The organism is Streptomyces actinomycinicus (assembly GCF_016741775.1).
GTDB classification, from domain to species: Bacteria; Actinomycetota; Actinomycetes; order Streptomycetales; family Streptomycetaceae; genus Streptomyces; species Streptomyces actinomycinicus.
The window spans coordinates 1-57671 of record NZ_JAERRK010000025.1; the positions used below are offsets into that span (position 1 = coordinate 1).

Sequence of the window (57671 nt, forward strand, 5' to 3'; positions counted from 1 at the left end):
CCGGGTGGGCCCGGCCGCCTGATAGGTCAGGCCCGGGTGAGCAGGAGGAGCCGCCTGTGGGCCTTGGTCTTCATGTCGTCGTCGGCTCCTTCGAGGGCGGCCGTGGCGCGGGCGATCTCCTCGGTCATCGTCTGGCCGGGGCGCCGGGGGGCGACGTGGTCGAGGTAGCCGGTGATGGCGCGCTCTGCGGCGTAGGCGGTGGGGCCGACCCTTTCGGTCTCGGTGCGGAACACCTCGTCGATGGCGCTGAGTCGGGTAGCGAAGTTCTTGCGCTTCTGGTCGGTGGCGTCGTCGTCGAGGGGCCACAGGTCGGCGATGACCTTGTGGAAGTCAGCGACCGCGATGTCTGTGCGGGCGAGCGCGGTCTCTTCAGCGGCGAAGTTCTCGAAGTACTTCACGGACAGGCCGAGCGTGCGGCGGGCTTCCTTGATCTGGTTGGTGGCGCCTGCGGTGTGGCGGATGGCCCAGCGGGTCACGGCATCGCGGACGGCGAAGCGCTCGGTGTTGGCGCAGACGGGCCGCCAGGGGGTCACGACGCACTGGAACTGCCCCTGGCCGCTGTGGTCGTTCATCACGGCGACGTACGGGACGATTTGGTCGTTGATGCCGTCGGCGTCAACGGTCACGGTCTCCGGCAGGCGGATGGAGATGAACACCCGGCGCCCGCCCCGGATGACCCCGGCGGACTCCCACACGACATCGAATCGGCCCACCAGCTCTTGCAGGAATTCGAAGCCCTCCCGGTTCTGGATCGGCTGGTATCGGCGGCCGACGACGCCGAGCGGCGCGCCGGTGTCCTCGCGGACAGTGTGGAACTGGTCGGGGTGCTCTCGCAGTTCGCCGTCCCACTTGTAGAGGGCGGGGACGGTGGTGACGGTGAAGTCGAGTCCGCCCTTGCTCAGCACTTCGTCGATGTCCGTGGTGCCGCCGGGGATGATCTGGCCGAGTCCGTGCCAGGCCGGGGACGACGCGTACAGGGCGATCGTGCCGTCTGCGCGGGTGTCGAGGCCGTGGTTCGCGAGGATCGCATCGATCTGGCCCTGGGCGTTGCGGGAGACGGTGAAGGTCTCGCCCCGATCCCAGCCGGTCAGGACCTCGTACTGATCGCCGCCGAGCATTCGGATCTCGCCTCGGTCGATGCGGGTCTGGAAGGCGCGCTCGCGGCTGCGGGCGGCGTCGATCTGGCGGGCCTTCTCGTTAGCGAACGCGGTGTTCACGTCGGTGATGGTCACTGTGCACTCCTGAACTTCGTTGCGGGTGTGCCTTCGGTGGCCGGGGAGGGTCTGCCACGAACCCCTTCCCGACGAGACAAATATACCGCAGTTCCATAACTTTCGGGAGGGTGGTCGCCCACATTTCGTGGTCAATTTCCGCAGCTCAGGCGACCTTTGAGCGCGGGGCGCAGCAGGGCGTGGGGGTGGTCGGCGGCCCCGTGGGCGCGGAGCGCCGAGGGCAAGGTGGCGGGCAGCGCGAAGCGAGGGGCCAGGGCGCGGAGCGCGCTGGGACCGGCTGCCCGGGACCGCAGTGCGCGAGAGCGCGCAGCGCTCGGTTAGGGCCCCGCGGAGCGGGGCCCTAACGCGCAGCAAGGGGCAGAGCCGCGGAGCGGCTCCGCCCCGCCGTCGGCCGCCACCGCGCCCTGCTGCGCCCCGCGCTCAAAATGTGTCGCACTGCTCCCTGCACGCGTGCAGCGTCCTCCCGTCGCCCTGTGCACCCAGCTCCCGGAAGCTCCCGCTGGGGACGCTGCCCCGCCGGCCCTAATGAGTTGGTGCCGGCGGGTTGGGAGCTCTGTGAAGTCCAGCAGCGAATATCCCTGCGCCATGGGTGTTTCGGTAGGCACGGCGCCCTGCACGGCGACTTCGAAAATGAAAGAGCTGAGAGTGACACTGTTCCGACTCGCCTGGACCAAATACACCGACCTGATTGGAGATGGTGCGGGATTGAAAGACACCAAATTCAGTGATATTCAGCGCTTCGGCGATTTTCGCGTGCTGGATGGTCACGTGCGCGGTGGACGTGACGGGCTGCTTTTCTGCCTGCAATTCGGTCTTCGTGGCTAGGTGACCTGCTACATGGGTGCCTGCTGGGTAGGTGCCTTCGGTGCGGCGGAGGTACCACTCTGCCGCCGCGGTGTGAGGGGCCCGCTGTGGGGCCCCACGGAGTCACTAAGAGATGACGACGGCGTGGTGGTGGTCCAACCGGTCGGCAGCCATCAGGAGCCAGGAACGGGCGTCCTGGGGTCTCCGTCCGGGTAGGCGAGGACCGCGATGGCGTCCTGGAGATGCGCCTCACACCATGCGTTCGTGCAGGCCGTGTCCGTCCACAGCCAGAAGGCGCCGGACTGGCAGCGGTCATCGGTCAGTGTGTGGACGGGATCACGGGCGACGGCCGAACCACCGCCGCCATCCTTGGCGGCGCGGTGCAGGTTCCGCCAGCGGAGGCACCGGGGGCGGCGGGAAAGGCGGCTGTGGTGGCACGGGCGGGGGTTGCGTGGGGGCGTCAGGAACCGCTGGTTCGGGATGCGGCGGTGTCACGGCCGGCTCGTCGGCGAGCTCGGATTCGGGCAGCACTGTCTCGGCTGCAGGTTGGGCCTGCGGGGGTGGAGCCGCCAGCGCTGGAGGCGGGGGCGGCGTGATGGATTCGGGCTGGGCCGGTGCATGGCGAGGTTCCCGTGCGGGGCGCGAGCGGCGGGTGCGTGCCCGGGCTTCGGCGTCGGGCCGCTGGCGGGCAGTGACGGGGGCAGGGCATATCGGCTCGGTGGGTAGCCCGGTGGTGGGGTCGGTCTCCCAATATGCGATCTGCCAGTGCTCGTCGGCGAACAGCCGCAGCTGGGGAACGTGGGGCGTGTCAAAGAGGGTCCAGTCGCCGACGGCGAGGACGTGAGTGCCGGCGGTGAGCGGCTTGATGAGGCTGTCGTGGGCGGAGCGCAGCAGCACGTGGAAGCGGGTGTCGCCAGCGGGAACATCGAGCGCGAGGCGGGCGTACGGCTTTCCGTTCCTGTCCTGGGCGATGCTGTGGACCGTGCCGTGCACGGCGATCGGGTGGCTGATCGGCTCTCGGCGGGCGCACCTCTGGTAGAGGTCCGCGTAGGTGCGCGGGCTGTAGCAGAACCGGCCCCAAAGGATGGGGCGTTGCCCGTGGGGTTTGACTCTGAAGCGCTCGACAACCTTGGGGTCGAAGCCGTGCATGTGCAGGAACCGGGCGATCTTCGCGGCACTCGTGATGGCCGGCGGGAGGTAGGGCCGCACGGTGGTCGTGTTGTGGGTGCGGACCACATCGGTGTCGGTGTCGTCGATCGGCATGGTCGGCCAGGGTGGCAGGGCACTGATGTCGGCGGGGAGTTCGAGACGGAGCAGGCCGTCATCGGTGACGTGGGCCAGGCCGTGGGACCCGTGCGCGATGCTCTGGATGACCTCTGTGGGGTTGAGCAGGCAGCCGGCTTCGTGGCTGGTCCCCTTGGCCAGACGAAAGAGGCTCGGGACGCTTTTGTAGCCGCGTACCGGTTCGACGACGCTGTCGCAGTGCAGGCAGATCAGGGGCCGTTCGAACGGCTCCGGGTCGGGGCCGATCTCCTCGGCCGGGACCAGCCTGCCGGTGCGCTGCTCGCGGGCCTTGTCCATCTGCTTCTGCTGTGCCTTCCGGTCAGGGGCCGACGGCCAGCTGGCATCCGGGAGGGATGCCCCAGCGGGCGAGAAGGCCACGGGTTCGGGCGGCGCGTGCGGCAGCGGCAGCGACCTCGAGCGAGACGGGGGCGCTGAGGGTCTGTATGCGGCCGTTGCCGGCGCGGGGCTCGTCCTTCGGCACCGGGCTCCTTCAGCGGGTGTGGATCGGCCGGGGCAGGAGGTTGCGCAGGAGTTCCGCGGTGTCGGGCTCCATTTCGACCCCGCCGCCGATCGAGTCGTTGATCCGGCGCAGGCGTGCGGCGGCTTCGCGGAGTGCGTCGATGTCGCCGGCGGCGTGGTGGGCGAGGAAGAGGGCACGGTAGAGGGTCTCGCTGTCCTCGACGGCGAGCATGCCTTGACGGGCCGCCCACAGGGCTCCGGGGATGTCGCCGGCCTCGCGTCGGCGGGTGGACAGTTCGCTGGCGACGTCCGTAATCGCGGACACCATTTCCTGGATGGCCGGCTCGGCCCAGGCGTAGCGCTGGGGATCCATGCCTGCGAAGGGGCGGCCGCGGACCAGCGCGAGGGCGCGCCGCAGGGCGAGGTCGCCGTCCTCGGTGGCCTCGGCGAGGCCTTGGCGGGCGTACTGCTGGAAGGTCACCCAGTCACAGGTGACGTGCGGGCCGAGGCGGTATCGCTTGTCGGGGGTGTTCTGGACGCGGGGCAGGTGTTGGCTACCGTCGGCGTCGGTGCCGAGCCAGGAGCGGGTACGGCTGATGACCGCGTTGCGCATCTCCTTGTTGACCCGCGAGGCAGGCCATAGGGCGGCGTCGACGGCGTGGTGGTCGCTGCTGGGGTTGAGGGCCAGGAAGGCGAGGAGTTCGCTGGCGACGCTCTTGCGGTTGGAGTCGACCCGGCCGGAGGCGCCCGTGATGGTGATGGGGCCGAGGAGCAGGACGGCCGGACCGGACGGTGTCTGATCCGGCTCGGCGGTGTTCGGGGCGGGTACGGCGGGCTCAGGGATCAGGGCGCCCGGTTGGGCGTCGGGCGACGTGCGTGGACGGTGGACGCGCTCGGCTTGGGCGGGTGCGGGAGCGTCGTCGGTGTCGTCGCCCTCGATGGCCAGGACATCGGCGAGGGATTCGCCGCCGCTGGCTGTGGCGGCCGCGTCGCTGTCGGCTGCCGCTGCGGGTTCGGGGATGGTGACGTGGACGGCGGATGCCGGGGTGGTGCAGGAGCTGGTGACTGCGAGGGAGATGTCGGCCGGGCCGGCCGCGGGTGCGACGTCGTCGGATTCGTCGTCGCCGAGGACGTCGGCGAGGGATTCGCTGGTGGGGGCGGGGTTGGTCGCTGGGGCGTCCTGTGAGGTGGCCGGGTGCTTTTCGAAGCTCAGGGCGGGCGTTTCGGCCTCGAGTGCTTCCTGTTCCAGGGCTGCGTACTCGTCTGGCAGCCCGTCGCTGTCCGCGCCGTCGTCGGCGAGCGGGTCGTCGTTGTCGGGCTGCATCCAGTCGGGGCCGGGCCCCACCCAGTCGGGGGCGGGTTCGTCGCTGTCGCTGTCGGCGGTGGTGAGCAGTTCGATGGCGTCGTGGAAGCGGTCGTCGTCCAGGGTCTGCAGGCGGACCGGCAGGCCCGAGCCGGGCAGGACGACGGTGTCGTCGGGGCTCTGGCAGGTGAGCGTCCATGCATCGTCCGGCAGGCCGGCAGGGGTGTGGGCGGTGATGATGGCGCTCGCTGTGCGGGGGGTTTCGGTGAGAGCGGCCAGCAGGTTGTCGGTGGCGGGTGCGTCGGGCAGTTGCTCGGCGAGGAGGATGTGCGGGGTCCAGTCGCCGCCGGTGTCGTCGCGTAGCCGGGCGGCGCGTGGCGAGTCGGCGCCGAGTTCGCTGAGGGCGCTGCGCTGGTCGTCGGCGTGGGTGAGGAGTTCGGCGCGGGCGGCGTAGGCGTCTTCGGCGCGGGCTACGCGTTCGGGGACGGCCGTCTCCAGACCGGGGACGGTGGTGCCGAGGGCGGTGACTTCGAGGTGGCCCGCCACGGGGGTGTTGGCGAGTTCCACGGCGAGGGCCTGCAGAACGTGGCGGGCGAAGTCCGGGTCTCCGTCCAGGTGGAGGAGGCCGATGTGCTCCAGGTCGATGAGTACGTAGCGGCCCTGGGTGTCCCAGCCGATCGAGACGAGTGCCGGGTAGGGGGCCCCGACGCTGTGTTCGGTGTCCTCGTCGGCGAGGTCGGGGTGATTGGCGGTGCAGGTCCACAAGTCTTGGCGGCCGGCCGAGGCGGTGAACGGCGCGCAGGGCGGGGTGTCTTCGGTGAGGTGGAGTTCGAGGCGGCTTTCGTGGAGGACGGCCGCGTTGAGGACGGGCAGTTCGCGCCCTTGTTCCTTCAGGTTGCCGGCGAGGCAGCGCAGAGCGGCGTTGAGCAGGTCGAAGCCAGTCGGGGCTTGGACGCTGCGCAGGCCTTGCTCGGTGGCGGCGGCGCGGCCGGTGGGCATGGCGATGCGGCGTCCGGGACGGCGGCGATGCTGCTGGCGGCGGCGCCGTACGGCGAGGGTGCTGACGAGCGCGGCGGCGACGACGCCGGTCCCGGTCCAGAGCATGACCGTGCCGAGGGGGTTTTCGCTGTCCCGGTGGGGCTGGGCGGCCGGTGCTGGGGAGGCAGTGTCCGTCGGGGCCGTGGTGTGGGGCGCGGCCGTGGAGGGCTCGGCGGTCCGGCTCGCGGACGGGGCGGGCGTGGTGACTGGTGGCGCCTGGTGTTGCTGACCGTGGCCAGTGTCCTGGTCGCCTGCGGTGGGCGCCGTGCGGTTCCCCAGGCCGGTGTCGGTGGGCTTGTGGTGCGGCGTGGCGGTGTGGGTGTCCTGGTGGCCGGTGTCGGGATCGGCCGGTGCTTCGGCATGGTGGTGGGCCCCTGGCAGGTCGAGTTTCTGCCCGGGGAAGATCAGGTCCGGGTTGTCGAAATGGCCTCCCGCTGGCTGGGCTTCGCCCCTGTTGGCCTCGTAGATCTCCTTCCAGGCCGTGGGGTCGCCGTACTCGTTACCGGCGATCGACCAGAGGCTGTCGCCGGTGTCGACGGTGACCTGGTCGTGCCGCGGCACGGCCAGGTGGCTGGAGTGGCCCGAGCCGGGGGTCTTCTCGCCGGCGCTCTGAGCGTGCTCCGTGTGCGGCTGGCTGGGGGCGTCCGCGGTGCGGTCGGCGGTCGGCGTGGTGCTGGGGGCGGCGGCTGGGGTGGCGGGGCGGGCGTCGAGGGGCAGCTTGATGACTGCGTCTTTGGGCAGGTACTGGTCGCCGGAGGCGAGTTGGGGGATGTCCGGGTTGAGGGCGGCGATGTCCCGCCACCGCTGCCCGTTACCGAGGTATTGCTCGGCGAGGTCCCACGGGGTTTCGGTCGCGGACGTGACCTTGTGGGTGGGGAAGGTGGCGTCGGCCGTCGGCGTGCTGGTCGGGGTGGCGGCCGCGCTGGAGCTGGGGCTGGCCACGGTCTGGGTGACGGCGACAGCGGGCATGGTGGTGGCAGCCGAGGCAGCGGTGGGCGCCAGCAGCACGATGCCGCCGACCAGGAAGCTGGCCAGGGACTGCATGCTGCCAAGGCCGCGGATACGGGGGGCGGATCGGCGGCGGGCGACGGCGACGACTTCGAGGGCGACGCTGAAGGCGAACGCGGCCCAGGCGGCCCAGCCGATGCAGGTGAGCGCGACCAGCCACAGGGTGCCGTCGTCCTGCTCGAGCAGCAGGTTGAGCCCACCGGAGACTTCAGTGGGCTGGTGGCCGAAGGTGAGCAGCGCAAGGGGGACGCCGCCGACCAGGGCGATGAGGAGGGCGAGGCCGACGAGAGCACGCAGCAGCGCGCCGACGGCGCGCAGCGGCTTGACGGTGCGGTGGGCCATGCGGCTCAGCCTCCAGCTTGGGTCTGCAGGTGGGCGGTCGCGGTGCCGTCCACGTGGATCGTGCCTACGCCGAGCAGGGATGCAAAGTGCGTGGCGTAGGTGTCGTGGACGGTCACCGTCAGGGTCTGCCCTCCGTCGGTGATCTGTACGTCGCCTTGGACGCCCGCTGCGGCGAGGTAGTCCAGGGCGGCTCCGCGCGCGGCGTCGGGGTCGATGGTGATGGCGGTGCCCTGGATCGCTTGGGCGGCGTCGACCTGCTCGCCAGCGGCGCGGGCGGCTTCCTGGGCAAGGGAGGTGGCTCGGTTGGAGGCGTTGAGGGCGCCGCCGCCGTCGACGAGCAGCCCCATGACCATGAGGATGGCGAGTGCGGACAACGCCAGGAACAGGGACATGGATCCGCGGTCGCCTCGGCCGGCCACTTGAGCGCGACAGCGGACCAGCAGGTTCCGTACGGCGTGGATCATTGCCGCCCCCGGTAGGTGTCGATCGGGCTGGTGAACGATGCCGTGAGGGTCTTGGATCCGGGCAGGCCGGGCAGCCCGATGTCCGACAGGCGCGCGGTGCACGAGATCGTGGCGGTCACGGTGGCGGCCTGGCCGACGTCCAGGGAGTAGCCGGAGGTGTCGACGGAGACGTCGGTGGTCTGGCAGGTGACGCCGTCGCCGCTGAGGCTGTCCTCGGCGGCCGACCGGGCCTGGGCCTGAGCGCTGGCGGCATCGCGCTCGAGAGAGGCGGCTCGGGCCGCAGCGTGGGCGGCCGCGTCGACAGCTCCGTCGGCGTCGATGACACGGCCGAAGGCGATCATGAGGCCGAGCAGGGCGATGATGGCCGGGGCAATCACCACGACTTCCAGCGAGGCGCTGCCCCGGTCGCGGCGGCCTGCTCGGCGGAGCGGGCGGAGGCGGATCATGGATTCGTCCACCGTTCGATCGGGCCGTGAGCGTCCTGGGTGACGGTGAGTTCCAGTCCGGGTACGAGGGTGGCGACGTGTCCGGTGACCGTGATGTGGATTTCCTCGGCGCTGCTGCCCGCGGAGGAGACGGATGCGCCGCGCACGCTGCCGCCGAACTTGGCGAGGAAGCCCTGCGCCTGGGCGACGCCGTCGCCCGGGCTGGAGCCGAACTGACGGCCGGTGTCGACGCCTTGCCGCGCCGCGGACTGCGCGACTTTGCGGGCGTGGTAGTACAAGCCGACCTGGATGATGGTGAAGACCAGCATCAGCACCACCACAGCCAGGACAGCGACCTCCACGCTGCCGTTCCCGCGATCAGAACGCAGCCGGGCGGCCAGTGCCCGCCGGCGGCCGCTGCGCCTGTGCGCCTTCACCGTCTTTTCCTCCCTGGGTCGTGGATCCGCCTCTCAGCCTCCGTCGATGATGCCGATCTTCTCCAGGACCTTGGTTCTGATTGCGGCGACCACGAGTCCGGCCACCACGATCAGGACGGCCGCCATGACGGCGAGTTCGGTGGTGGACTGGCCGGCGTCGTCGGCGTTCTTCAGCTGCTCCCAGCGGGCCCGCAGCAGGGTCGTGAGGTAGGTGAGGTCCATCGTGCTTTTCCTTCTGTGTCAGCTGCCGAGAATGGTGATCGTCAGGGGAATCATCACGAAAGTGATCATGAGGATGACTCCGAAGGTGACCGGCAGGATCATGGCGGCGGAGGCCTCGTTCGCTTTGGCCTTCTGGTCGGACAGCAGCGCGATGCGCAGCTGCCGGGCCTGTGCCTGCAAGGTGGTGTAGACGGCGGCGCCGTCTCCGGCCAGGGCGAGGGTGTCGGCGGGCCGGGTGAGTTCGGGGATGTCGAGCTCCTCGCCGAGCTGTTTCAAGGCGTCCCACGGGGTCACGCCAGAGAGGTCGGCCTGGTGGAAGACCTGCCGCATCCGCTCGAAGATGAAGTTCTCGCCGACCCGGGCGGTGTCGGTCAGGGCTTGGGCGGCACCGGAGTTGGCGACGCGGGCCAGCGCTACGCGCTCGAGGTAGGAGGCGGCCGCGTGCCGGACGATCAGGCGGGCCTCGGCGGCTTCCTTGGCGACCTCGCGGCCCGGCCACAGCCAGAACAGGGCAGCCAGGCCGAGGGAGAGGCCTGCCGGGACGACGTAGGGAAACGGTGCGCCGGCGAGGGCGAGCATGGCTTGTAGCAGCTGCGGGATGATCAGGCCGTAGAGGGCGAACAGGAATCGCTTGCCGAGGTGTTCGGCCGGGCTGATGCGCAGCAGGTTCAGGTCGCGCATCGGCAGGGCGATGCGGTCACCGAAGTCGGCCAGGAGCCGGTTGCCGACGCGTTCGGGCAGAGATCCGGTGGCGGCGGGAGCGTCGGTGGGCAGGGCGGTGGGCACCTTGCTGGCGTCCAGCCGGTCCAGGACGCTGGTCAGATCGGGCTTGGCGGGCCAGGCGGCGCGCACGCCCAGGCCGAGCAGGACGCCGGCGGCGGCCGCGGGCGCGATGACGTTCAGGGGGATCATCGTGCGTCCTCCGTCCGGGCAGGTGCGGTGGCTGCCGAAGACCAGGTCTGCGGACGGTTGGCTTCGGTACTGAAGGCGTAGCCGAGGACGATCTCCTGTGTGCGGTGTTTGTCGATCTCGATCAGGCGTGGGTCGGGGGTGGTGCGGGCGATGCGGCGCAGCAGCATCAGCGTCCAGGCGAAGCCGCCGCCGAGGAGGGCGAGGACGACTTGTCCGGCCGGGGTCTGGTACCAGCCTGACCAGCCGTCGTTCAGCATGCAGCCGAGGACGACGATGAGGACGACGATGGAGACCATGCGCGCGCTTTTGCGGACCTTGGCCCGGTCGGCCTCGACGTCGCGGGCGTCAGCGGCCTGCTGGTGGATGGTGACGGCCAGGGCTTCGAGCGCGTCGGCGAGGCCCGGGCCTTTGTAGACGGCGTGGGACTGGAAGAGCAGCACCACGTGGTCGAAGACGCCGTCGGCCATCTCGTCGGCGAACAGGTCGAAGGCGTCGTGTGCCTCCATGCCGGCGCGCAGCCGCTCGGACAGGGCGCGGACGTTCGCCGCGATCGGCGCGGGGGCGTTCTTCGCCGAGGCACGGATCGTGGCCGGCAGGCCGATGCCCGCAGTGTGCACACCGGCGAGGTGGTTGAGCCACTGCGCGAGGGCCTCGAGGCGTTCGATGCGCGCCTGCGCGGAGACGCCCGGGTTCAGGACGAAGGGCAGGCCGAGGACGGCGGCGCCGGCGAGCAGGCCGTGGACGGGCCAGCCCGTGTAGGCCCACACCCCGAGGGTGACGACGCCAGCGAGGGTGACCAGGTAGCGCCAGCGGGCCTGCCACTTCTCCGGCAGCTCGGCCCGTGCGCGCCGCAGGCGGGCGGCTACCTGGCGGCGCGGCTTGAGTGGATCGGGCGTACGACCGCGGATCTCGCGCACCAGGGCAAAGACGGCAGACACGGCAAGAACGGCAAACAGGGCTGCCATCAAGGCGAGTTCGGAGATGGTCACGGCGCCTCCCCTATGCGTGCCCGAAGGGTGGGAACGTGTCGGGTCATGAGGAGGGCCCCTTTCGCTGCAGGGGCCCGCCCCACGCACCGAGCGGATTGTCGGTCAGCCAGGCGCGGTGGAAGGAAGGGGCGCCCTCGAGGTCGGGGAAACGGGACTTGTTCTCCAGCTCGCCGATGAAGGAGGGCATGTTCTTGAAGACGGCGCGTGGCTCGTGCGGGCCGGCGGGGCCGAAGATCTCAGTGGTGGTGGGGCGGCCGCCTTCGCCGACGACGTCGTGGACCTCGTAGATGTGGCTGATGTAGCGGTGCTTGCGGCCGCCGTACTTCACGTCGTCCCAGTCGTAGGCGATGTAGACGACGACGTCGATGGAGGCGGCGATGAGGTGGTGGGCTGCCTCGGTGGCCATGCCGGCCTCCGTGCACAGCTGCACCAGGCGGCTGATGATCGCGTGCGGGCGGCGCACGTGCATCGTGCACATCGACCCCGAACCACCGGCCGACATGGCCTGCAGCATCGGCACGATCTCGGTGGAGCGGACCTCGCCGACGACGACCCGGGTGGCGTTGTAGCGCAGGGCGGTGGCGAACATGTCGGAGATCGTGATCTCGCCGGCCATCTTGTCGCCGAGGATCTCGCCGTTGCTCTGCCGGGCCTCGAAGGCGTAGGTGACGGGGCCGGGCTTTCCGGAGGCGGCCGGTTCGTCGAGGTATAGCTCGCGGTCGGACTCCAGGGTGACGAGGCGCTCGTCCGCGGGGATTTCCCGGCCGAGTGCGCGCAGCAGGGAGGTCTTGCCGGCGCCCATGTCACCGACCACGAGCAGGTTCATCCGGGCCTGGACGCAGGCCCGCAGGAAGTACTGCAGGATCGGGTTGAGGGTGCCCCACTGGCGCAGTTCGTCCAGGCCGGTGTCGCGCAGGCGGTGCTTGCGGATGACGACCGAGGGACGGCTGGTGAGCATGGAGGCGGTCACGCGGGACCCGTCGGGCATGCGGAAGCCGACCATCGGGGTGGACTGGGTAAGGCCGCGTTCGCCGTGGCCGGACAGGCGGGCCATCCGGTTGACCCAGGCGATGAGCTCCTCGTGGGAGTCGGCGACCCGGTCGATGGTGCGGCGCGGCCGGTCGAGGTATTCGACGTGCGCGCGCAGGCCGTCGACCATGACGTCCTCCACGCCGTCCTCGTCGAGAAGGCTCTGCAGCCGGCCGCCGCGGTACATGGAGTTGTAGACCGCGGTCCCGATGGCCTGTTCCTGTGCCTCGGTGAGGGGCACGTTGGCCTGCGCGTACTTGGCGGCCCAGTCCGCGACCGCGGTGGTGACCAGGGAGCGGGCGAGCGCCCGCCGGTCGGCTTCCTCCATGAGCCGCTGGGGGTCCCGGGCGGTCAGCTGTTTGGAGACCTCGGCCTGCAGCGTCTCGATGACCTCCCAGTCCACCGGCAGCTCACCGGGCAGGCCGGCCAGGCGGGGCACCGCTGCCGGGTCGGTCCGGGCCGGCGGAACGACAGGCGGCGTCACCGGCGGTGCGGTGGGCACAGGGCGTGTCTCGGGCGCGGCGCGCTGGGTGAGGTGTCCGGCCAGCAGGCCGGCGATGTCGTCGCGGCCCATGGCCGGCTGATGGCCGTTGACGCCCGGACGCTGATGGGTGTCAGCCATGCGTCATTCCCCCTTCGGGGTGCTGCCGGTTCAGCCGCTGCAGGATCCCGGCCAGTTGGGGAGCGGCAGGGGGGTACTGCTGCTGGAGGTGGCGGCGCGACGCCGCGGCCTCGATCTGCTCGGTGGCGGTGCGGGCGTGCCGTAGCAGCGGGCTGCGCCCGTAGCCGCGGGGTGGGTTGCCGCCTGCGGTCAGGTAGTGGGCGACGTCCGGGTCGGAGGGCAGGGCGGCGATCACCGGCGTCTGCAGGGATTCGCCGACCTGGTGGGCCCGGAAGGGACCTTCTTCGATCAGCAGCAGGCCGAGCGCGTCGGCACCGGAGCCTTGTTCGTGCAGTGCGGTGCGCAGTGGGGGGATGACGTGGCGGGCCAGGGCGAGGGACTGTTCGGTGCCCCGTACGACGAGCAGGACCAGGTCGGCGCGGTACAGCAGCGGGGCCGGGGTCAGGGTTGGGTGGAGGTGGCCGGCCTCCAGGGCGAGGCGGCCTGCGTCGATGAAGACGTCGTGGCCTGCTTGCTGGGCCATGACGTGCAGGACGTCGGCGAGAGCGGGCCAGGTGCGGGCGAGGGCGGCGGCCTGGGCAGGGTCGGTCAGGCCGGGCAGCAGTTTGCGGTGTCCGGGCTGGTCGAGGGGCCACAGGTGGGAGGCGAAGGCGTTGGCGAGGGCCTCGGGCCCGGTGCGCTCGGCGCGAGCGAGGTGGTAGAGGCCGAAGCCGGCGCTTACCTGGCCTCCGAGCAGTCCGGCCCGGATGGTGCCGCCGGCCGGGTCGCACTCGGCGAGCAGGGAGGATCGCTTGGAGGCAAGGGTGAGGGCGAGTGCCGTTGCGGTGACGCCAGAGGACTTCGCGGAGACGAGTGCGGTGACGGGCATGGGCTAGTTGCTCCGAGGTTCCCGTACGAGCGCGATGCGGCTCTGGGAGGCGAGGCTGGCCAGCGCGGGGCCGTCGCTCGTGGCGACGGCGAGGTTGACGACGACTGCGCCGGAGGCGTCCGGGCGGGACACCGACACCACGACGGCGTCGATTGAGGAGGCGCTGGGGTCGTCCTTCGCCGTTGTCGTGCTGCCCTGGGCGGGGGTGGTGACGGCGAGGACCTTGTCGCCGGGGAACAGGGTGCCGGCCGGTGCCTGGCCACGCTTGACCAAGACGCCGACCTGCTGCTTGTTGTCTCCCAGGCCGGTGCCGGCGGTCAGCTGCGAGGCGAGGAGCAGCCCGCCCTGGCGCAGGTCGACGGCCGTCCGCTTGCCCACCACCGCCGCCTTGTCGGACGCCGGCATCGGGGTCAGGGCCGCGTCGGCGGAGACCTCGGCGACGGTGACGTCGGCTGCTGTCAGGACCTGCCCGGCCGGGACATCGTGCGCGACGGCGAGCACCTTCGTACGCGAACTGGCGGAGTTGACGGCCCATGCCGCGCCCAGGGCACAGACCACCGCCAGCACGATGCACAAGGCCGCCACCGACCAGCGGCGTTCCCGCTTGACGGGCGCCGTGGTAGTGATCGGCAGGTCGGCGCGGCCCGAGCCATTCGGGCGCGGCACGGTCGGCGCAGCAGAATCCATGACGGACAGTGACCTTTCGGGTTTTCTCTCGTGTGCGGTGCGCTAGTTCAGTTCAGGACCTGCACTTCACGGACATCGACCGTGAAGGCGGACTGGCGGGTCTGGGTGAACTGTCCGTTCTCGCCAGGGCCCGCGGTGACCGTCCAGTCGACGGTCCAGGTAGCCGTCGCCGTGCCGTGGAACTTGCCGCCCGCCTCGCTGGTCGAAGCCTTGTCGTAGACGTGGCCGCAGTCTGGTGAAGGGGCCTTGCCCATGGATGCCTGGTACTTCGTTCCCGGTCCGTTGCACACGACGGCGCTGGTGCCGTCGCCCATGTCCCAGCTGATGGAGGAGACCTTCGCCGTGGCGGTGACGGTCACCCCGGCAAGCGAGGCTGATGCCGAGTTCGGCCCGTAGGTCGTGGGCCCTTGGTTCACCCACATCCACATCGGCATGCCGACGACGTACCGCCCTGCGGCGCGTGGGCTGGCGATGCTCGGACCGGTCAACAGCATTTTGTCGACGGCCTCGCGTGCCAGCTGCTCCGGGTCGACGTTGGCCTTGGGCGCAGCAGCTGCCCAAAAGACTTGAGGCACGATCGGGACGCCGATCTGTGTCGCGCCGGCGGCTCCAGCGATCACGTCGCTGATACACACCCGCGTGTAAATCGCGCCGTCACCGGGCTTGTGGCCTTGCCACACCGGATCGTCGGCGGGCGGCTGCGGGTCCAGGCGCTCAACGTCGCACAGCTGCGGTGCCGGTTTGCTGCTGCCCTTACTCGCCCCTGTGTCCGGGGAACTGCCTTGCTGGGGAGAGCCGCCCGGCGATCCTGGCTCCTGTCGGCACACGGTGACGAACTTGGTCCTGCCCGCGCATTTGCCGCCGATGACCGGGCCGTCATCGGCGAACGCGGGCGATGCGGCCGTGCCGATCGTAGTCAAGGTCAGCAGAACAGGCAGCGCGATGCGTCTCAGCATGTGCGGTCCCCTTCGGGGGTCAGCTTGGTGATCAACCACTGCTTCCCCCACTTCTCCGCCGTTGCCGTCGTGATGTAGCGCAAGGGCTGGTTCGACGGAAAGGGCTCTACCTGGCCTGACTTCTTGTTGATCGTCTTCCAGTTCGAGATATCCAGGCAGTCCTGCACGGTGGCCTTGGGGATGCTGCCGGAGAGAGTGAGGGAGGTTACCTGTGCTCGGTGCTTGGGAGCTCCCGTAGTCGCGGTGCCGGCCTTCTTCATGACCAGCACGTCGCCCATGGCACCGCCGAGCGCGTCCTTCGAGGCGTACTTCTTCAGATCCGTGCCCTGGATGTTCACCTGGGCATAGGCCTTGACCTGCTCAGTCCAGAAGGCGTCGTAGGTCTTGAGGACGGCCTCCTTTGCCGCCGCATCCGGGTCGGCGGAGGCGGTCGACGGTGCTGGCGACGACGCGGGGGCCGACGTCTTAGCGGAGGGCTTGCTGTCGCCATCGGAAGAGCTGCACGCGGATAGGGCGAGCGCGGCGCTCAGCACGAGGGATGCTGCAGCGAGATTTCGGAAGCGAACAGCGGGATGAGCGGTCCGATGTGCGCGGCGGTTCACGTTGCCTCCCCGTTCGGCGCGCCATGGACGGGCAGCCGACGCGGGTGCGCCGCCCAAAAACCCGCCCTTGAAACCTGGTCGAGCTGCGCTGATGCGCTATGTGTAGTCGCCAGGTTACGCATATGCCAGCCAACATCCCAATGCTAAAAGGAAGTTCCCGTTCACAACTCGGGATGTACCTGGTCACAAGCGGATACGAAAATCGATAAGTTGCTCTATGCATAAGCGATGGCTCTGCACATTTCGGCGCTGATCGGGCGCTGGTGCCGGGGCCGTGCCCACCAGTCACCACCTTGTGACGGGCGTGACCGAGCAGCTCAGGCATACCCCGGTGGCGCAGGGGCGGGATGTCCCGTCTCCCGGCCCCGGAGGCGGCGTCAGTCGGAGAGCGCCTTGGCGAAGAGGTCCTGGGAACCGAGTGAGCGGAGCAGGGAGCCGAGAAGTCGGGCGGTGATAGCGCCGGGGGTGGCATTCAGGTCGGCCCAAGTCGCGCCGGTCGCCTGCGTGTAGGTGTCCCGGGTGTAACTCGCGGACAGGCTGGAGAAGCCCCTTGGTCCCCCGCCCGTGTATCGGCGGCGTCCCTGCAGCCGAGTGGCCCCGACTGCGAATGACCAGTTGCCGAAGTAGCCGGCCTGCTCGGCGGTGAGCCGTATGACCTCGAGCGTCCGGCGGGTCAGCCCGACGGCTGCCGTGTCGAAGAGGGCCTGCTCTCCACCATTGGATTCCCCAGGGTTGTCGGACAGGCGACTGGAGTAGAGCCGCAGACCGCCGTCCTCGAGAAACTGGACCTCGATGGTGTCCTCATCCCCCCACTGGCCCGTCGGCGTGTGCAGGCGCCCGTCTGCAAGGTTGTGGGTGGCCAGTGCCGCTCCGCCCGCCCGGCGATGGCCTTCGATGGCGTTGCTGAGGTCGGGCGTGAATTGGGACAGGATGGTGTTGAGCTCGGGTGTGTACGCCCGATTCACCAACTCGGTCAGCCGGTGTTTCCAGTTCGTGCCGCTGGTGAGGTCCAGCAGCATGTCGCCGCGTCCGGCAGTGGGCTGCGCGACGAGGAAGAAGTGGGACTGCTCCCCGTACTGGCCCAGGGGGTCCTGGTCGATCTCCTGCTGGAGAAGCGAGAGCGCGTCCGTCTCGCTCGCCTTGCGCAGGAGGTGGTGGCGTACCACTTCGGTGTCGGCCATGTGGTACTTGGTCTTGTCACCGCGCCCGTAGTACCGGCCGTCGACCATGTGAGGCGCGGCGGCACTGGCCGGAATGTGCACGATCAGGTAGCCGGTGCCGTCATTGGCGGAGGCCTCGATCACGTCGGTGAGGACGTTCAGCGGCGGGTCGGCCAGCGAACGTGCAACCTGTTCGACCTTCTCGGGCAGACCCTTCAGCGGCTGCGGGGCGAGGTGGAAGGTCCGGTTGGCCTTGTCCTCGCGGATGCCGATGATCAGCGTGCCGCCATCGACGGCGAACGACGCGAGATCACGGGCGAGTTCCTTGTTGCCGGCCTTGCCGGGATCCGTCTGCTCCTTCAGGTCCAGGTAGTGCGACTCCTCGAGGAGACCGCCGGATATCGCCGCGGACAGGTCCCCCTCGCTCTTGGGAGTCCAGCGCGAGTTCGCCGAGGAGAGGTAGATCGAAGTCAACGGCTGTCCCTGGAGGAAGGAGGAATCGTTCAGGTCGGACGTAGACGGAAGTATGCCGATCAGCACGCACAGCGTGCAGTCCGTTTTGTGATCGCAGCTCCGCCACGGCCTAGTGCGGCTCCGGGGGCGCCGGCGGCAGGTGCTCCCAGGTGCTCAGGCGGCTCTGCGCTTCGATCCGGTACTCCGCGGCCTCTTCGGCTTGAGCCCACAGTGTTTCGCAGGCCACCACTGGGTGCGAGTGCTCCAGGAGTGCGTCGATCTCCGCCCGGGTCAGCCGTACGTTCTCCGGGTGCGCTCCCGGGACGTGGCACTCCGGCGCGGTGCGGGTTCTGCGCGGTTCGGCATGGCGGGCCAAGACCCGGCGGATCTCTTCGAAAGCGGCCGTCGCCCGCGCTGCAGCTGGCCGGAAGGTGCGAGCCTTCCAGGCCTGCATCGCGGCGTACCGAGAACCGTGAGGGGTCTGTCCGTCGTCCCACGTCGACGTCTCCGGCTGCCGGTAGGGCGCGACCAGGCCGTCTGGCAAGAACAGCGCGCCGGTGTTCACCCGCCGACGAATCTCGGACGCCACGTACGAGGCGACGTGCCGGGGCCGCAGCGGGACCGTCCAGCGGGCCAGCTCCCTGCCGATTTCCTCCCAGGTCCATCCCGCTTCGAAGAACGGCCTGAGCGCATAGGCGAGTTGGCGCACGCACGATCCCTGCGTCCACCACGTGTGCAGCTGAACCCACCGGGCCTCCTGCATCGCAGCTGCCGACCTCGCCGCCGACCAGCCAGTCGCGCCCTTGGCACGGTTCTTGGGCGACTTCTCCTGACAGGCGCGCTCGCGCGTCCTGTCTTTAAGCTCCCCATCTACAGAACCGGAAGTACGTGGCTGAGGTACCACCACAGAAGGGGTGCACAACCCGGAGTTATCCACAAGCTCTGTCGGCTGATGACCCTGCCGTACCCGATGCCTTTCCACCGCGGCCGCGACGGCCAGCTCGCGGCCGGCATCGGTGACACCGACCTGCCGGCCCGCGTACCCCTGCCCCTCAATCCTGTGGCCCATGGCGTCGTCCCACACCCGCGGCGCGACCGCAGCGAACAGGGTGGCCGTGCCGCGATAGCCGTGCTCGCTCGTCCAGGCGGCGCCGTAGCGAGTGCGCAGCACGTTCCGCTTCGACCCGTGCTCCACGTAGGCGATGAGGCCGAGTTCCCGCAGATAGCGGGCGTGATTGAAGACCGCGCGCCGCTTCAGGCCGAGCTGGCGGGCGGTCGCCTCCGCGCTAAACGGGAAGTGCCCATCGCTGCTGCGCGCCATCCGCTCGGCGAAGACCTCGGCCAGCTGCAGCGTCGTACGGCCGGCTTTCGGGTGGAACCCGGCGCCGACCATGAACTGCACGGCAGCAAGGAACTCCGAGGCTCGGCGCAGACGCCGGGACGCGGTCGAACTGATCTCCTGCGCATCAGTGTCACAGACGAGATCGAAAGCGTGACGGGACGTGTCCGCGACCGGTGCGGTCTTGGACATATCCGGGCATGCCGCCGGGTTGATATGGCGGCACACCAAAAGGTCGTGCATCATTACCTCCGTACTTCGGTGCTCCGGCGCTGAAGCGCACGAAGCCCCGTGACGGTGCTTCGGGGTTCTGGGAGAACCGAAAATCTGTCCGACCTGGGGAGGTCGGGCACTTCGCCGGACCAGGGATTAGGCCCCCTGGAGATGGCGGTGGCAGTTCGGCCGAATGGCCCGGTGGGGACCGGGCCTCGTGGCCAGGGACGGCAGCGGGCCTTGGGGAAGGCGCCGCTGGGATCCGCCCCCTCGATGGGTTACGTCATCCAGCCCCCCTCAAAGGGGACCGCGGCAGAGCCGCATGCCAGTAGGCATGCGGAAATCCGCCAGGGGGCCGGAGCTGACACAGCCTCCACCTGGCGGCGCTTGTTGTGTCCCGGGGGACAGTTCCGGGTACGCTGCATCGCAGCGAGACCTCGTTTCCAACAGCCTCGGTCTCGCGATGTGCGAGACGCATTTCGATAGAGCTTGCTCGCACCGACGCGGCCCCCGTGGCGTGTTCCAGGTTGTGGCGACCTGGAGCCATGTGGGGCCTTTGTCGTGTCCGAGTGGCCGCTGCTGCGTCCGGCTGGATGCAGACGGCGGCGCGGGACCACCCTAGTCCCATTGCTGCACCAACTTGCACACGATTCACGTGCTCATCCCCGTGTCGCTCGAATGTTCTTGACGCGTCCTCGCTCCCCTGATGTGGATCAACAAGTCTGTCGTGCAGTCGCGACGTGTGGTCAGTACGCACGGCGGTGCTCCCGCACAACGGGAATGTCAGCAAGGCAGGTTGTCGGATTGTCTGCCGGATGGGAGGCGGGGGGAGCAAGAAGCAGGTCGTCTATCGTTCCGCGGCCGCCGGTCTGGTTCTGCCAGCCCTCCAGGACGTGCTGGACGATCGAGCGCGCGACGAGCTGGTATTCGGCGACGGAGCGCTCCTTTTGGGCGAGACCGGCCAGGCGCTTGGTGTGGCAGTAGGTGGCCATCATCTCGGTGATCAGCGGTGAGAAGAGTTGTGGCAGCGGCTGCATGTCGTCGCATGCCCAACCGTGTTCGGGCCGCGGGTCCGAGGCAGTGGTGCGGAGCGTGCGGCGTTGGCTGAAGAGACGGAGCATTGCAGTTCTCCTTCGTGTAGGGCTGATCAGCGTTGAGCGTCGGTGTGCGCAGGGGTGATCTGGCTGAGGGCGGCCTGGGCGCGGGCCGTGTGCTGGGCCACCCACAGGCGCAGTTGGGCTTCGGTGACGGTGGCTCCGTTGGGAAGCAGGAACCGTGTCGGTGTCCGTCCGAGTTCGAGTGCCTGTTCCAGGTGATCGACGGCCGCTGCCAGTTCGGTGATGAACGACGTCCCTCCCGAGCCTCCTGCGTCACTGCCCGTACCGGCATGCGGGAGGAGGGGAACGACCAGGGCGGAGGCTGCGGCGGGGTCCCGGGTGGGACGGTGGGCGGTCATGCGGCCGGCGCCTCGGCGATCGGCTGGGCGGGACGCATCAAGGCGTCGACCGGCTCGGCGTCACCGAGTACGGGGATGAAGATCCTGCTGAAGGGGCCGTGCTCGCGCAACTGGTCGAGGGTGGTGACGCCGGCCCGCAGGGCGGTGGCGGCCAGGACCGGGTCGGCGGCGGAGAGGCTGCGCAGATCGGCGATGCGGCGCTCGAGCCGTTCCGGCGAGGCGCCGGTGAGCACGAGCAGGATGCGCGGGAATGACTGGGAGGGGTAGCGCGAGCGCCAGGCCGGTGTGGTGGCCGTACGGCGGGGCGGCCGCGGGCCGCGGCCGCCGGTGGGCTGGGGGACATAGCGCTGGTAGGCGGCGTAGGCGTGGAGCTTCTGGGCGAGTCGCGCGATCGTCATCTGCGTCCGGTCGACCTCGATCATGAAGGTGAGGAGCGTGCGCTTCTGCCCTGAGACATGGATGTAGTTGAGGACGGCGTCCGGGATCAGGCGCAGGTCCTCGCCGGGGCGCTGTTCGTCGCGGTAGGTGTGGGCGATCTCCGGGGACCAGTCCAGCGGGCCGCACTCGTGGCCGAGTGTGCGGGCATGTGTGACGAACGCCAGGCCGGTCTCGACGGTGGCCAGGGTGTGCTCCTGCAGCGGGCCGGCGGCCGCCTCCGGGCTCATCCGGTACGGGCGCTGGGGCAGCAGGCCGGTGGCCTCGACCGCGGCGGCGCCGGGCTCGGTGAGCCACCACAGCAGATCGGTCTGGCCGTGGGCGCGCCGGCCGACGCGTTCGACCAGGCCGCGCTCGCGGAGCATGTGCAGCTGACGGCGCAGGTATTCGGCCCGGGTGTGGTGCGGGGTGAGCATCTGGTGCAGCTGCTGAGTGGAGACCAGACGGTGCTGGTACAGGACGTTCAGGGCTTGCTGGCCAACGTCGTTGGCGCCCATCGGGATTGGGGTGGGGTAGGGCATGGGTGCTCGCTTCTCAGTCGACGACGCTGGTAGGTCCGCTGGCGGAGGCCGGTCCGGGGCCACGCCCGGTGTGGTGGGCGAGGACGGCATCGTTGAGGTTCTCGAGGCCCTTGAGGATGTCGCCGAGCCGGCGGCGGCGCATGTTGGTGTCGATCGCCCGGTCCAGGTCGTCGATGCCGCCGGGGTTGTCGTAGTGGGCGAAGACCTCTTCGACGGGCAGGCCCCGCACGCGGAACGGGCTGGTGGGCTGTCCGTCGAGGTTGAGCGACATGATGTAGTGGTACTTCGGCAGTGCGGTGATGGTCTCCGGGGAGACCTGGCCGTTCCAGCGGCGGGCGACGAAGTCGGCCTCGTCGTGGTCAGCGGCGCAGGTCGCCAGCAGCGACCGGTTCTGCAGCAGCGCCTGCCGGGTCACCGCACTCAACCGCAAGGCCATCTGGGTCATGCCGGTCAGCCGGACCTCGTACTTGCGCAGCTGCTCGCAGATCGCGGCCAAAAAGCCCTTGGAGGAGGCGTCCAGCGCGGTCAGTTCGTCGATCCACGCCCAGAACGTGGCGCGCCGGTCGCGCGGGGTGTCCTGGCGGGAGAGGCCGGCGCGGTGCAGATCGTGGATGAGCAGGCAGGCGACCAGAGCGTCGGCCTCCGAACCGCTCGGGCAGACGAACACGACCTGGCTGGTGTCCATGGCCTCGCGGACGTCGTAGCCGGAGATGGGGTTACCGAAGAAGGCCTGCAGGGCGGGGGACGTGTCGAGCCGGTCGATCGCGTAGGTGACAGTCGGCACCGCATCGGCGGCGACCCGGGGGAACGTCTTCTCCCAGTACTCGCGCGCGCTGGTGGGCAGGTGGGGCAGGAGCGCCTCGCGCCATTCCTCGTCGACGAGCCAGGTCCGGATCTGGAAGAGCGTCGTCTGGTTCTCGGGGTGGCCGTCGGCGACGGCCTTGAGGTTGAGCAGGGCCAGGGCCTGGGCGGCGCGGGCCAGGATGGTGCGGGCGCGCGGGGCGTGGTCGCCCCAGTCCTGGGCGGCAGCGATCCCTTCGGTCACCGCCCGTACGACCTTTTGCACGTCCGAGGCGCGGCGGCGCTCCATCGACAGCGGGTTCCAGGAGACGACCAGCTGGTCCTCGTCGGCCTCGGCGAGGTTGATCTCCCACAGCCGGGAGGCGACGTGCGGGTGGGCCAGGTACGGCTTGGCCCTAGCCCACGCCTCGCCGTGCGGATCCAGGAACCACACCCCGTAGCCGTTGTGCGCCAGAGCGATGGCCTGCACGAGGGCTTCCTCGGTCTTGCCGTGCCCCGACTTGCCCAGCACCAGGGCGAACAGCAGGTCCTTCACGCGGGCGGCGCCGATGCGTTCGCGGCCGTCGGGGTAGGTGACCGCGCCGAGCGGCACCAGGTCGCGCTGCCCGGTGTAGACGGGCAGGTTCGCCGGCGCGGGCGGAACGACACCGCCGGAGCGCACCACGCTGGAGGCGGTGCAGCTGCGCGTGGGCGGCTTCAGGAAGCCACACAGCTCGGGGACGGTCATCCACTGACGGCGGCGCGGGCGGAACTCGCCGCTGCGGAAGCGGCGGTCGAAGGAGGTGATCGCGCGGCGGGAGCGGGGCCGGCGGGGCTTGAGATAGTTCTCACCGGACGTGGCTGCGAACACCGCCAGGAGCTGGTTCATGCGCGCACGCGCGGCCTGCGGGTGCGCGGCCCGGGTGCGCAGCAAAAGCTGGACGGCGAACACCGGGCCGGCAGAGGGCTCGAACTTGCCGATCCCGTCACGCACATCGGTCATCCGCGGCAGCCGATCTCCCCGCCCACTGCCGGAGGTGCGGCCGCCGGTCCAGGCCGCGCTCATCGACGCCATCAGCCCCGTTCCGCCGAGCGGACCGGTCAGCCGCTCGCCGTACGCGGACGGTCCGCGACGCCGGGCGGCCGCCAGTAGCCGGCGGCGTCGGCGGGCCAGCCGACGTTCGGGAACGGGCAGCAGATCCAGCACGACGTCGGCACGTTCACCGTCCTCGGTACGCACACCGGACAGGGCGGTCGCGAGCTGCTGCAGCGGGTCCGGGTGCAGGCCGAGCGACGCCAGCGGCTTGTGGTCGGGCAGGGCGAGAACCAGCTCGGCCCGCTCGACGTAGCCGGACGCAACGCTCTTGCGCGGTGAAACGGGGCCCGGCTTGGCCAGGTCAATGACCGCCGTCACGACCGGCCCCGGCGAGAGGTGGGCACGGAGAAGCGAACCGGGCGGACCTCGCTGCGGGAGCCGCCGGAGCGGATCTCGACCTCGGCGAAGCCCGGCATCGTCAGGACGGCCTGCGCATAGGCGGGGCCCTCGAGGTAGCAGCGCATCCGGCCGTGCTCGGCGCTGTAGCGCAGGCGGGCTGCCCGCCCACGGGCCGGGACGTCACCGGCGGCGTAGCTGACCCTGCCCAGGTGCTGCGACCAGCGCCGCACCTCGCCCTCGCCGGGATCGAAGGTACTGGTCGGCACCGTCTCGACACGGACCCGACCGGCCAGAGCGTCCCGGACACGCAGCGCGCGCCGCCAGGCGATGCCGCATGCGGCAAGGAACCCGACACCGATCACGACGGCCATGTACGGGGCGGCGACGGCGATCCCGTGCGCGACATCGAGCAGCGTCTGTACCCCGTCGGGGAGGTGCCCGCCGCTCATATGGGTGCTGGGGGCTGTCTTCACAGTTGCCTCCGGGGTGCGCGATTGAGTCCTTCACCCCGACCAAGTCCGCCCGTGGGATCTGATGTGACACCAACCCAGAGGCTTTGCAATTGCTTTACATTTGGTCGACACCGGGACCTCGGCCACGGACACCTCGTTCGTCCACCCCAGGCGTGGGCACGGCAATCCAGGGTGATCACGAACGGCCGTCCCAGCGCAGGCGGGTGACCTGTGGGTGTGTCGACGAACCGACGATCCTCGGGTACGCGACGCTCCGGTCATGACGAAGGTGGAGATCCTGCTGTTTGATGACCGACTCGACATCACCGCCCTGAACATCGCGTTCGCCGGTCTGCCAGTCTCCAGTGCGTCAGCCGCTCTGGTTAAAGGGTTCGGCGGCGACTTGGATGACCTGGGGGAATCACTGCGGGAGTACTTTGCCGATGACGCCTCGTGGTGCCGGATCGGCAACACCGTCCACACGGTGACCGACGGGGATGCCGAAGTGCGGCTGGTGCCACGGTCGGACGTGCCGACCTGGCACGCGGATTACTTCCAGGCTGGTTGGGGAAGTCGCGAAGGTGCCCGGATTCCACCGGAATTCAGGCTGCAGTATGCCAAGTACGTGGACCGCAGGTACAAGGCCCGTGAATCCTGCCTCCAAGGCAAGGATCTACGCTCGGTGGCGGCCAAGGACGGGGCCGGGGGCGTCGACAAGCTGGTACGACACCATCAGGCGCAGCTCGCCGAGTGGTACGCCGCCCTGGACCACCTTATCCGCTCGGTGCAGACTGCTGAGGATCTCCCCGAGTGGGCCATCTCGGTGGCCAAGGACGAACTGCTGGACTGGCACCGGACCCGGGAGTATCTGACCAGCGCTGTGCTGGAATTCCACTACGGCGATGCCGGGCCACGCCCGGAGACCGTGCTCGGCAATCTGTGCTTCCGCTTCTCGACGGTCGCGGTGGAACTGGTGCCCGCCTAGGTGATGCGCCGGACGGCAAGGATCGTCCCGTTTTCAGCAACCTTGACCACGTCGACGACTCGGCCTGGGCGTGGGGCCTGGACGACGAGCCCATCCCCGATCGCCATCGAGACGTGTTCCGGCCGGGAGGCGGATCCTTCGGTGAACACGAGATCACCGGGCTGGAGTTGGCTGGCGTCTGCGGGGACGGCGCTGCCTTCGTTGATCTGGGTGTAGGTGGTGCGGGAGATCTGGATGCCGGCAACGCCGTAGGCGCGCTGGACGAGGGAGGAGCAGTCGCAGCGGCCGGCGGGGTCGGTGCCGTGCGGGTTGGTGCAATTCCCGCCCCACTGGTAGGGGGTGCCGAGCTGCTGAAGGGCCCACTGGATGGCGGTCCGGGCGGCGGGCTTGGCGTTGGCGGGAATCTGGTAGCCGTCGGGCAGCTTGCCCGCTTTGATCGTCCCGTACTGCGAGCCGTCGGTCTGGGTGCAGTTGAGCGCGTAGGGGTTGCTGACCGCCCCGGTGGGGCTGGTCACGGTGGCGCCCAGCGTGGGAGCGATCGCCTGCTGCAGCGCGGTCGCCAGCGGCTCATGCTGGGCGTACGCGTCCGGTGTTGCGCTCTTCTGCACTTTCTGCGCGGCGACCGTGACCGGCATGCTCTCCCAGCCCTTCACCGACTTCAGGGCGTTGTAGAACTTCTTGCTCGCGTAGACAGGATTCATGATCTCCTCGCGGGTGCCCCATCCCTGGGAGGGCCGCTGCTGGAACAGTCCGACTGAATCGCGGTCGCCGTGGTCGAGGTTGCGCAGGCCCGACTCTTGCAGGGCAGTGGCCAACGCGATGACCTGGCCGCGGGCCGGGATCCCCAGCTGGATCCCGGTCGCCACGATGGTCTTTGCGTTGGGGAGCTGTTCCTTGGGGTCGGGTAATCCCGACACCGTCACATTGCCACTGCCGGAGACGAGAGTGCTGACCTGCTGGGCGAGCTGTGCTGTGTCCACGTCCAGGCCGGCGCCGCCTGGGCTCTGGCAGAGCGTCTTGGCCGCGGCGGCCTGCGCTTGGGCCTCGTCGGCGCCGGTGACGTAGGCGGCGATGCCGCCCATGATGGTCACGCCGAACAGACACAGCCCAGCGGCTCCTCCAGCTAGCCACTTCGTGTAGCGGCTACTCATCGTCCGCGTCACCGGCCGCGCGGCGACGCAGCTCGGCCTCCTCGAGTTCGGACAGGTAGGCCTCGTAGTCGTCGCGGGGGGCACGGTTCGGTTGCAGGTTGCGCCGCGGCGTGGGCGGCGTACGGCGGATTCCACGGTCCAGGCGTCGGCGCAGCTGCTGCTGGCGCGGCGAGTTGGCCGCCGGGGCGGGTGGCTGGGGCCGGGCGGCGCTGCCGACGCGGGCGCCGGCGCCCCGCGCGGCCCGGGCACCAGGCCGGTGTGCGGGCCGGGGCGGCGGGCCCTGCCGCGGTGGCCGCGTAGGCCTGGGGGGAGCGGTTGGCCGGGGTGGGGCGGGTGCCGGTCGGGGCGGAGCCGCAGGCCCGTTCACGGGTGCCGGCCCGGGCGCCGGCGCCGGGGGTGCACCCGGACCGTGGGGGCCGGGCCGCCCTGCGGGACGCGCCCCACGCGGCCGCGCGGCACCGTGTCGTCCGCGCCCGATCCTGGACAGCAACGCGGTCGCTCCCACCGAGGCCGGCATGGCGTAGGCGATCGCGGCCATCGGGTTGCCGGTGACCAGGGCGGCGGTGGCCAGGGTGCCGCGCACCAGGCCGCGGGCTGCCCTCCGGCCCACTTGCGGGGACCTGGAGATCGGTGTGGCGGCGGGGGTGAAGATGCTGCCGTTGGTGCCGCCGATGCGGCCGCCGGACAGCTTGGCCTTGAGGTTGTTCGCGATCTGCTGGGTGCGGGCCTGCAGGGCTCTGCGTTTCCTGACCGCGGCGATGCACACGATGTCCACGCCGAGGAACCGCAGGGTCAACTCCCGGCCCCAGTCGGTTTGGACGGGGTCCAGGACGGCCCGGATGACGACGATGAACACTGCGAGCGAGGTGACCGCGACGAGCATCTGGGCCAGAGACCGCCACACGGAGGCGAACCAGTCCCACAAGAAGGCACGGCCGATACCGGGAATGGTGCCGGCGAGCAGGGCTGGTTCACCGCGGATGGCGTCCCAGGCGATGCGGCACTGGGCGGTGAGGAAGCTGCCGGCGAGGCCGACGATGAGGATGGTCACGATGATCGCGGCGATGAGGAGGAAGACGCTGCCGCCGAGCTTGTCGAGGCTGGCCTTCTTCGCGGCGGTGACATCGCCTTTGACGCACTGCTTTTCGAAGCTCTCCATCGGGACGCCGCCGTAGTGGTTGATCGCCCACTTCATGGCCCACGACTCCTGCCAGCTGAGTCCGCTGGTCAGCGCGTCACCGGGCGTGGGATCGATCAGGCCGTTGAACTGGTAGGCCTTCTTGGTGATCTTGTCGATCTGGCGGTCGTAGGCGAGTTGCTCGAGCCGCTTGTCGGTGTACAGGGCGGCGCACTTGCCGTCGAAGACCTGGCCGTACTGCAGGAGCATCGCGGGCTTGACGATGAATGCGTCGGTGAGCGCGTCGGTCAGGGGCCGCGACAGCGTGAACGACGTGGCCGGGGTGGTGACGTGGTTGTTGGCCCAGGGGGTGGTCGGGTCGGCATCGAGGATGACGTCGGCGACGTCGAGCGCGAATCCGCGGGTGACGGCGATCGCCCCGTTGTGGTCGTCCAGCAGCGTCTGCGGTGGGGACGACAGCAGGGTGGTGGTCAGCGCGGCCAGGACGACGGACAGCGCGGCATCGCCCCAGCCCTTGGCCCTGTCCCCGAAGAAGATGCGGGCGGTGCAGATCAGCGCGCACATCGCGAGGAACAGGCTGGGCAGCCCCATCTCCATGATCACGCGGGAGTGCAGGGAGTTCGCGACGGCCAGTGCCGGGGTGAGCAGTAGTTTGGCCAGCCCGAAGGACAGTGACCACAGGATCAGCCAGCAGGAGAATGCGATCCACCACTGGGTGAACATGAAGGCGCCCTCGGTGAGGAAGTCCATCAGACCGAGGTCCCAGCGCCAGAAGGAGCCGGTGTCCGACTTCACTGAGTAGACGCTGATCGGCAGGTTGTTGGAGTCGGTGACGTTGAAGACACCCAGCACGCCGCCCTCGTTGGGGAGCTGCTTGCGCAGATCGTCGGCCTGGGCTTCCAGGAGCGATTGTTGTGTCTGCTTCGACAGCGTCTCCTGCGCCTCTTCCATGAACTTCTGCGCCTGCTCGATCTCCGCCGGCGTCGGCGTGTTCAGCCCGCCGGTGTGGGGGGTGCTGGTGGTGGCGCTCGGGGACGGCGACGGGGAGGGGGCGGCGTGGGCGGGCAGTGAGGTGAGCAGGGTCAGGGTGGTGGCGGCGAGCGCGGCGAACAGCATTGCTATGCGCAGCCGGGCGCTGCCCAGCGTGTGCAGCCGGATCCGCCAGAGTCTGAGCGCGTTCATGCGGCGCTCCGGTAGTCGGTGGGTGTGGTGTGGATGGCTCGGGCGACGGGGGCGTCGAAGGGGATGAGGACCTTCATCAGCCCGATGCGTCCGGCCAGATCGCGGTAGAGGCATTCGCCGGCGCGGGCGATCCGTTCGTCTTCGGGCAGGTCGATCGGGGACAGTCCGGAGGTGACGAGGTCGATCAGGTCGGGGTCGGTGGAGTCGACGCCGAGGAAGTCCAGGCCGCGTGCCGCCAGGGCGCGGGTGGTCTGCCGGAACATCAGGCGGTGCGGGATCAGCCCGCGGATGATCTGGCCCTTCTCGGAGCCGGCGGGTCCGATGTCGTCCGGGTCGTGGCTGGCGACGTAGGCGGCGGCGTTGTGCTTGCGGCCGTCGCGCATCAGCTCCAGGAGCAGTTCCAGGCCTTCGTCGCTCGAGGTGAGGTACCAGGTCTCGTCGAAGACGGCGACGGCGAACTCCTCTTTGGAGGCCATGGCGGTCTCGCGGGCTACCGCGGCGATGAGATACATGACGGCGCGGCCCAGCACCTTCTCGAACTCCAGGCGTTCGATGCGGTGCTCGGAGGCGAGTTCGGCCTTCTTGGGCAGCTGCAGGGAGTTGACGGCGAAGACGACGGCGTCGGCGCGCTGGGTGTCGACCACGGGCAGGGTGTCGTCGAACACGACGGCGGCGAGGTCCTTGCGGGCCACGGCCTTGAGCTTGCGGGACAGGTTGCGGGCCGCGACGTCGTCCTTGCCGCGCTCGACGAGCTCGTCGACGAGTTTGCGCATCGACGGCTCGGGACCGTCGAGAACGGCTTCGACGGCTTCGGACAGGGCGACGCCCTCGAGGTCCATCGGCTTGACGCCGAGCAGCAAGGTCAGGAAGGACTCGCAGAACCGGGCGGCGATCTTCGGGCTGTTGGCGTTGAACAGCCGCAGCGGGTCCAGGGAGACCTCGGCCTGCTGGTCGATGCGGATGACCTGGGTGGTGCCCGGGCAGGCCTTCGCGAAGCGGACCCACTCTTCTTCCTTGGTGCGGTCCACGATGACGACGCGGCCGCGCGAGGTGGGCTTGCCGATCTGGTGGCCGCGGGCGAGGACGTTGTAGACGGCCGTCTTCAGGCCTACGGACTTACCCGCGCCGAGTTCACCGATGAACGCCATCGAGGCACTCGCGTTCTCTCTGGGACCGCGGGCGGGGTCGACGAGCACAGGGCGGGCGCCGCCGGAGGCGAGCTGCAGCCCGAACAGGCCGCCGCGGTCGTCGCCGAGCGCGCTGCCGCACCAGGGCATGGCCAGGGCGAAGTCGTGCGCGAGGAGGGTCTGGGCGTATCCCGTCATCACCCTCGGCGTGCGGCAGCCGGGCAGCATGGCCCGCCACAAGTTGGCCTGCTCCCCCACCGGCCGGGCGAAGGTGTAGTCGGTGGCGCCGAAGTCGTGGGCGAGAGCGGCGGCGCGGTTTTGTACGTCGTCGGGGCTGGCTCCCCACACGGCGAGCGTGACCATCGCCTGGATCTCCACTTCCCGCTCCGAGGAGGAGATCCGTTCGCGGAATTCGTCGTTGTCGGCCTGGTTCTTGGCGATCGAGGCAGGCGGGCCCGCCGGGTCGCCCTCGTACTCGGCGGCCTGCGCCCGCAGATGCCGCGCGCGCCGACGGCTCTTGGCTTCCGCCTTGCGGCCCGGCGTGATGACCAGGCGGGCCGACCAGTCCACCGGATACGCCAGGTCGTCCAGCTGCTGCAGGTAGGCGGCGCCGGGCAGGGCGAACGCCTCCGGCATCTCCGACAGGGCGAGCAACGCCTGGTAGGAGTCGCCCCACTCGCTGGAGACCTGCAAGTACCGGCGCTGGAACGGGTTGCCCGGCACCATACGGCGGGTGTCGAAATCGGTGCCGCCCTCGGCGAGCAGGACCTCCCCCAGCGCGGCGACGGTGCGGCCGCGGCCGCGTACGGCCGGCTCAGTGCCGTCCGGCAAGAACGGCTCGGCCAGCCCCCGGCGCGCACTGTGCCCGTAGATCCACAGGATCTCGGCCTCGGTCGCGGGCCGCATCGTGACCCCGGTGGGCCAGCGGGCCTGCATCTGCTCGGCCTGCGCTGCCCGCTCGTTGATCTCCTCGAGGCTGATCGGGGCAGGCATCAGGCCCAGCGCCTGGGACATCTCCGCCCGCGCGGCGCGGAACGCCGCGCCAAGCATGTCCTTGTGCGAGGTGGCCGGCAGCGGCACGGCCAGCCAGTCGGTGCGCCCGGTCAGTTCCATCGCCTCGAGCTGGTCCAGGACGGCGTGGCCCAGCTGCTCGTAGCGCGGGCTGCGCGCGAGGTCGACGTCGGCGACCATCGCGCGGACGACGGCGATCGGGTCGACCTGCGGGCACAGACTCAGCAGCATCGGCTCACCGGTCAATGACTTGAACAGCGACTCCAGTGCCTTCAGCCGGCGCTTCTTGGCAGCCTGGGGGGCGTGGGAGTAGTTGGCGGCCGCCACCCGCCACACCGCCCAGACGGCGCCGGACGTGGTGAAGATCAAGTTCTTGGCGATGTGCCGGATCGGCAGACGCATCAGGGTTCTCCGTGATCAATCTCGTGCCGTGCGGCGAGCGAGCAGGGCCTGCACACCCGACGCCATCGGCGCCGGCACCGGGGCGGCTGCAGGCCGATGTGGCGCGGGGCCTGGGATCGGTCGGGCGGTGCTAGGGGCGCGGTTCGGCACCTGAGCGCGGGCCACCGGCGCCCCTTGGTCGGCGAGTTCGGGATGGGCGAGGGTCACGCGGGGCGCGTCGTGTGCGGGCCGGGCCGGCCTGAAGGGCCGGCCGTGGATACGGCCCCAGCGCGGGGCGCCGAGCATCATCACGACGCTGGCGGCGGCCGCAGCGGGGTTACGGCCGTCGATGTGCAGGTGCCGCATGCCGAACGCCGCCCCGAACGGCACACCGATCAGGACGACGACGTCTCCCACGCCGTGCCCGCCCCATACGGGCCGGCTCAGGATCAGCAGCCCGACCGAGACGACGATCGCGGCAAGCTGGGTGAGGGTGTACGGGCCGCCCGGCAGCCGGAGGTTGGGCCCGCCGTTGACGCTGCGGATCACACCGTGGACCAGCGGCGCGCGGCGGGCCTTGGTGTAGCAGCGGCCGACGAGCTCCTCGTCGATGCCCTCGGCCGTGTTCACCGGTCACCTTGCAGGACCGTGCTGTTGCCACCGCCGTTGTTGTACTGGTTGATGGTGTCGCTGGTGACCTGAGCCGTCGTGTTGATGCTCAGGGACAGACCGACCATGATCCCGGCGAAGATCGCCGCCATGATGGTCGGCCCGGGCGCCCGGGTCTTGAAGCCGATGAAAAGGATGAACATCCCGGCGAGCGCGGGGATGCCCACCTTGAAGATCAAGGTCTTGAGGTCGGCGCCGAAGCCGTTGCCGATGGTGATCCAGTCGGCGGCGAGGGTCACGGATTGCATGCTGTGCTCCTTCAGGGAGTGGGGGTGGGGCTGGAGAGGGCGGGCTGCGCGGGCAGGGCCGGGGACGGGGCGCCGTCGAGGGCGGCGATCTCCCAGCGGCCGGCGCGGGCCTTGAGGGTGAGCGCGTAGGTGAGCGGGACGCGCACGGCGTCGTGGCTGGTGGCACGGACGGTGACGACCAGGCGGGTGCGGGTGCCGTCCTTGGGCACCGTCGTGGCCGGCTCTTGCGCCTGGTCCTGCTCGATCTGCATCTGGTCGACCGAGACGCTCCTGTACGGCGCAGGCGTGATCGCGGACAGGCGCGTGCCGGGAGCGAGGTAGCGGTCCAGTCCCTCCCCGGAGTTGGTCAGGTAGGCGGTGAGGAACGCGGCCACGGTCTGGATGCGCGGGTCCGACGGCGGGGCCGGCTGCACCGGCCCGTAGATCAGCTGAGGCGTTTTGATCCGCGGGGGTGCGGTGACCTCGGCCGGCATCGACAGCGCCACGTAGCCGGTCGCCCCTTGCCCGGCCGGGCCGACGGCGACGGGCACCTGGAAGTAGTGGACGCTGTCGGCGGCCGCCTCAGCGGCCGTGGGCTGTGAGCCGCCGGAGGCGTCGGCGGCCGTGGTCTTCTTCGCGGCCGGTGCGGTGTCGGAGACGATGCGGGTCGCGACGGTCACCGACCACACATCGGGGTCGGTCTGCCGCAGCCGTACAACGGTGAGCTGCTCACCGTGGCGCCGGTTCGGCTCGCCCTCGAGCTGCATGTCGGCGGCAGCCGGGTAGTACACGGCGAGCTTGTCCTGGTCGCCCTCCCCCGCCCGCAGGTACTGCGCGACGAACAACGTGGCGAAACCCGCCGCGCCCTGGGAGCCGGTGGCCGTCGGCGCGCTCGCCGTCACCGACGGCCGGGCCGGACCTGTAGCGGAAGCGCGGGCGAAGGCAGCGGCCCCGAGGACGGGACCGAGGACGATCAGTCCCCAGGCCGCCCAGCGCAGCACGGCGCTGGTGTTGGCGCGCGCGCCGGTCGACCAGCCGCCGATGTAGTCGGCGGGCTGCTCGTCGATGTCCCACTCCTCTTGGGCAGGCTCGACCGGCGTTGTCTTGGCGGGGCGGCGGGTGAATGCGTGCCTCATGCCGCGCCTCCGGTCGGCAGCAGGTTGTGGCCGGCCAGCTCGGCGATCCGGGTGCGCAGTTCGGCCTCCGGGCGGCGGCGCAGCACCTCCAGCGACTCAAGGACCTGGGGGGCGTCGTCGGCCAGGAAGTGGCGCAGCCGGTCGTGGGTGGTGGTGTCGAAGGGGGTGGCAACAAGGGCGGCGCCCAGGCCGATCAGCAGCCGCTGGGCGCGGGTGACGCGCTCTTCGTCCTCGTCCAGCCGGGGCCTCGTACGGGCGGGCATGCAAGTCTCCGTCTCTGTCGGGATCGGTGCGGGCGAGTGATCAGGCAGCCGGGCGCAGGCCGGACTTGAGCCGGTCGACGGCGCGGCTGCGCCGGCGCCTCCAGGCGGCGGCGGTGGTGCCGGCGCGATGCGCGGCCTGCGCGTCGGGGACGGGGTTGGTGGTGTAGTGCCAGGCGATCGCCTGGCCGTCGGCACGGCTGATCGAGCCGTGCTCCATCGCCTCCAGCACGAGCTCGAGGAGTTCCAGGCGTGCGCTGCTGACCTCTGCCTCGCAGGCGGCCGGCTCGGTGGTGAGGCCCGCGGCGTGCGCGGCGGCGTGGATCGCGGCGGCGTGGGCGCGCGCGGCCGGACCGGGTGACGGGTCGGTGAGGTTGTCGGCGGCGGCCAGGTCCTCGCCGGCCGCCTCACGGTCCGCGGCGAGTTCACGGCAGACCCGGCTGAGCGTGTCCAGGGCGAGGTTCGCGGCGGGCCGGCCGGGCCGGGTGTGGATGCGGCCGGAGCGGGCGACCTCGAACAGGGCGGCGATCACCATGTGCCCGACGTCGTCCCACGTGCGTCCGCCGGTCCCGCGTACCTGTCCGCGCGTCATACGCACGGCGGCCGGGAGCATGGCCTGCACGATGATCCGCGCGGCGAGCGTGGCCGATCGGTCATGACCGGTTGCGCGGACCAGAAGGCTGCGCAGCACGGCATCGGTCAACGCGTCGGACAGCACGCCGTGGCCGGGGCGCAGCGTGGCCAGGAGTTGCTCGGGCCCGAGAGTGCGTACCCAGGAATCGGTCACGGCGGCGACGTCGTCGGCGAGGTGATCGGTCATCAGCCAGTCGGTCACCGCGGCTCGTACGGACGCGTCCGCGCACAGCTCCGCCCACTCCGCGTCCAGGCGGGCGAAGATCCCGCGGGCGGTCGGGGTGGTGGTTGGCACATCGAGCACGGCACTGGCTCCTTTCGGATCTCGTGCCGTGAACTCTCCTCAGCGAGGCGTGCCCGAAGGCTTGCCCAAACCCCCAAAAGAGCAGGTGAGAGGCTTGCCCATTTCAGAGCGGGTGGGGCACGCCTCGCTGGGCAAGCCGCCCCGCCAGGTGGGCAAGCCCGGGTGACCGGGCCGACCAACTCCGGGCAAGCCCCTCCCCCACGCCGGGGCAAGCCACGCCATCGGCACGGCCGACGGGCCGCGCGCGCACCCATCGGCGACCGCGGTCGAGCACCCGCGAGGCGGCGGCGATGACCGATCCGACGCCGCGGGGCCGTGACCGATGCAGGCGGGCAAGCCGCCTTCGCCGACGGGGAGCAGCGGGCCTCTGCGGCCGCCGGATCGGTCACGGCGGCCCATGACCGATCCGCGCCGATCGGTCATGACCGATGACCGGTCGACGGGCTATCGGTCATCGGTCACGCCGGTGGATCGGTCATGACCGATCCACCCGAGGCCATCGGTCACAGCCCACGCCGCGCTCCAACCGGTCACGACCCGCCGGCTCGGATCGGTCATGGAAGACCGCCACGTTCCTACCGCCCCGACGGGGGATGGCCCGGGAACATGCCGCGGGCCCGGACGCTGACGTCCGGACCCAAAGCCTGCTGGGGTGGGGTTGCGGCTCGCATCGACCGCGGGGTCAGTCGCTTCAGTCGCTGCGGACCGAGCGCAGGTGTGCGCGGCCGCGCTCGCGCCGCTGCTTCTCCAGGATCTCCTTGGCCTTGATGACGTCGCGCTGCCCCGTCTTGGGAGAGACCTGGTTACGGCGGGCCGCCTCGGCGCCGGACAGCTTCTTGCCGTCCGCCTCCGCCTCGATCAGCCACTGGACGACGCGCTCGACCCGCTGGTCCTCGGTCAGCTCACTCACCGGCGTCTCGGCGACCTGTTGCTCGGGAACGCGCGCGGTGGCTTCGCCCGTGTCCGTAACTGTCGCCTCCCAGGGCGTCGCATCCCCGTCTGCTCCGCCCGCGGCCGAACCGGTCGTGAAGTCGAAAGCAGTCTGGCGGGGCAGCCGGCCGCCGGCGGGGGGTGTGTCAGCTGCGGACGCCACGGGCGCGGGCACCGGCTCGGCTACTGGCGCGGCCTGGGATGGTGCGGCGGCCGGCGTGACCGATGGGGTGACCGACGGACCGTCGAAGTACGAAGGCGCGGTGACCGATGCGGAGTGACCGACAGGATCGGTCATGCCGGCGGACGGGATGCCCGTGACCGACGGATCGGTCATCCACTCCCCCGGGGTCTCGACGCGGTGCCGCAGCTCCCTCACGACCGGCACGAGTTCCCTCTCGACGATCGGGCCACCGTGCGACGGGTCGGTGATTCCGTAGCCGTCGGCGAGGAAGAGGGCGAACTGGCGGGCGGTGGGGAAGTCACCGTGCTGGTTGAGGTACTCGGCGTATGCCGTGGCGAAGCTGGAGTGCGAGTCCGCGGTCAGTCCCAGGACGGCTTCTTCGACCGGCTCTTCGGTAAGCGCCTCCGGCTGCGCGGCCACGGTCTCCTCGCCGGCCGTGGACGGGACCGGGTCTTCGTACCGGTGGTCCGAGGCTTCCTCGGTGGCCCTCCCGGCTTCCAGGGCCCGCTGATGTTCAGCGCTCGCAGGCGCGAGCGGCCTCGGATCGGTGACCGGCGACAGGCCGGCAAGGACGGGCATGGGCTCGTCGATCCCCGCTGCCGCCAGCCCGGCCGGCGCCGTCTCCGCGAGCGGCACCCCGTAGCGGGCAAGCCGCAGCGGCATCAGCGACTCCACCGGCGCCTTCCGTCGCCACGCCCGGCCGAACCGCGACCGCAGCCGTGCCTGGTAGACGAGCCGTTCCTGCTCGAGCCGGATGACCTGGTCGTAGGAGCGCAGCTCCCACAGCTTCATGCGGCGCCAGAGAAGGAAGGTGGGGCCAGGTGAGAGCAGCCAGCGGGTGAGGCGGACGCCCTCCATGTGCTTGTCGGCGGTGATGTCCGCGATCCGGCCGATGGCGTGGCGGGCCGCCTCGACGGCGACAACGAACAGGACCGGGATGACCGCGTGCATGCCCACGCCCAGCGGGTCCGGCCAGGCGGCGGCGCCGTTGAAGGCGATCGTCGCCGCGGTCAGGAGCCAGGCCGTCTGACGCAGCAGCGGGAAGGGGATGCGGATCCAGGTCAGCAGCAGGTCCAGGGCAAGCAGGACGCAGATGCCCGCGTCGATGCCGACCGGGAACACGTAGGAGAAGTTCCCGAACCCCTTCTTCAGGGCCAGCTCGCGGACGGCCGCGTATGAGCCGGCGAAGCCGATGCTGGCGATGATCAAGGCGCCGGTTACGACCACGCCGATGAGTACGCGGTGCATCCTGGTCAGCTGCGGTGGCGCGGCCACGTGCTCCTGCCCTCCTCCAGAGCCTCACTCCTGAACGGGCATCACACTCTCACGTGCGGCATCGTGAAGCAGCAGTTCGGTCGAGCGGAGCGTCCGATCGTCAACGAATAGTGATCATCTGCCCCGTTCGTGTCGGCTCGGTGTGGCCCAGTTCACTTAATTGATCTTGCTCTCGTTGTCCAGGATCAACCCCGGCACGGGAGCGCGGCGTTGGCCTCGCCTCTGCTCGAGTGGACTCCCCAATTGGGGAGTCGGGCCGATGGCCCAGAGATTCCAAGGGGCGGCGTGTGCCAGGATGCCGTGTGCCGCACCTCACCCGGGTGCGCACAAGTACGTACAAGGAGGCCTCTTCCGGTGCTGAGCGATGCCGTGGATGCCGTCGAGCCACACGAGAACGCCGTCATGATCGGCACAGGCAAGGGTGGCGTCGGAAAGAGCACAATCGCCGCCCACAAGGCCGCCTGGCATGCGGCGCAGGGCCAGCGCACCCTCCTTATCTGTGTCACCAGCCAGGACGACGACGACCTGGGCATCGAGCGGTACGACCGGGGACTGCGCCCCGACGGAGCCTCGGTACTCAAGGGCGAAGGCCTCTACCGGGCGATCCACGACCGCACCGCCTTGCTGCCGGTCCGGGAAGTACGCCCCAACCTCGACGTCGTGCCGGGCGGGCCGGCCGTCGGTGAACTCCTGACCCTGCTGACCGCACGCATGCCCATCGAAGGCATCCACGTCGTCGCCTCCCTCCACCGGGCGATCGCCCCCATCGCCCCGTGGTACGACCGCATCGTCATCGACAGCGCACCGGAACAGGACCCCCTCGAGCAGCTGGCGCTGACCGCGGCCCGATGGCTGTTCGTACCCACCCGCTCCGATGACTCCTCCATCGGCGGCATGCGGCGCATCGCCCGCAACTACAAACTCGTGCGCAGCCAGATCAACCCGCACCTCCAGGTCGCCGGGGCCTGCCTGTACGGGTCCAATCCGAGCGCCACGCAGCTTCACGAAGAGGTCCGTCGCGACGTGATCGAAGTACTCGGGGCGAGCACCCCGATGCTGTCGACGGTGGTCGGCTACCGCGAGATGCCGGCCGTCAACGCCCGCAAGAAGGGCCTGACCTTCCGCGAGTACGCGGACCTGCTGCCCACAAGCGCGAAGAGCTACGACGTGGCGGCCGGCCGCGCCGCAAGGGCCGATGTGGTGCCGGAGTCCATCAAGCCGCTGGCTAAGGAGATGGACGAGCTCAACGTGGAGATCGACTCATACTGCAGGAGGAATGCCTGAGATGGGCGCGTTCGACGACGACCCGACCGACGCAACCCGGCCGAAGGGCCTGCTGGGCAACGGACTGTCCACAGTGCTTCAAGAGGCCACCGTCGTGGTGAAGGCCCCGGTCGGCACAACGCTCGAGTCCATCCCCGCCCCCCGCCCGCCCGCCGCTGAGGGCGACCTCACCCCGGAAGAGGAGAAGACGTTCGAGGCCTGCAAGGCAGGCATGGACAATCTCCACAAAGCCTTCTGGATCGCGGGTAAGAGCCTCGAAACGATGGCGACCGGCAACCTTCACCGCAACTCCGGTCACCCGAACTTCGCCGACTTCGTCTGGGTGCACTGGGAGATTTCCGAATCCCAGACCTACCGCCTGATGGACGAATGGCGCATCGGCGAGGCGCTGTCACAGATGGGCTGGCACCCGCGCGAGTCCCAGGTGCGGAAGTTGGTGGACATCAAGAACGCCGCCGGCAACACAGCGGCCGTCGCCGTCTACGACGCGGTGGCCCGTACGGGGAAGCGCGTGACGGCGAGCCTGCTCGAAGACGTCGCCCGCCGCCTTCCTCCCCTCACCCCTGAATCAAGCCCGGTTGAGATTGGGCAGATGGTGCGGGGCATCCTGGCCCCGCCGCCGCCCGCGCCTGCGCCAGCCACGAACAACGAGCTGGCCGCAGACACTGGAGGCGAACAGCCCGACCCGGCGGTCGGTCACGGCACCGAGGGCCCCGTTCACAACATCACGACGATCGGCGGCAACCCCGACTCCCCAATTGGGGAGTCCAGCGCACAGGCCAGTGATTCCAAGGGTTCCCCCGCAAGGTCGGCTGACCTGGAGCGGCTGAACGAGACGCTCGTCCTGCTGCGCGAGGCGGAGCGCGGCATCAGTAAGCCAGCCGTGCGGCGCGCCCTTGAGGCGGATCCGGCGGCTGCCACCGCGCTGCTGGCCGAGATCGAGAGCAGCCTCAACAAGATCGGCAGGACGGTTGCGGTGCGCCGCCCCGAGTAGGTGCTGAAGACGCAAGGATGGGCGGGGCCGACAAGTGGCCCCGCCCATTCGTATCTCTGTCTATCGGGAGGTCCGCCGCCCAGGCAGGGGCGGAAGGAACGCGTCGAGTACGGCGTCGAGGAAGTCCGAGCGGTTGTCGAAGGCGTACGCGGCGGTGTACGCGTCGTACACGGCGAGTTCCTGCTGCGACGGGCGGAAGCTCTGCTGCACGCCGTGCTTGACTCCCCCACGGTCGACGCGACGGGCTGGCACCTCACCGAACAGGCCGTCGGGATCGTGGTCCTCTTCGCTGACCGGCTGCTGGCGGTGCCGTACGGCTTCACGCAGCCGCGGCCACAGGTTGTTTCGGTGGGCGTGAAGGAAGGCCCTTTTGACGACCACAGCGTTGGTGGGTTCCACCCCGGTCTCAACCTTCTGAGCCATTTGGTACCGGCCGAAGCGCTCCCGTACCTGCGGCTGCACCATGATCGTGCATTGGGTGGGGAGGTTACCTTCTCTCGCGGGCGTGCGCCCGATCTCGATCCGGCCGGCTGGAACGGCGTCCGAAGCGGGCACGGTGTCGACGGGGCTCGCCATGTGCGGAACGGCGGAGGGCAGCACGGGTTCCGCTGCCGTCGGCGCAGCGGGCGTCTCCTCTCCCCCGGTATCGAGAGGCCTGGTCTTCTCGGAGGCGGAGAGCGGCGAGCGGGCGGTGGGCGCGAACGCGGCCAATGCCGCCTTGCTGTCGATGGCGAACGCGTCTAGAGCTGCGTCCTCGGGCAGTCCGCCCCGCAGTGCCGGTGTGTTCTCCGTGCCTACCTTGGTATCGCCGGTCGTGGTGGTGTCCTTGGTCATCGCCGTGCCTTTCGGTTCGCGTCAGCCTGGTCGAGTTCCGCCTTCGCCTGCAGGACCTCCAGAGCCAGCGACCGGTAGTCGCCGGCCAGCGCCTTCATCGAGCGTCTAAGCGCGGGGTCCAGGTCGGGACTCGCGGCGAGCTCCTGCGGCACCTGCCCGTGGGTACGGCAGGCGACGGCAGCCGCTTCGACATGGCGGATGGTCTGCTCCATGACCCCGGCCGCACCGTTGAGATCGTGGGCGAGCTGATCCCTGATCTTCTGCTGGACTCTGGTGGCCGCCGACGCCGTCGCGAACAGCACCACGCCCAGCAGCCGCAGCTGCGGGTTAAGACGCATGGCGACGGCGAACCGGCGAGCCACGGTCCTTAGCCCCTTACGAGACGAGGGGTCGGACCGGGTGGGGACCAAGGCCATGTCGCCGGCGACGAGCGCCTGCAGTTGCAAGGGTTCGGACCCGGGGGCGACATCGAGGACGATGACGTCATAGAGGTGGCGGACGGCGTCGACGGCCGACGCGTACATCCCCATCCAGGCGAGCTGGTCCTCTGGGTCGTCACTGGTCGCGGCGGCGCGCCGCTGGCAATACAGCTCCTCGATCACATCCTGCAGTGCGCTTCCGCCGGGAACCACGTACAGGTTGGGCCGCGCCTCGCCGGTCGGGGTGAGAGGCTTGCCCTCGAGGATGGCGGCGGCCTGGGCCTGGCCGTCGTCTGCGAGTTCGGTGCCGGTGGTGCCGAGGTCCTCGCAGTGGTTGCCCTGTTCGTCGATCTCGATGAGCAGGACCTGCAGCCCGGTCTTGGCGAGGGCGGCGGCGATGGCTGAGGACAGGCTGCTTTTACCGACCCCGCCCTTGCCGTTGATGATGACGATGACCTTGCGGTCGTGGACGCCCTCGCTCATCAGCTGCAGCCGTCTACGCAGTGCGGCTTTGACGCGGCTGAGGTCGACGACGCCGAGCCTCACGGTACGCAGAGGCACAAACATCACATCCCGTCAATTTACGGACATCATGTGATGGTCGAAGATATGGAGAACGGCGCGGACATCCGGGACGACACACAGGCACACCACAACCCGCTGGCCCTCCTTCGTCTGTTCGGCCCTGTCGAGTGCCAGACCAAGCCGCACCGCCATAGACACGAGAGTCGAAGACACGCCTAGCCAGCCGACTAGCGAGGCCCCTAGCGCACCGGCTACCGCGCTATCAGTCAGCGCAGAAGCGGCAATCGACGTGCTGCTGGCAGCGGTGCCGCCGACTCCCCAATTGGGGAGTTGCGCCCGCTGCCCTTGTGCCACAAGGGCAGCGGCCGACAATGCCCTGTCCTGTCTCGTGGAAGTCGAGTCCTCAATGCCTCAGCTTGCCTGAGACTCACTGGCCGCTGAGGCGCCCGGCACCCGGTGATCGGCCGCAGGCGGCGGCCTTGCAGCGCCCTCGGGCCGGGGACAGGAAAGGTCAGCTTCCGATGCGGCAAGGACTACTTCACGCGTACGGGCAGAAGCTGGGTGTTCTCGAGGCCGAGCGCCGCGAGGGCCTGGTTGATGCTGGGGCGCAGGGGGTCGCCCTCGATAAGGGGACTTACGACGGTAGCGGCTTGGAGCAGAGCCAGGGTCAGTTGAATGACGTCGGCGTGACCAAGTTCTGCCGCATCCTGCCTGATCTGCAGGGTGCCGTCGTCCATCTGCTCTACGTACGCGCTGGCGGTGGAGATGGTGGTGTGCGACAGCGAGGACAGGTGCGAGTACACCGGGTAGACCTCGGCAACGTCGTACCGGTCAAGCATGTCGTAGAAGTTCTTCAGCTCATGCTTGAGCTTGTCGTGGAGTGCCTGCTCTGCGGCAGTACGGGCGGGCGGGGCAGGCTGCTGTGCGGCGGCCTGTTCCAGCGCCGCCCGGAACTCGGCGGCCTGGGGCCAGCCGGTCTCCTCCAGCTTCTTGCACAGCTTCTCGCGTTCCTCGTCCCCGCGGGCTACGAGGGCATCCACGGCGGCATCGCCATTGTCCGCGAGCCAGTGGATGGCGTACGCGTGGTTCAGGATGTTCCGGACCAGAGGGGCAACCTCGACTGTGAAGCCCTGCTCGGTGAGCAGCAGGACTGCCTCGGCGGTGCGACAGATGAGGCGCCACCAGCTGTAGACCGGGCCGAACACTCGCACCTTGGACAGGGGGACGCTGACGCCGTCCACGATGGCGTCCTCGGCGGCCTTGAGCAGATCAGCGGCTGTCGCGCGAGCCAGGTCGGCGGTCTTCTGGTCGTTCCTCAGCTTCGACATGGCAGGACTGTAGGGGAGTGGTCGGACCGTGACGACCGGTTTCACGGAGGCCTCGGGACGTGCTGCAACGCGAGCAAGAGTCAGACCAAGTACGGGCGGCCCGCGCATTCTGCTGGGCCGCCCGTACCCCAGATCCGTATGGCAGGCCGCGTGATCACGAGCGGGACGTGATACTGGCGTCCGCTCACGATCCGGTGACGTATGCGGCCGCGGCCGCATACGCGAGCTGGGCCTCCGCAGTGGACGCGGTTGGCCGTGCCGCTGTCGGCCGGCTTTTCCTCAGCTCCCGGACAACGGCCTCGACGTACGTTCCGAGGCTGACCAGTTGGGTGGGTGTCCGGCAGTCGGGAAGCACCGCGGCGATCTGGTCCAGCCAGAAGGTGACCTCCGCGTCGTCGTCCAGGCCGGCCCGGTGCTCGAGTAGGCGCTGCGCCACGGGCGCGAGCAGTGTGTGGCGTCGGGCCGCCTCTTCCTCGGCGCGCCGCTCGGCGGCGGCGCGGGCAGCTGCCTGCCGCTCGGCCTCGCGGACGGCTTCCGGGGTGCGGCGTACGGGCCGTTTGTCATGGGAGGCTTCGGTGAGGACGGCGGCTTGCAGGCGCTTCGCCTTGTTGTACGCCGCGCTGGGCATGTTCACGGCAAGCGGCGGCACCAGGTCGGCCCATGCAGCGCCCGCAGCCCGGGCGTGCTCGATCGCCTTCGCTTGGTGGATGTCCGTCTGCTCGCGAAGGTACTCCCAGAGCTTCACACGCGCGATCGCGGCCGTGCGCCGCGCTTCTTCTCTCTTCAGTGCACCCGCGTTGGCCTCGAGGTACAGCAGTGCCCCGAACAACTCATCGTCAGCGGGCATCTTGCCGATGTTCTCGTCCTCGGCGTCCTCGTGCAGCTGGCGCAGCTCACAAACGACAGCTGCGGTATCGAGGCTGCCGATCCTGGCAGGCGGGTTGAGTAGCGGCTTTGTGGGAGCAGCCGACTTCCGGGAGGGACGTGCCATGACGATGAGCCTGCCCGCCGGGGGCGATTCACATTCTGTGAATCGCCCCCGGCGGGCAGGCGGTAAGGAGCAGTTGCTCGACTCCCCAATTGGGGAGTCGAGTGTAAAAGCCCGATTTCACGGGCCGGGGGGGCTCAACGGCTGGCACAAGGCGACCTCTCTGCGCGCAGTGCAGAGGGGCTGGTCACTGCCTCCCCCCTCTCCACGGTGGCCGAGTCAGGTGGCCTGATCGCTCTTCAGCAGCGTGACTGGCTCAGCGATCCGGTCCGAACCTATGGGTGTGGTGCGTCGGGCGACTCAGCTGGGGTCGTAGACGAGCACGTTCGCGGGTGGGTGGGCAGCAGTGCTGCAAGTTATGCGCCAATTGACCCGGGGCCAGCCAGGCCGAAGAAGGGGACGACGGCGAGAAGACCTGCATGGCCGCCGTCTACCCAGGTAGAGGCCGATTTCCTCTTCAGCGCAGTGCCTCAGACTCCTCAATCACGTTGCCTCGTCGGGGGACCCTTCTTCCGCGCTAGCTGCATTGATCGGTTCAACCAGTACCGTGAGCAACTGGTGCTGGTCGCTTGGGTGAGATTCCGCAGTGAGCCGCAGAGCCTTCGGGCCTACTTCTCGGGGTGGCGGCTTCACCACATGAGCTCGAAGTTCCATCACGGTCGATGACCCACTTGCTGGCGCATGGCCAAGAGACTCGGCAAGCAGCTCGCCGACGGTCGCTGCCTCAGTCGCGACGGAGGCTTCGAAAGAGTACAAGCCGGCGAGTTCGCAGGCTCGGAACCGGGGGAGAACCCGGTACTTGCGTTCGTGGCGCGGCTCCATTGATGACCGTTGATCGTGCTCATCCTCGATAGGGCCGACAATCACCTCCAAAATGTCCTCCATGGTGACGATTCCCACCATCGTTCCGTGGTCGTCGATGACGACTGCGGCGTGGTTGTGGGTCCGCTGCATCTCACGCAGGACATCGCCGGCGTTCTGCGCGGCATGCACGAAGTCGACTCCGCGTAGAACGACGCTCACCAGTTCGGACTCACCATCGTGCCGCTTGTGACTGACGAAGATGTGCCTAACCAGGTCTTTCAGGTACACCATGCCGATGATGCTCTCCCCGTCTTGACTGATGACAGGGATCCGCGACCGCCCGCTACGCAGAGCGGCGATACAGGCTTGCCGCACGGTCTTCCAGTCCTCGATGGCAACGAGATCGACACGGGGCGTCATGATGTCCCGGACAAGGGTGTCGCCAAGCTTGACCTGGTGAGGCTCCGCCTCAGGGAGGGGCGTGAGAGAGATGCGTTCGGTTTGGTCATTCGCCGCAGCTCGGTGCAGCCGCGCGAAATCGTTGGCTTCCTCGTCAGGTGACTTGCGACGAAGTGCTCCTTGAGCCAGGAAGCGCACCAAGGTCTCGAGTTGATACTCGGTTGGCCAACGTCGACCGCTCAGCAGGGCGGCAACGAGATTGCGGTCCATGGTCGCGCGGAAGCCAACCGCCTCCGCTTCCTTGATCCCCTCGCTGATCTCCCGGACGCTCGGTGGCCCTGCTGCTCGGTACAGGAGGTGCAGCTCCTCCAGCAGGTTCCGGCGCGGGCCGGCTGCGAACTCCTCGGGTGAGGGCAGCTCGACTCCTCGAGCCCCCCGGCGTTGTGCGCTCACCGCGCCCTCCGTTTCTGCTCACGGCAAGTGTCAGCAAGTGTCACAGATCCGGGGTGCGAAGGGGGCATGTTTGTCCAGGTCACAGCCCTGCTCAGCAGCAAGGCGTCATGCGAAGGCTGGGCTCTCTCAATCGGGCTGCCAAATAGGCAGAGGGACGCCGATTCGCGCCCCTCTGCCGCACCCAGGCCTGTCATGAGACGTTGACGGCGCGCATGACAGGCCCTGGCTTCCGAAAGGGAAACCGATGCCTGACAACCGTAAGTCCCGGCAGCACCAGCACAAGACCAAGCAACGTCGCCTCTGGCTGCGCTCCCTCGTGCGTACGACGGGCCACAGCTTCCTCCGGGGGGCAGCTGGCGCCATGGGCGCGAGTGTGGCGGGATGGATCATCTGGTGGATCCAGCAGCACTGACTCATCTTCAGCCCGCAGGCTCTTGCCCTTCCGAGCGGCTATTCCCGAGCCAGTCTCGTCCTCGGCTTAGACCGCGAGACGTTGGCGAGGCGGAAGCCGGCCGAGCGGTAGCCTGCGCGACCGCGCCTGCCGCGGCGGCGGCGAGAAGTCTCTACTTCAGGACCAGCGCATGCCGAGCACGGTGACGCCATCGTTCAGGCTATTCGGGCTGACCGGCTTGCCGTGCGCGACGTTGTGGGTCCAGGTACCGAGCCTGACGTCGGTTCCGTCGACAGCTTCCCAGTTGCAGCGTGGAACGTCGAGGTGTCCCTCGCAGGCTGAGACTGGCGGGTAGCCAAGGGGGTCAGATCATGGCTACCGGCATGATCTGACCGAGATCCGCTTTGAGAATCCGCACCGCTCCGAGCGGTGTCGGGAAGAATGGTCTGGCGTAGAGCGAAGCGACCCGACTCCCGAGTCGGGTCGCTTCGCTCTAGGGGGCCTTAGCTGCCGACGGCTCGCAGGTGCCGTCCGGCCGGGCCGCGATCTTCGAATATCTGCGGTGCGAGGCGGTAGAGCTTCACGCTGCCGACGCTGCCGGTCTCTTCCATCCAGCCGACCGCGACGAGTTCCTTGCGGGTGCGCGAGAACACCGGGGGTGTCATGCCCGCTGTGGCGGCCAGCTCACTGGCCTTGATCATCACGGTGCCGTCCGGCCGCTGCTCCGACGACGCGTACAGCATCACGACGATCCGCTGATTGGGATTGAGGACGCGCCCGGTCTTCTTGAGCAGGTACTGGACGTCTTCCGCGTCGTTGATCCTCATCACGCTTCGTCCTTCTTCCGTCGCCGGTCACGGGGCTCGCGCACCTTGGTCTCTGGCGGATTCCAGTCCTTCACCGCTTCGCGGTGCGCAAAGCCGGTGCCGATGAACGCAAGATACGGCGAGCACCTGTAGAAGGTGGTCCGCCCGAGTCCGCCGGCTTCGACCAGCAGTCGGGCCTTCCTGAGCACTTTCACCACTCTCGACAGAGCATCCGGGCTCATGCCGAGTTCTGCCGCGATATCGGCACCCGTCCGCATGATGGCTTCCTCGCTTGTCTCGGTGGCGAACCAGTACCAAGCGAGAACCCTGAACTCCTTGTCGGTGAGACCGGAGGCAGCAGAGGCGAGTTCACGGCCCTTGCGGATGCCCACGTTGATGTGGGCGCCGCCATCGAAGGCGTAGTTGGCGCGGCGTACCTCTTCGACCTCGCCTGTGTCCTGGTCGACCAGCGCGAGAATCTTCCGCGCTTGCTCTGCCATCGAGGGCCGTCCCTCCAAGTCGATGTGCTGTCGGCCAAGCGATCCGACTCGTGAAGCGGACTACTTAGCAGGAAGAGCATTACCAGATTGCTAAGCGATCCGGCTACAGAGTCGGATCGGTGTGCCGTGAGCACACTGAGCACATGGCTATGCGATCCGATCCCTCAGTCGGATCAACCCGTTTCCAGAGTCGGGTCAACCCGCTTCCCAGGTCGGATCAACCCGATCCGCAAATCGGCAATGATGATCCGCGGATCGGGTATGCCGTTCCCCGGATCGGATTGGATCTCGCGTTTGCGCAGGTCAGAGAGGCGCGGGGGCTGCGTCTTCTCCATACAGTTCTGGGAGGGCAAGTGCCGCGCTCCACGGGAAGCCCTGCGGGCCGTCGCTACCGCGCCGGTCCTCGGGCGTGTCGGGCACACAAGTTGCTCAGGTGCACGACGGCTCCGGCCCGGGCCGTAGCACCAACATGAGCGTGGCTGAGCTGGGGCGGTGGCTGAGGTGCATACGCGTGCCTGATCGGTTCACTGCCCCGCCATCGTGGCGTGCTGGCGTGGGCTAAGGCCACGAAAGGGGGATGAAGGACGGCTGCTCGGTCACGTAACCGGGCGGACGGTGTCCGCGTCAGGCCCAGCGCATGCCGAGCGCGGTGAGCTCGACTTTCAGGTCGTCTGGCTGGCTGGCCTGTCGTGCGCGCACGTTGTTGATCCAGGAGCCCAGTCCCACGTCGGTTCCGTCGACGGGTTCGCGGTGGGAGCGGGGGACGTCGAGGTGGCCTTCGCGGGCGTGGAACTGGCGGGCGGCCGCGAGGTTCAGCGCACGCTGCTCGGCGCGGGTGAGCTTGCGCGGGGTAGGGGCGGGCGTGAGGTGGAGCATGTCGGTGAGCATCCACTGCTGGGTGACGGTCAGCTTGGTGAAGGCGCGAGCCTGAGCGGCGAGCCACTTGCCGATGTCCGCGCCGTCGATGATGACTTCGCCAGCTTTCGCCGGGAGGGTGCCGCCGGTCTGCAGGTGGTGCCAGGCGCGGCGGAAGTGTCGCTGCCAGTCGATGGGCCAGGGCGGGCACCAGCCCGGGTCGATGTCCTCGAGGGCCTGGCGCCGCGGGTCGGTCAGGGGCACGGTCCCGCTGTCGGGTGCGGTGGTGCCCTCCGCCTGGTGATGGGCGAGGACTTCGGCGCGGCGGGCGGCGGCGCGCTGGTTGCTCAGGAACTTGCCGACGGGATAGGTGCACTGCATCGCGTCGGTGGGCGCGGCGAGTCCGACGTGGTGGTCGGCGGCCCAGGCAGCGGCCGCGGCGAGTCCTTCTTCGAAGGCGGCATCGAACTCGGACCAGATCATGCCGAGCTTCTCGGCCTGCTCGATGCGCTCGGGGGCGAGGGTGCCCTCGTGGTAGTAGCGGCGCAGGTCGGCGACCCAGACGCCGAGCGGGAAATCGGCGGGGGACCAGTCGGTAGGGGTGCGGTAGCCGTACGGGACGCGCAGGTCGTCGTACTCGGCGAGGTAGCGGGTGGCGGCCTGGATCCCGCGGCGCCAGTGCACCTTCTCCGGGTTGAGGACGCGCATGCCGATGAACGCGGCGATCTGGCGGGGGTCATGGGCGGTGGAGAAGGAGAGCAGCCCGCGGGTGGTGTCGTCGGCGTTGTCGTCCCCGTCCGTGTCCTGGGTGTCGGCGGCCGGCGTGTTGTCGTCGACCGGCTCTTCAGTGGGGGAGGGGCGGGACGGTGTGCTGGGGGAGGCGAGGGCTTCGATGATGCGGGAGTCGTGGGCGCGCAGCGCGGTCAGCAGCTTCGCGAGCGGCGCGTAGGCGGGGGAGCTGAGCAGTTCGTCGGGGGATTCGCCGGCGCCGAGGATGACGGGGACGGCGATGGTGGCGAGCTTGCCCTCACCGGGGTGCATGCGCAGCGCCCGGCCGACGGCTTGGACGAGGTCGGGCATGGAGCCGCGGACGTCGGCGAAGAACACGGCGTCGCACTCGCGGGTGTCGACCCCTTCACCCAGGACCTTGACGGAGGACAGGAACGCCGGGCCTTCCCGGTCGGCGGCGAACTCGCGCAGGGTGCGTGCGCGGTGGTCGGCCTTGTGGTCGCCGGACAGCCAGGTCGTCCAGAGGGTGTCGGGGTGCGGGTAGCGCTCGGGATCTTCCTTGACCAGGGCGGTGGCCGTGCGGAGCAGTCCGTCGGAGAAGGCTTCGGCTTCGTCGAGGCGTGAGTGGAAGGTCAGCACGCGCTGGAACTCGTGCTCGACGGCGGACTTCAGGGCCGCGGTCTGCAGGGCGGCCAGACGGGCGGCGCGTACGGCCTCGGTGACGTCGCCGTCGGCGGCGAGCTGGAGCGTCTGCAGCTGCGGGTCCTGGATCTCGATGCACAGCACCTGGTAGGGGGCGACGATGCCGCGGTCGATCGCGTCGGAGAGGGTGAGCTTGTAGGAGACGGCGCCGAAGGTGCCGTTCGGGTCGTCGTCCATGGAGGCGACGAGTTCGCCGGCCGCGCCGCTCTCGCCGGTGTCTGTCTCGCCGTTGTCGTCGCCGGCCGCCCACAGGCGCGGGGTGGCGGTCATGTAAAGCCGGGCGCTGGCGGGGATATGGGAGTTGTCGTGGACGAGCGCCCAGGGCTTGCCCATCCGGCCGCTGGTGCGGTGCGCCTCGTCGATGACGATCAGGTCCCAGGGCTGCAGGCCCATCTGGTGCGCAGCCTCGATCGTGCCGAGTGAGGCGTAGGTGCCGTAGACGGTGACCGGCCCGTCGCCGGCGTCCTTGAGTAGTTGGGTGAGGGCGGCGGGGTTAGTGGTGTTGGGAAAGCCGACGTCGCTCTGCCGCAGTGAGGACACCCCGATGGCTGGGCCGGGGCGTCCGGCGAGGCGCCAGGCGGCGGCGGTCTGGGTCAGCAGCGGCCGTGACGGCATCAGGACCAGGACCCGGGCGGCCTTCAGTTCCTGGGCGACGTGCACGGCGACGTACGTCTTGCCGCTACCGGTCGCCTGAATGACCTGGGTGCGCAGGCCGTCCGGCGGGAGGACGGAGCCCGTCGGGATCTCGAGGGCCGGGACCGCAGACGTGACGGCCTCTGTCTGGTGTTCGCGCAGGGCCACGAGCGGCTGTGTCTGCATCCCAACGTGCCTTTCTGCAATGTCGCTTGTGATGATCTCACCCGCGAGGGAGCGGTGCCCGTCACTCCCAGGAGGGTTGTTGGTGGCGGCCGCGGCACCAGTCCGGGCTGAGAGGGGGCCGCACCTTGGGGCGACACTCCCTCCTCAGTAGGTGCGGCGGGCGGGTGCGTTCGGGCCGCAGCGGTCGCAGGGCAACGTCACCCTGCTGGGGCCGTGGGTGTGCAGGGCGAGCAGGTCCGCGGTGGTGGCAACGGGAGTCCAGCGGCGGCCGCGGCACTTGTCGGCGGTGCAGGGGGTGGCGGCCTCGAAGACCTGGTCGGCGCGGCGAAGTCGCATCTGGATCTCGCGGCCGCGCACGGTGAGCTGGCCATGGTGGGTGTCGCGGTCCTGCCAGGACCAGCCGATGTGGAAGGCGACCTGGTCGCCGAAGGCGGCCCGGGCCAGCTGGTTCGCGGTGAACTCGGCCGACGGCTCGAGGTTCCCGGCCAGCAGGTCGGCGATCAGGTCTTCCTCCGGCAGGAAACGAAGCGTGCCGGCGTCGATGCGGCCGCAGTGGAGGCAGCGGGCCGGCTCCCGGCGGGTGCCCAGGCACCCGGTGGTGAGGCGCTCCCCGCAGCACGGGCAGTAGTGCGCTCGCCGGTCGCCGTCTGTGCCGAGCTGGTTCATGCAGTTCTTGCACGCGCCCGGCTGCTGGTCGCGGCGGAAGGGCGTCTGAGGTCGGGGCGGCGCGGCGTGCTGATGGGTCGGGCAGGTGGTCACGCGGACGCTCCTGGGTTCGCATTGGGCGGGTTTCAGTGCATGTGGTGCGGCGAGGGCGATGTCACAGGCGCAGCCGCTGTCATGGACGAGAGGACCGGGAAGAAGCGGGGTGCTGTGACGGCGGCCGCGGGAGGGGAACGTCGGCCGGGTCCGGGGCGGTCTGGGTGGTCGGCATAGGGTCGGTGTCCTTTCCGGGCGTCTGGTGCAGGTGCCGGCGCGGATGGCGAGGCGGACGACGCCCTCGTCCCACCGGTGGGGAGCGGTGCGAACAGCACCTCCACCCCCATAGTGCAGAACTTATTTATGCATGTCTAGAGACTGCATATTGTGAGTATTCAATTTCGGCTGAGGTGGGCCCAACTTTGCGGAAGGCCGGGGCCGTTCGTCGCCTTGTAGCTGCACAGGTCGAGCGTGAAGTGGCTGCTCCCCCGGGTGCCGCCGCCCTTCCGTCGTGCGTCGCGCGCACCGCGCCGATACGGCCGAAAACCGTCCTGACCGTTGCCGGGCGGGGAGTTGATCGGAGGCTCGGTTGTGAACTCTTTCGGGGGTGACGGGGGACGCCATCCGGGGCGGGGGAGTGTGGTGACCTTCCCGTCCGCTCGACCCCAGGGCGGCGGTCCGTTCGAGGGGTCGGCTGTCGTCGTAGGCGTCCGCGGTCTTCGTTGTGGCGTTGCCGTCGTCGACGGGTCGGGTGTGGTGCCACCCGCCCGGCGAGATATGCAGATCTTGACTATGCATAGTCAAGATCTGCATAATCGAGGTGCGGTTGTTGCTGGTGAGTCTCCGGAGGAAGGCATCCCCGGTCACGCTGCCGCCCTGAGCTGAGAAGGGTGAATCCCCTCACTCGGGACGTCTTCAGTCTTCAGTGCACGCACATCGGAGGAGTACGTGAGCTCGGCGCACCGTCCCGGTCCGGCGGCATCCCCGGCAAAGCTTCCAGACGGGGCACCTGCCGCGTCTCGTGCAGTAGCTCCGGTCGGCGACTGGTCCGAGGAGATCCTCACCAACACTGTCCTGCCTAGCGTTCTGGAAGGCGCAGTTCCCCAGACCCGCCCAGTGGTGGTGTACGTCCTGGGGCAGCCGGGCAGCGGCAAGACCACGGTCATCGACCTCGTGCACGCCGCACTGACGGCGCGGGGCGGTGCGGTGCGGGTGGACCGCGACACCTACAAGAACGTCCACCCCCGCTACAGCCAGCACCTTGCCGAGGACGTGCGCACTGCCGGGGTGCGGGTCCGGCCGGAGACGTACCGGTGGCAAGCCGTTGTGGAGGCCCGGGTACGCGAGGGCCGCTACGACGCGGTGGTGGAGGTACCGGTGTCCCGCCCGGAGGAGTTCCTCGCCGGTGTGGCCGCGGACCGGCAAGCGGGCTGCTGGGTGGAGGTCGTGGCCTTGGCCGTGTCGTGGGCGATCAGCCAGTCCAGCACCCTGGAGCGGGACCTTCGCCTTGTCCAGGAAGGCCGGGCCCCCCGGTACGTCTCCTGGGACAACCACGACACGTGCGCCGACGCTCTGGTGCCGACCCTCGCCGCGGTGGAGACCGGGCACCTGGCGCACCGGGTGTTCGTCATCCGACGCGGCGCAGAGACGGCGCTGGACGTCATCTACGCCAACGAACTCGGCTCCGACGGGCGCTTGCTCCGCCCGGCAGGCGCGGCAGACGCAGTGCTCGCCGAGTGGCGACGGCCGTGGAGTGCCGCGGAGACGGGACGGGTTCGCCGTCAGCTCGCCGAAGCCGAGCGGCGCCTGGCCGACCCCGCGCTGCCGGAGGACTGGGCGCTTGCGCTGAGCCGCACCTCTGAGCGCGCCGCCGCGCTGGCCGAGCCCGTCCGGCGCATCGCGCAGCCCCGCAGGGAGGCGCCCGGGGTGGACTACCACCAGCTCTCCGTCGAGGAACACAAGTGGATCTACGACGAGCTGATCGTGCCGTCCCGAGGGCCCATCACCCCGCAGGAACAGCCGGTCGTCATCTACGTGCTGGCCCAGCCAGGCGCGGGCAAGTCGCGAGCCGCCCGGATGATCCTGAACAGCCTCCGCGATCCGTCCCACATCACCGGCGAGATCTTCAAGACGGCTCATCCGGACTACCTGCGGCTGCTGCGCGAGGAGCCGCGCACGGCCTCGGCACGAATCCGTCGCGACTACCGAACATGGCAGGCCTGGTACGAGGCATACGTACGCCGGAGCCGCGGGAACATGGTCGTCGAGATCACCCCTGAGAACCCTGCCCAGTTCGTGGCCCGCGCGGCTGCGGACCGGCAGGCGGGCTATCGGACGGGGCTGGTGGTCTTGGCGGTCCGCGAGGCCGACTCCCGCCAGGGCACGGCCATCCGTTACGCCCAGGTAAGTCAGCTGGACGGAACCCCGCGGTTCACCACGGCCGCCGGACACAACGCAAGCTTCGCCGTCTTGCCCGCGACGGTGGCACTGGCCGAGCAGATGGCCGCGGTCGACGAGGTGACCGTGATGCGGCGCGACACCCACCTCCTGTACCGCAACCACCTGACTGACGACGGGCGTTGGGACCGAAGCCCTGCTGGCGACCTTGCCGTGATCGGGGAGCACTACCGCCCCTACACCGCAGAGGAGGCCGCGCGGTTCTGGGCGAACCAGCGCTGGCTGCACGCGGCGATGCCGCAGTACCGCGACGACCTCGTGGCGATCGCGGGGCTGGCCTGCGCGCTGATGCCCGCCCAGCGTCCGCACCAGCTCGGCGCCCCCGCCCCCGTATCCGCGCTGCCCGTGCCCGCCTGATCTGCCGTACGGCCCGACGTCTGTACCGGTTCGGGGCGTACGGCACGGCGTCCGTTGCGGCTACGCCTCGGGACGCGGCTCGGTGGCCTCCAGCTCCTTCAGACGTGCGGCGTAATCGGTGGCGATACGCGTGGTCTCCTCGGGCCCGGCGTCCTGGAGCCGGTGCTGGTCCTCCACGCACTTCTGGCGTTGCGCCTTCAGCTCTTCAAGGCGCTGCTGGTCGCCAGCGCGTCGCGCGAGCAGCAGCGCCCGGCTGTACCAGGCGATGACAGTACCCACGATCTCGCGCGCCGCCTCGTACCCGACGGCGGTGTCGCCGTCCGGGGCCGGCGCCGACCCCGACGGGCGCTGCGGGTCGGGGGACGACGGCGATGCGGAGTCATGCATGGGACAACCACCTCAAGATTGCGAATCATCAGCGAAAAGATCATTTTCCCTGATGGGCTGAACTGCCGCTGTGACCGGCCACGGTACGCGGCATAGATTTGGGGAGTAGGTGATCACTTCCGGGGGGACTCGTCCATGGCCGACCTGCGTGCGCTGTTCAGCAGCAATGACCCCAACTCCGTGGGCAGCGACGAGGCGTTCACGAACCGCCAGTTCCAATGGAACCTCGTCGCCGTCGCCATCGAGGAGCACCTGCGGCACATCGCTGGCCCCAGCTTCGACGTCGAGGACCTGGAAGCCCCGCGCAACAACGTGATCGTGTTCCACGGGGTGGGCGGCGTGGGCAAGTCCACGCTGCTACGCAAGGTGGAGACGTCGCTCACCACGGCCGAACAGCGGCCCATACAGTGGGGCGCGCCAGCCTGGGCGGGCGAGGAGATCCTGCCGATCCGCATCGACCTTTCCCGCTCTGCATCGAACGGGTCGGATTTCGAACGCGTGCTCCTCACGGTCCGGCTCGCCCTCGCGGCCCAAGTCGGCCGCTCGTTGCCCAGCTTCGACCTGGCGCTGCGCCGGTACTGGGATGCGCAGCATCCCGGCGAACCGCTGGAGGAGTACGTCCGGCGCACCGGCCTCGTGGGCAGGTTCGGGGCGATGCTGCCGCAGCAGGTGCAGGGCGCGGTCAGTGAGGCGGTTAGTGCGCTGCAACTTCCCGGCCTGGTCGGCTCGGCGGCCGGGCAGGTCGCATCGGCGCTCGTCACGGCTCTGCGCGAGCGGCGCGAGCGGGCGCGGGCCCTGGCCGGCTGCGCGCGGACCGCCGATCTGCTCGAGGCCGAACCCAGCTTGGAGGCGCTCTCCTACTATCCGCACCTGCTCGCCTGGGAGATCAGCCGCCTGCCCGCGAAGCACTCGGTGGTGCCGGTCATCCTGCTGGACACGTTCGAGGACACCAGCGACCGTCACCGCGACACGGAGCGGCTGCTGCAGCGTCTGGTGTGGCTGATGCCGAACTGCCTCTTCATCATCAGCGGCCGCAACCGCCTGCCCTGGGCTGATCCCGCCTTGCAGGGCCAGCTCGACTACACCGGCCCGGCCGCCTGGCCCGGCCTGGCCACCCCCGCTGGGCAGCCGGCGCAAATCGCCGGGCAGGGCAGTCGCCAGCACCTGATCGGGGACTTCTCCGAGCAGGACTGCGACGCCTACCTCGCCCGACGCCTCACCACCCAGGACGGCCAGCCGCTGATCAGCCCCGAAAACCGGGCGGTCATCACCGCGCGCTCGCACGGCCTGCCGCTGCACCTGGACCTGGCCGTTGCACGTTTCCTGGAGATCCGACGCACCGGGCGTACTCCCTCGGTGGAGGACTTCGACCACACCTTCCCCGCGCTCATCGCCCGCACGCTCTCCGACCTGACCACCGACGAACGCCACGTCCTGCGCAGCGCCAGCCTTCTGGACGCGTGGGACCTTGACCTGGCCACCCGGGCCGCGGGCCTCACCCACCAGTCGGCGGCCCGCCGGCTCGTCGAGCGGCCGATGGTCAGCGAGGACCCGTACGCGATCTGGCCGTACCACCTGCATGGCGCCATCCGCACCGCGCTGCGCACCGCCGACGACCACGCTGAGGACCGCTGGACCCCCGCCGACTGGCACCAGGCCGCTGAACGCGCGTTCGATGCCCTCGGCCGGCAGTGGCGGGACGCCGACGCCCTCACTTCCAGCCGGGCCCTGCTCGTCGCGTGCCTGCGCCAGGGCCTGCGTCTGGCAAGCGCCCATCACCTCGCTGACCTCACCTGGCTCACCGATGCCGCCTTCGCCTACACCGACGACTCCGTCTGGGAGCCCCTCGCCCCGCCCGCTCGCACCTCCAGGCCTGTGCCCGGTGCCGGCCGGCAGCCGGAGGGGGACACACCCGCCGACGCCCTGGCCGAACTGCTCGACGCCATCGCGCGGCGCCAGCACGAGCATCGCGAACGCACGGCCGAACGGCTCACCGCCGTGCTGGCAACCGGCACGTTGTCCGGCGAACTCACCGAACTGGCCCTGTACTACCGGGCCAAGGCTCACAAGGATCTCGGCCGCACGGCCGCCTCCCTTGACGGCATGCGCCAGGTCGCCGACGCCGGCGGCCGGCTCGCCCCGCGCGCTCGCCGTGGCATGGCCAACCTCGCCCGTATCCGCGGTGATTTCCCAAGCGCCCTCGCCGCCGTTCCGACCCTGGGCTGGAAGGGCCGCCACCACCGAGTCCTGGGCGACATCCGCTGGCCACAGGGTGACTTCCCAGGCGCCATCGTCGCCTTCGAGAACGCGCGTGCCGAGGCCGAACAGCACGATGCCCCCGGAGAGCGAGCCATCGCCCAAACCCGCCTAGCGCTGGCCTGCGCCTTTTCCGACCCAGTCCGTGCCGACGACGAACTCGCCCTGGCCTATCAGCTCCTCGAACCGCTCGACCAGCGCGCGACCACCCTGCTCGCCCAGGTCGCCAGCCTCGTATGCGACGCCGGCACCGACCGCGATGTCACCGACCGCGCCGCCGTCCTGCGCGCCCAGATCGACGTCACCGGCCTGGCTTGGCTCGTCCCGCTGCTGGCGACCGCCCAGGCCTTCCACCACGCCGTACGCGGCGCACAGGACGACCTTGCTGCCACCATCGACCGCCTCCGCGAGGCGACCGCGACCGGTGACTTCGCCTACTACGTGGACATCGCCCACTTCATGGCCGGTCAACCGCTCCTGCAGCCCTCCACCACTGCCTGGCTCGACACCGAGGACGCCGTACGCAACCGGTGGCGCACCCTCGTCGACGAGCGTCAGCGCCACCTGAATGCCCGCCCGTCGTGAACCGTGGCAGCCTGTTCGGCAAACGTCCGACCAGCACATGTAGGGCTGTGGCCCGCGAACACACCGGGTGTTCGCGGGCCACAGTGAAAGCAGGCAGGCTCAGAGGGTGTCCGGGTCGACGCCCTGCGCACGCGCGAGAGCGAACAGAACTCGCGCGATCGTGTCCAGGCGCTGGGCGATCGACCGGTCTCCGGGCCTACCGACAGCGTTGGCGTGGGAATCGACGCTTCCCAATGGCGCCCGCTGCTGCTCACGGATCGTCGCCGTTTGCTTGGTATATCCCGCAAGCGTTCGTCCGGCACGGAACGCTTCCGCATCCTGGCGCGCGGCGGCGGCCACCACCAGCATGATCAGCTTGCGTCCGGACTCTTGCCCACCAGCGCAGTCAGCAGCTCAACGATCTGCGCCTGGTTGCGGTCCATCTTCTCTTCAAGGGCATCAAAACGGGCGTTGACCTTGGTGAACCCATCCCGAACCTCACGACGCAACGCTGCCTGGCCCTCGATGACCGCCGCGAAATTCCCGCCCGTCTGCACCTGCAGTGCCTCGGCACGGTCCTCCACCGCCTCCAGGCGGCGGGTCAGCGCCTCGATCTCCCTCTGCGTGATGTCGTCCTCGGCCACGCGGGACTCCCCCAGATCATGTGCGGTGCTCATCAGACCCCCCACGATATCGCGGGGCTACACACCGCAGACCTGCGCCGGGAAGACACTGTCCCGGACACACGCCCGAGCCTACGGCCGACGTAGGCGGTGCCTCGGCGTGGTGCGGTTACAAGCGCCTTTCGCCTGCGCATCCGGTCATGTGATCCGTGTCACGGATCACCGCTCTACTGAGGCCGCGCAAGGACGCGCAGTGCGGCGCGTTCAGGTAGCTGCCGGTGATCCCGTCGCTGCTCAGAGTGTACTTCGGTGGTGCGGGGCCACACCGCGCGCCCCTGAGTGCGAGAGCTTGCCGTCAGTAACCAGAGGTTGACTGCCCGCGAGATTCCTTGAGGGCTCGTTGCACGAACGGTGGCCCTGATCGATTGGCTGATCTCCGAGAGCGACAGGGCTCTCCGGTGCCCGCTGAGGGGGGCAAGGCACCGCCTGCCGATGACAAGGACTCCATTAGCCGTGAAAGACGTAGCTGACCTGGCGCTGGCCCTCTCGGTGGTCACCGCGCTGCGTGTGTTCGGCCCCGGCGGCCGGACGCTCATCCGGCGCCTGCTGGGCGCGAGCGTACGCATCGGAGCCGAGTCCCTGGCCGAGCAGCGCACCGCCTACCTGGCCACGGACGCTGCGCCCGGCACCGAGGAGAAGGGGAGCCGACGGTGACCAGCCCTCACCAGCCCCAGCGCGTCATCCGCACGATGACCACAGAACTGCCCACCGCCTTCTGGGGATTTCACAACCTCTACTACCGGCCCTATCTCGAATACGCCCACATCCAGCTCGGAGACCAGCGCTCCGCCGGCGAACTCGTCCACACCACCTTCATGGATCTGGCGCTGCGCTGGCCGGACATGATGGAGGACGCCAACCACGAGGCATACGCGTGGGCTCTGCTGCGCGAGCGGATCGCCGACGAACTCCGCCTCC

The 57671-nt window shown here is 69.6% G+C and carries 51 protein-coding genes (1 of these 51 running past the window's edge); 9 read left to right on the plus strand and 42 right to left on the minus strand.

Translation table 11 applies throughout. The features are described from left to right. Positions 1-26: 26 nt before the first annotated feature. Positions 27-1232 carry a DUF932 domain-containing protein gene (locus JK359_RS32990; RefSeq protein WP_201843282.1) on the minus strand — a complete coding sequence of 402 codons (1206 nt, stop codon included), beginning with the start codon at positions 1230-1232 and terminating at the stop codon, positions 27-29. Between the two features lie 555 nt (positions 1233-1787). Between JK359_RS32990 and JK359_RS32995 the strand changes: the two genes are divergently transcribed. Continuing rightward, positions 1788-2057: a hypothetical protein gene (locus JK359_RS32995; protein WP_201843283.1), complete on the plus strand. Its 270-nt coding sequence runs from the start codon at positions 1788-1790 to the stop codon at positions 2055-2057. Between the two features lie 315 nt (positions 2058-2372). Here JK359_RS32995 and JK359_RS33000 read toward each other — a convergent pair whose 3' ends face one another. The 20 genes from JK359_RS33000 to JK359_RS33095 all read right to left on the minus strand — a co-directional run bounded on the left by JK359_RS33000 (position 2373) and on the right by JK359_RS33095 (position 23948). After that, positions 2373-3617, minus strand: coding sequence for a hypothetical protein (locus tag JK359_RS33000; protein ID WP_201843284.1), 1245 nt, complete (start codon positions 3615-3617; stop codon positions 2373-2375). 193 nt (positions 3618-3810) lie between these two features. After that, positions 3811-7470 (minus strand): LysM peptidoglycan-binding domain-containing protein, encoded by a 3660-nt coding sequence (locus tag JK359_RS33005; RefSeq protein ID WP_201843285.1) that lies wholly within the window; start codon positions 7468-7470, stop codon positions 3811-3813. Between the two features lie 5 nt (positions 7471-7475). Further along, entirely contained in the window at positions 7476-7862 is a 387-nt protein-coding gene (locus JK359_RS33010; protein WP_236678838.1) for a pilus assembly protein TadG-related protein, read from the minus strand. Between the two features lie 68 nt (positions 7863-7930). Continuing rightward, positions 7931-8380, minus strand: a complete 450-nt coding sequence (locus JK359_RS33015; RefSeq protein ID WP_201843287.1) for a TadE/TadG family type IV pilus assembly protein — start codon at positions 8378-8380, stop codon at positions 7931-7933. Next, a complete protein-coding gene (locus JK359_RS33020; RefSeq protein ID WP_201843288.1) occupies positions 8377-8796 on the minus strand; it encodes a TadE/TadG family type IV pilus assembly protein in 420 nt (139 codons plus the stop codon). The genes JK359_RS33015 and JK359_RS33020 overlap by 4 nt, the downstream gene beginning before the upstream one ends. Positions 8797-8829: 33 nt before the next feature. Continuing rightward, positions 8830-9018 (minus strand): hypothetical protein, encoded by a 189-nt coding sequence (locus tag JK359_RS33025; RefSeq protein WP_201843289.1) that lies wholly within the window; start codon positions 9016-9018, stop codon positions 8830-8832. Between the two features lie 18 nt (positions 9019-9036). Continuing rightward, positions 9037-9930, minus strand: a complete 894-nt coding sequence (locus JK359_RS33030; protein WP_201843290.1) for a type II secretion system F family protein — start codon at positions 9928-9930, stop codon at positions 9037-9039. Further along, the gene (locus JK359_RS33035; protein WP_307788376.1) at positions 9927-10868 is read right to left on the minus strand and encodes a type II secretion system F family protein; all 942 of its coding nucleotides are present in this window, start codon (positions 10866-10868) and stop codon (positions 9927-9929) included. The genes JK359_RS33030 and JK359_RS33035 overlap by 4 nt, the downstream gene beginning before the upstream one ends. Before the next feature lie 94 nt (positions 10869-10962). Beyond that, positions 10963-12570, minus strand: coding sequence for a TadA family conjugal transfer-associated ATPase (locus tag JK359_RS33040; RefSeq protein ID WP_201843292.1), 1608 nt, complete (start codon positions 12568-12570; stop codon positions 10963-10965). Then, positions 12563-13438, minus strand: a complete 876-nt coding sequence (locus JK359_RS33045; protein WP_201843293.1) for a hypothetical protein — start codon at positions 13436-13438, stop codon at positions 12563-12565. Before JK359_RS33045 ends, JK359_RS33040 begins: the two co-directional genes overlap by 8 nt. Before the next feature lie 3 nt (positions 13439-13441). Next, complete coding sequence (locus JK359_RS33050; RefSeq protein WP_201843294.1) at positions 13442-14125, minus strand: SAF domain-containing protein; 684 nt, start codon at positions 14123-14125, stop codon at positions 13442-13444. A 47-nt stretch (positions 14126-14172) separates the two neighbouring features. Beyond that, positions 14173-15081, minus strand: a complete 909-nt coding sequence (locus JK359_RS33055) for an ATP/GTP-binding protein (protein ID WP_201843295.1) — start codon at positions 15079-15081, stop codon at positions 14173-14175. Further along, positions 15075-15683, minus strand: a complete 609-nt coding sequence (locus tag JK359_RS33060) for a hypothetical protein (RefSeq protein WP_201843296.1) — start codon at positions 15681-15683, stop codon at positions 15075-15077. The genes JK359_RS33055 and JK359_RS33060 overlap by 7 nt, the downstream gene beginning before the upstream one ends. Before the next feature lie 377 nt (positions 15684-16060). Then, positions 16061-17317, minus strand: coding sequence for an AlbA family DNA-binding domain-containing protein (locus JK359_RS33065; protein WP_201843297.1), 1257 nt, complete (start codon positions 17315-17317; stop codon positions 16061-16063). A gap of 109 nt (positions 17318-17426) precedes the next feature. Further along, positions 17427-18881, minus strand: coding sequence for a hypothetical protein (locus JK359_RS33070; RefSeq protein ID WP_236678839.1), 1455 nt, complete (start codon positions 18879-18881; stop codon positions 17427-17429). Positions 18882-19594: 713 nt separating this feature from the next. Continuing rightward, positions 19595-19969 carry a hypothetical protein gene (locus tag JK359_RS33075; protein ID WP_236678840.1) on the minus strand — a complete coding sequence of 125 codons (375 nt, stop codon included), beginning with the start codon at positions 19967-19969 and terminating at the stop codon, positions 19595-19597. 26 nt (positions 19970-19995) lie between these two features. Beyond that, positions 19996-20304, minus strand: coding sequence for a hypothetical protein (locus tag JK359_RS33080; protein WP_201843298.1), 309 nt, complete (start codon positions 20302-20304; stop codon positions 19996-19998). After that, entirely contained in the window at positions 20301-21260 is a 960-nt protein-coding gene (locus JK359_RS33085; RefSeq protein WP_201843299.1) for a replication-relaxation family protein, read from the minus strand. Before JK359_RS33085 ends, JK359_RS33080 begins: the two co-directional genes overlap by 4 nt. Before the next feature lie 13 nt (positions 21261-21273). Continuing rightward, a complete protein-coding gene (locus tag JK359_RS33090; RefSeq protein WP_201843300.1) occupies positions 21274-23454 on the minus strand; it encodes a type IV secretory system conjugative DNA transfer family protein in 2181 nt (726 codons plus the stop codon). Beyond that, on the minus strand, positions 23451-23948 hold the full coding sequence (locus JK359_RS33095; RefSeq protein WP_307788378.1) for a hypothetical protein: 498 nt from the start codon (positions 23946-23948) through the stop codon (positions 23451-23453). The genes JK359_RS33090 and JK359_RS33095 overlap by 4 nt, the downstream gene beginning before the upstream one ends. A gap of 259 nt (positions 23949-24207) precedes the next feature. Here JK359_RS33095 and JK359_RS33100 point away from each other — a divergent pair, with 259 nt between their 5' ends. Continuing rightward, positions 24208-24912: a hypothetical protein gene (locus tag JK359_RS33100; RefSeq protein WP_201843301.1), complete on the plus strand. Its 705-nt coding sequence runs from the start codon at positions 24208-24210 to the stop codon at positions 24910-24912. Here JK359_RS33100 and JK359_RS33105 read toward each other — a convergent pair. From JK359_RS33105 to JK359_RS33145, 9 genes are all read right to left on the minus strand, one after another. After that, entirely contained in the window at positions 24909-26063 is a 1155-nt protein-coding gene (locus JK359_RS33105) for a C40 family peptidase (RefSeq protein ID WP_201843302.1), read from the minus strand. The genes JK359_RS33100 and JK359_RS33105 overlap by 4 nt on opposite strands. Next, a complete protein-coding gene (locus tag JK359_RS33110) occupies positions 26056-28383 on the minus strand; it encodes a hypothetical protein (RefSeq protein ID WP_201843303.1) in 2328 nt (775 codons plus the stop codon). The genes JK359_RS33105 and JK359_RS33110 overlap by 8 nt, the downstream gene beginning before the upstream one ends. After that, positions 28380-30923 carry an ATP-binding protein gene (locus JK359_RS33115; RefSeq protein WP_201843304.1) on the minus strand — a complete coding sequence of 848 codons (2544 nt, stop codon included), beginning with the start codon at positions 30921-30923 and terminating at the stop codon, positions 28380-28382. Before JK359_RS33115 ends, JK359_RS33110 begins: the two co-directional genes overlap by 4 nt. Before the next feature lie 15 nt (positions 30924-30938). Next, entirely contained in the window at positions 30939-31532 is a 594-nt protein-coding gene (locus JK359_RS33120; protein ID WP_201843305.1) for a hypothetical protein, read from the minus strand. Then, positions 31529-31819: a hypothetical protein gene (locus JK359_RS33125; RefSeq protein WP_201843306.1), complete on the minus strand. Its 291-nt coding sequence runs from the start codon at positions 31817-31819 to the stop codon at positions 31529-31531. The genes JK359_RS33120 and JK359_RS33125 overlap by 4 nt, the downstream gene beginning before the upstream one ends. A gap of 11 nt (positions 31820-31830) precedes the next feature. After that, on the minus strand, positions 31831-32934 hold the full coding sequence (locus JK359_RS33130) for a conjugal transfer protein (RefSeq protein WP_201843307.1): 1104 nt from the start codon (positions 32932-32934) through the stop codon (positions 31831-31833). Continuing rightward, on the minus strand, positions 32931-33197 hold the full coding sequence (locus JK359_RS33135) for a hypothetical protein (RefSeq protein WP_201843308.1): 267 nt from the start codon (positions 33195-33197) through the stop codon (positions 32931-32933). The genes JK359_RS33130 and JK359_RS33135 overlap by 4 nt, the downstream gene beginning before the upstream one ends. Before the next feature lie 40 nt (positions 33198-33237). Next, the gene (locus JK359_RS33140) at positions 33238-34131 is read right to left on the minus strand and encodes a hypothetical protein (RefSeq protein WP_201843309.1); all 894 of its coding nucleotides are present in this window, start codon (positions 34129-34131) and stop codon (positions 33238-33240) included. A gap of 691 nt (positions 34132-34822) precedes the next feature. Then, positions 34823-36493, minus strand: coding sequence for a DUF2637 domain-containing protein (locus tag JK359_RS33145; protein WP_201843419.1), 1671 nt, complete (start codon positions 36491-36493; stop codon positions 34823-34825). 381 nt (positions 36494-36874) lie between these two features. Between JK359_RS33145 and JK359_RS33150 the strand changes: the two genes are divergently transcribed. Both JK359_RS33150 and JK359_RS33155 read left to right on the plus strand, forming a co-directional pair. Further along, positions 36875-37804, plus strand: coding sequence for a ParA family protein (locus tag JK359_RS33150; protein ID WP_201843310.1), 930 nt, complete (start codon positions 36875-36877; stop codon positions 37802-37804). A gap of 1 nt (position 37805) precedes the next feature. Continuing rightward, the gene (locus tag JK359_RS33155) at positions 37806-38798 is read left to right on the plus strand and encodes a hypothetical protein (RefSeq protein ID WP_201843311.1); all 993 of its coding nucleotides are present in this window, start codon (positions 37806-37808) and stop codon (positions 38796-38798) included. Positions 38799-38858: 60 nt separating this feature from the next. Here JK359_RS33155 and JK359_RS33160 read toward each other — a convergent pair whose 3' ends face one another. The 5 genes from JK359_RS33160 to JK359_RS40255 form a co-directional block, all read right to left on the minus strand. Further along, the gene (locus JK359_RS33160; RefSeq protein ID WP_201843312.1) at positions 38859-39632 is read right to left on the minus strand and encodes a hypothetical protein; all 774 of its coding nucleotides are present in this window, start codon (positions 39630-39632) and stop codon (positions 38859-38861) included. Continuing rightward, a complete protein-coding gene (locus JK359_RS33165) occupies positions 39629-40597 on the minus strand; it encodes a ParA family protein (RefSeq protein WP_201843313.1) in 969 nt (322 codons plus the stop codon). Before JK359_RS33165 ends, JK359_RS33160 begins: the two co-directional genes overlap by 4 nt. 512 nt (positions 40598-41109) lie before the next feature. Beyond that, the gene (locus JK359_RS33170; RefSeq protein WP_201843314.1) at positions 41110-41904 is read right to left on the minus strand and encodes a DUF5677 domain-containing protein; all 795 of its coding nucleotides are present in this window, start codon (positions 41902-41904) and stop codon (positions 41110-41112) included. A 184-nt stretch (positions 41905-42088) separates the two neighbouring features. Next, positions 42089-42895: a hypothetical protein gene (locus JK359_RS33175; protein WP_201843315.1), complete on the minus strand. Its 807-nt coding sequence runs from the start codon at positions 42893-42895 to the stop codon at positions 42089-42091. A 480-nt stretch (positions 42896-43375) separates the two neighbouring features. Beyond that, the gene (locus JK359_RS40255; protein ID WP_201843316.1) at positions 43376-44548 is read right to left on the minus strand and encodes a CBS domain-containing protein; all 1173 of its coding nucleotides are present in this window, start codon (positions 44546-44548) and stop codon (positions 43376-43378) included. Positions 44549-44792: 244 nt separating this feature from the next. Here JK359_RS40255 and JK359_RS33185 point away from each other — a divergent pair, with 244 nt between their 5' ends. Further along, positions 44793-44960 carry a hypothetical protein gene (locus tag JK359_RS33185; RefSeq protein ID WP_201843317.1) on the plus strand — a complete coding sequence of 56 codons (168 nt, stop codon included), beginning with the start codon at positions 44793-44795 and terminating at the stop codon, positions 44958-44960. A 482-nt stretch (positions 44961-45442) separates the two neighbouring features. Here the strand turns inward: JK359_RS33185 and JK359_RS33190 are convergent, their stop codons facing one another. The 4 genes from JK359_RS33190 to JK359_RS33205 form a co-directional block, all read right to left on the minus strand. Beyond that, positions 45443-45766: a replication initiation protein, RepL2 gene (locus tag JK359_RS33190; RefSeq protein WP_236678841.1), complete on the minus strand. Its 324-nt coding sequence runs from the start codon at positions 45764-45766 to the stop codon at positions 45443-45445. Beyond that, on the minus strand, positions 45766-46245 hold the full coding sequence (locus JK359_RS33195) for a MarR family transcriptional regulator (RefSeq protein ID WP_201843319.1): 480 nt from the start codon (positions 46243-46245) through the stop codon (positions 45766-45768). The genes JK359_RS33190 and JK359_RS33195 overlap by 1 nt, the downstream gene beginning before the upstream one ends. A 624-nt stretch (positions 46246-46869) precedes the next feature. Beyond that, positions 46870-49350, minus strand: coding sequence for a DEAD/DEAH box helicase (locus JK359_RS33200; protein WP_201843320.1), 2481 nt, complete (start codon positions 49348-49350; stop codon positions 46870-46872). A gap of 144 nt (positions 49351-49494) precedes the next feature. Then, positions 49495-50109, minus strand: a complete 615-nt coding sequence (locus JK359_RS33205) for a hypothetical protein (RefSeq protein ID WP_201843321.1) — start codon at positions 50107-50109, stop codon at positions 49495-49497. Between the two features lie 1014 nt (positions 50110-51123). Between JK359_RS33205 and JK359_RS33210 the strand changes: the two genes are divergently transcribed. Further along, the gene (locus JK359_RS33210) at positions 51124-52863 is read left to right on the plus strand and encodes a zeta toxin family protein (protein ID WP_269139067.1); all 1740 of its coding nucleotides are present in this window, start codon (positions 51124-51126) and stop codon (positions 52861-52863) included. A 60-nt stretch (positions 52864-52923) separates the two neighbouring features. Here JK359_RS33210 and JK359_RS33215 read toward each other — a convergent pair whose 3' ends face one another. Beyond that, positions 52924-53250 carry a hypothetical protein gene (locus JK359_RS33215; RefSeq protein WP_201843323.1) on the minus strand — a complete coding sequence of 109 codons (327 nt, stop codon included), beginning with the start codon at positions 53248-53250 and terminating at the stop codon, positions 52924-52926. Between the two features lie 135 nt (positions 53251-53385). Between JK359_RS33215 and JK359_RS33220 the strand changes: the two genes are divergently transcribed. Beyond that, positions 53386-56091 (plus strand): ATP/GTP-binding protein, encoded by a 2706-nt coding sequence (locus JK359_RS33220; protein WP_201843324.1) that lies wholly within the window; start codon positions 53386-53388, stop codon positions 56089-56091. A 99-nt stretch (positions 56092-56190) separates the two neighbouring features. On the opposite strand, the gene JK359_RS33225 is transcribed toward JK359_RS33220, so the two are convergent. Continuing rightward, on the minus strand, positions 56191-56439 hold the full coding sequence (locus JK359_RS33225; protein WP_201843325.1) for a hypothetical protein: 249 nt from the start codon (positions 56437-56439) through the stop codon (positions 56191-56193). 2 nt (positions 56440-56441) lie between these two features. Further along, positions 56442-56714 carry a hypothetical protein gene (locus JK359_RS33230; RefSeq protein ID WP_201843326.1) on the minus strand — a complete coding sequence of 91 codons (273 nt, stop codon included), beginning with the start codon at positions 56712-56714 and terminating at the stop codon, positions 56442-56444. A gap of 492 nt (positions 56715-57206) precedes the next feature. On the opposite strand from JK359_RS33230, the gene JK359_RS33235 reads away from it, so the two are divergent. Continuing rightward, entirely contained in the window at positions 57207-57407 is a 201-nt protein-coding gene (locus JK359_RS33235) for a hypothetical protein (RefSeq protein WP_201843327.1), read from the plus strand. After that, positions 57404-57671 carry the 5' end (the start) of an RNA polymerase sigma factor gene (locus tag JK359_RS33240; protein WP_307788381.1) on the plus strand. It continues 317 nt past the right edge of the window, so 268 of the gene's 585 nt are visible here — the first part of the coding sequence; the start codon lies at positions 57404-57406; its stop codon lies off the right edge, out of view. Before JK359_RS33235 ends, JK359_RS33240 begins: the two co-directional genes overlap by 4 nt.

Excerpts from the sequence above, each read along its gene's own strand:
- JK359_RS33100 (WP_201843301.1), top strand. The coding sequence starts at position 24,208 with ATGACGAAGGTGGAGATCCTGCTGTTTGATGACCGACTCGACATCACC.
- JK359_RS33185 (WP_201843317.1), top strand. The coding sequence starts at position 44,793 with ATGCCTGACAACCGTAAGTCCCGGCAGCACCAGCACAAGACCAAGCAA.
- JK359_RS33145 (WP_201843419.1), bottom strand. The coding sequence starts at position 36,493 with ATGCACCGCGTACTCATCGGCGTGGTCGTAACCGGCGCCTTGATCATC.
- JK359_RS33170 (WP_201843314.1), bottom strand. The coding sequence starts at position 41,904 with ATGTCGAAGCTGAGGAACGACCAGAAGACCGCCGACCTGGCTCGCGCG.
- JK359_RS33110 (WP_201843303.1), bottom strand. The coding sequence starts at position 28,383 with ATGAACGCGCTCAGACTCTGGCGGATCCGGCTGCACACGCTGGGCAGC.
- JK359_RS33225 (WP_201843325.1), bottom strand. The coding sequence starts at position 56,439 with ATGCTGGTGGTGGCCGCCGCCGCGCGCCAGGATGCGGAAGCGTTCCGT.
- JK359_RS33220 (WP_201843324.1), top strand. The coding sequence starts at position 53,386 with ATGGCCGACCTGCGTGCGCTGTTCAGCAGCAATGACCCCAACTCCGTG.
- JK359_RS33040 (WP_201843292.1), bottom strand. The coding sequence starts at position 12,570 with ATGGCTGACACCCATCAGCGTCCGGGCGTCAACGGCCATCAGCCGGCC.
- JK359_RS33195 (WP_201843319.1), bottom strand. The coding sequence starts at position 46,245 with ATGGCAGAGCAAGCGCGGAAGATTCTCGCGCTGGTCGACCAGGACACA.
- JK359_RS33075 (WP_236678840.1), bottom strand. The coding sequence starts at position 19,969 with ATGCTCCGTCTCTTCAGCCAACGCCGCACGCTCCGCACCACTGCCTCG.
- JK359_RS33015 (WP_201843287.1), bottom strand. The coding sequence starts at position 8,380 with ATGATCCGCCTCCGCCCGCTCCGCCGAGCAGGCCGCCGCGACCGGGGC.
- JK359_RS33005 (WP_201843285.1), bottom strand. The coding sequence starts at position 7,470 with ATGGCCCACCGCACCGTCAAGCCGCTGCGCGCCGTCGGCGCGCTGCTG.
- JK359_RS33080 (WP_201843298.1), bottom strand. The coding sequence starts at position 20,304 with ATGACCGCCCACCGTCCCACCCGGGACCCCGCCGCAGCCTCCGCCCTG.
- JK359_RS33115 (WP_201843304.1), bottom strand. The coding sequence starts at position 30,923 with ATGCGTCTGCCGATCCGGCACATCGCCAAGAACTTGATCTTCACCACG.
- JK359_RS33135 (WP_201843308.1), bottom strand. The coding sequence starts at position 33,197 with ATGCCCGCCCGTACGAGGCCCCGGCTGGACGAGGACGAAGAGCGCGTC.
- JK359_RS33105 (WP_201843302.1), bottom strand. The coding sequence starts at position 26,063 with ATGAGTAGCCGCTACACGAAGTGGCTAGCTGGAGGAGCCGCTGGGCTG.
- JK359_RS33125 (WP_201843306.1), bottom strand. The coding sequence starts at position 31,819 with ATGCAATCCGTGACCCTCGCCGCCGACTGGATCACCATCGGCAACGGC.
- JK359_RS33010 (WP_236678838.1), bottom strand. The coding sequence starts at position 7,862 with ATGTCCCTGTTCCTGGCGTTGTCCGCACTCGCCATCCTCATGGTCATG.
- JK359_RS33200 (WP_201843320.1), bottom strand. The coding sequence starts at position 49,350 with ATGCAGACACAGCCGCTCGTGGCCCTGCGCGAACACCAGACAGAGGCC.
- JK359_RS33055 (WP_201843295.1), bottom strand. The coding sequence starts at position 15,081 with ATGCTGAGACGCATCGCGCTGCCTGTTCTGCTGACCTTGACTACGATC.
- JK359_RS33215 (WP_201843323.1), bottom strand. The coding sequence starts at position 53,250 with ATGCATGACTCCGCATCGCCGTCGTCCCCCGACCCGCAGCGCCCGTCG.
- JK359_RS33130 (WP_201843307.1), bottom strand. The coding sequence starts at position 32,934 with ATGAGGCACGCATTCACCCGCCGCCCCGCCAAGACAACGCCGGTCGAG.
- JK359_RS33045 (WP_201843293.1), bottom strand. The coding sequence starts at position 13,438 with ATGCCCGTCACCGCACTCGTCTCCGCGAAGTCCTCTGGCGTCACCGCA.
- JK359_RS33000 (WP_201843284.1), bottom strand. The coding sequence starts at position 3,617 with ATGGACAAGGCCCGCGAGCAGCGCACCGGCAGGCTGGTCCCGGCCGAG.
- JK359_RS33050 (WP_201843294.1), bottom strand. The coding sequence starts at position 14,125 with ATGGATTCTGCTGCGCCGACCGTGCCGCGCCCGAATGGCTCGGGCCGC.
- JK359_RS33025 (WP_201843289.1), bottom strand. The coding sequence starts at position 9,018 with ATGGACCTCACCTACCTCACGACCCTGCTGCGGGCCCGCTGGGAGCAG.
- JK359_RS33085 (WP_201843299.1), bottom strand. The coding sequence starts at position 21,260 with ATGCCCTACCCCACCCCAATCCCGATGGGCGCCAACGACGTTGGCCAG.
- JK359_RS33030 (WP_201843290.1), bottom strand. The coding sequence starts at position 9,930 with ATGATCCCCCTGAACGTCATCGCGCCCGCGGCCGCCGCCGGCGTCCTG.
- JK359_RS33190 (WP_236678841.1), bottom strand. The coding sequence starts at position 45,766 with ATGAGGATCAACGACGCGGAAGACGTCCAGTACCTGCTCAAGAAGACC.
- JK359_RS33160 (WP_201843312.1), bottom strand. The coding sequence starts at position 39,632 with ATGACCAAGGACACCACCACGACCGGCGATACCAAGGTAGGCACGGAG.
- JK359_RS33155 (WP_201843311.1), top strand. The coding sequence starts at position 37,806 with ATGGGCGCGTTCGACGACGACCCGACCGACGCAACCCGGCCGAAGGGC.
- JK359_RS33070 (WP_236678839.1), bottom strand. The coding sequence starts at position 18,881 with ATGATGCACGACCTTTTGGTGTGCCGCCATATCAACCCGGCGGCATGC.
- JK359_RS33175 (WP_201843315.1), bottom strand. The coding sequence starts at position 42,895 with ATGGCACGTCCCTCCCGGAAGTCGGCTGCTCCCACAAAGCCGCTACTC.